56 protein-coding genes, 2 tRNA genes and 1 pseudogene (1 of these 59 only partly in view) are annotated in these 55464 nt (G+C 69.5%); 36 read left to right on the top strand and 23 right to left on the bottom strand.

What is annotated here, in order from left to right; genetic code table 11:
• The 5 genes from ASF27_RS06915 to ASF27_RS06895 form a co-directional block, all read left to right on the top strand.
• A protein-coding gene (locus ASF27_RS06915; RefSeq protein WP_056168412.1) for a hypothetical protein crosses the window boundary here: on the top strand, window positions 1-695 show its 3' portion. Its footprint begins 19 nt before the window's first position; the window shows 695 of its 714 coding nt (coding positions 20-714); the start codon falls outside the window, past its left edge; it ends in the stop codon at window positions 693-695.
• A gap of 101 nt (window positions 696-796) precedes the next feature.
• Window positions 797-3193: an RNA degradosome polyphosphate kinase gene (locus tag ASF27_RS06910; protein WP_244474215.1), complete on the top strand. Its 2397-nt coding sequence runs from the start codon at window positions 797-799 to the stop codon at window positions 3191-3193.
• An 85-nt stretch (window positions 3194-3278) separates the two neighbouring features.
• Window positions 3279-4763: an exopolyphosphatase gene (ppx, locus tag ASF27_RS06905; protein ID WP_056262729.1), complete on the top strand. Its 1485-nt coding sequence runs from the start codon at window positions 3279-3281 to the stop codon at window positions 4761-4763.
• Between the two features lie 17 nt (window positions 4764-4780).
• Window positions 4781-5803 carry a zinc-binding dehydrogenase gene (locus ASF27_RS06900; RefSeq protein WP_056168272.1) on the top strand — a complete coding sequence of 341 codons (1023 nt, stop codon included), beginning with the start codon at window positions 4781-4783 and terminating at the stop codon, window positions 5801-5803.
• A gap of 120 nt (window positions 5804-5923) precedes the next feature.
• Window positions 5924-6904, top strand: coding sequence for a lipid A biosynthesis lauroyl acyltransferase (locus ASF27_RS06895; protein WP_056262619.1), 981 nt, complete (start codon window positions 5924-5926; stop codon window positions 6902-6904).
• Between the two features lie 114 nt (window positions 6905-7018).
• Here ASF27_RS06895 and ASF27_RS06890 read toward each other — a convergent pair whose 3' ends face one another.
• The 3 genes from ASF27_RS06890 to ASF27_RS06880 form a co-directional block, all read right to left on the bottom strand.
• Window positions 7019-8293 carry an aminopeptidase gene (locus tag ASF27_RS06890; protein WP_056304076.1) on the bottom strand — a complete coding sequence of 425 codons (1275 nt, stop codon included), beginning with the start codon at window positions 8291-8293 and terminating at the stop codon, window positions 7019-7021.
• Between the two features lie 62 nt (window positions 8294-8355).
• Window positions 8356-8649, bottom strand: a complete 294-nt coding sequence (locus ASF27_RS06885) for a DUF2218 domain-containing protein (protein ID WP_056168259.1) — start codon at window positions 8647-8649, stop codon at window positions 8356-8358.
• A gap of 285 nt (window positions 8650-8934) precedes the next feature.
• Window positions 8935-10410 carry an FAD-binding oxidoreductase gene (locus tag ASF27_RS06880; protein ID WP_056358838.1) on the bottom strand — a complete coding sequence of 492 codons (1476 nt, stop codon included), beginning with the start codon at window positions 10408-10410 and terminating at the stop codon, window positions 8935-8937.
• 221 nt (window positions 10411-10631) lie between these two features.
• On the opposite strand from ASF27_RS06880, the gene ASF27_RS06875 reads away from it, so the two are divergent.
• From ASF27_RS06875 to ASF27_RS06855, 5 genes are all read left to right on the top strand, one after another.
• Window positions 10632-11330: a fumarylacetoacetate hydrolase family protein gene (locus tag ASF27_RS06875; RefSeq protein WP_056358791.1), complete on the top strand. Its 699-nt coding sequence runs from the start codon at window positions 10632-10634 to the stop codon at window positions 11328-11330.
• 2 nt (window positions 11331-11332) lie between these two features.
• Window positions 11333-11818: an NUDIX domain-containing protein gene (locus ASF27_RS06870; protein ID WP_056168254.1), complete on the top strand. Its 486-nt coding sequence runs from the start codon at window positions 11333-11335 to the stop codon at window positions 11816-11818.
• Window positions 11819-11967: 149 nt separating this feature from the next.
• Window positions 11968-12042: transfer RNA gene (locus ASF27_RS06865), tRNA-Gly, on the top strand.
• Between the two features lie 100 nt (window positions 12043-12142).
• Window positions 12143-12217 (top strand) — tRNA-Gly (locus ASF27_RS06860).
• A 327-nt stretch (window positions 12218-12544) separates the two neighbouring features.
• Window positions 12545-13459, top strand: a complete 915-nt coding sequence (locus ASF27_RS06855) for a hypothetical protein (protein ID WP_056168251.1) — start codon at window positions 12545-12547, stop codon at window positions 13457-13459.
• A 111-nt stretch (window positions 13460-13570) separates the two neighbouring features.
• On the opposite strand, the gene ASF27_RS06850 is transcribed toward ASF27_RS06855, so the two are convergent.
• Entirely contained in the window at window positions 13571-15904 is a 2334-nt protein-coding gene (locus ASF27_RS06850) for an NADP-dependent malic enzyme (protein WP_056168249.1), read from the bottom strand.
• A gap of 84 nt (window positions 15905-15988) precedes the next feature.
• On the opposite strand from ASF27_RS06850, the gene ASF27_RS06845 reads away from it, so the two are divergent.
• Window positions 15989-16603 (top strand): CatB-related O-acetyltransferase, encoded by a 615-nt coding sequence (locus ASF27_RS06845; protein WP_056358788.1) that lies wholly within the window; start codon window positions 15989-15991, stop codon window positions 16601-16603.
• Window positions 16604-16651: 48 nt separating this feature from the next.
• Window positions 16652-16906 (top strand): DUF3297 family protein, encoded by a 255-nt coding sequence (locus ASF27_RS06840; RefSeq protein ID WP_056168242.1) that lies wholly within the window; start codon window positions 16652-16654, stop codon window positions 16904-16906.
• 6 nt (window positions 16907-16912) lie between these two features.
• On the opposite strand, the gene ASF27_RS22135 is transcribed toward ASF27_RS06840, so the two are convergent.
• Window positions 16913-17086 carry a hypothetical protein gene (locus ASF27_RS22135; protein ID WP_156467477.1) on the bottom strand — a complete coding sequence of 58 codons (174 nt, stop codon included), beginning with the start codon at window positions 17084-17086 and terminating at the stop codon, window positions 16913-16915.
• A 12-nt stretch (window positions 17087-17098) separates the two neighbouring features.
• On the opposite strand from ASF27_RS22135, the gene ASF27_RS22130 reads away from it, so the two are divergent.
• On the top strand, window positions 17099-17458 hold the full coding sequence (locus ASF27_RS22130) for a hypothetical protein (protein ID WP_156467476.1): 360 nt from the start codon (window positions 17099-17101) through the stop codon (window positions 17456-17458).
• A 203-nt stretch (window positions 17459-17661) separates the two neighbouring features.
• On the opposite strand, the gene ASF27_RS22125 is transcribed toward ASF27_RS22130, so the two are convergent.
• The 6 genes from ASF27_RS22125 to aspS form a co-directional block, all read right to left on the bottom strand.
• Entirely contained in the window at window positions 17662-18351 is a 690-nt protein-coding gene (locus ASF27_RS22125) for a hypothetical protein (protein ID WP_156467475.1), read from the bottom strand.
• Window positions 18348-19382, bottom strand: coding sequence for a hypothetical protein (locus tag ASF27_RS06830; RefSeq protein ID WP_056358785.1), 1035 nt, complete (start codon window positions 19380-19382; stop codon window positions 18348-18350). Before ASF27_RS06830 ends, ASF27_RS22125 begins: the two co-directional genes overlap by 4 nt.
• 126 nt (window positions 19383-19508) lie before the next feature.
• Window positions 19509-19820: a hypothetical protein gene (locus tag ASF27_RS06825; protein WP_056262593.1), complete on the bottom strand. Its 312-nt coding sequence runs from the start codon at window positions 19818-19820 to the stop codon at window positions 19509-19511.
• A complete protein-coding gene (locus ASF27_RS06820; RefSeq protein ID WP_056358783.1) occupies window positions 19817-20881 on the bottom strand; it encodes an acyltransferase in 1065 nt (354 codons plus the stop codon). Before ASF27_RS06820 ends, ASF27_RS06825 begins: the two co-directional genes overlap by 4 nt.
• Window positions 20878-21762: a glycosyltransferase family 2 protein gene (locus tag ASF27_RS06815; protein WP_056168223.1), complete on the bottom strand. Its 885-nt coding sequence runs from the start codon at window positions 21760-21762 to the stop codon at window positions 20878-20880. The genes ASF27_RS06820 and ASF27_RS06815 overlap by 4 nt, the downstream gene beginning before the upstream one ends.
• 261 nt (window positions 21763-22023) lie before the next feature.
• Window positions 22024-23838 carry an aspartate--tRNA ligase gene (gene aspS, locus ASF27_RS06810; protein WP_056358781.1) on the bottom strand — a complete coding sequence of 605 codons (1815 nt, stop codon included), beginning with the start codon at window positions 23836-23838 and terminating at the stop codon, window positions 22024-22026.
• Between the two features lie 247 nt (window positions 23839-24085).
• On the opposite strand from aspS, the gene ASF27_RS06805 reads away from it, so the two are divergent.
• The 3 genes from ASF27_RS06805 (at window position 24086) to ASF27_RS06795 (ending at window position 26701) form a co-directional block, all read left to right on the top strand.
• On the top strand, window positions 24086-24472 hold the full coding sequence (locus ASF27_RS06805; RefSeq protein ID WP_056262724.1) for a hypothetical protein: 387 nt from the start codon (window positions 24086-24088) through the stop codon (window positions 24470-24472).
• Window positions 24473-24614: 142 nt separating this feature from the next.
• Window positions 24615-25766, top strand: a complete 1152-nt coding sequence (gene rnd, locus ASF27_RS06800) for a ribonuclease D (RefSeq protein WP_056304054.1) — start codon at window positions 24615-24617, stop codon at window positions 25764-25766.
• A gap of 20 nt (window positions 25767-25786) precedes the next feature.
• A complete protein-coding gene (locus ASF27_RS06795; RefSeq protein ID WP_056358835.1) occupies window positions 25787-26701 on the top strand; it encodes a LysR family transcriptional regulator in 915 nt (304 codons plus the stop codon).
• Between the two features lie 30 nt (window positions 26702-26731).
• Here ASF27_RS06795 and ASF27_RS06790 read toward each other — a convergent pair whose 3' ends face one another.
• Entirely contained in the window at window positions 26732-28531 is a 1800-nt protein-coding gene (locus ASF27_RS06790; RefSeq protein ID WP_056304052.1) for a hypothetical protein, read from the bottom strand.
• A gap of 141 nt (window positions 28532-28672) precedes the next feature.
• The gene (locus tag ASF27_RS06785; RefSeq protein WP_056168210.1) at window positions 28673-28999 is read right to left on the bottom strand and encodes an iron-sulfur cluster assembly accessory protein; all 327 of its coding nucleotides are present in this window, start codon (window positions 28997-28999) and stop codon (window positions 28673-28675) included.
• A gap of 96 nt (window positions 29000-29095) precedes the next feature.
• On the opposite strand from ASF27_RS06785, the gene ASF27_RS06780 reads away from it, so the two are divergent.
• The 11 genes from ASF27_RS06780 (at window position 29096) to ASF27_RS06730 (ending at window position 41022) form a co-directional block, all read left to right on the top strand.
• On the top strand, window positions 29096-30343 hold the full coding sequence (locus ASF27_RS06780) for a deoxyguanosinetriphosphate triphosphohydrolase (RefSeq protein WP_056168207.1): 1248 nt from the start codon (window positions 29096-29098) through the stop codon (window positions 30341-30343).
• Window positions 30344-30429: 86 nt separating this feature from the next.
• On the top strand, window positions 30430-32193 hold the full coding sequence (gene argS / locus ASF27_RS06775; protein WP_056358779.1) for an arginine--tRNA ligase: 1764 nt from the start codon (window positions 30430-30432) through the stop codon (window positions 32191-32193).
• 30 nt (window positions 32194-32223) lie between these two features.
• Window positions 32224-33687 carry an SPOR domain-containing protein gene (locus ASF27_RS06770; protein WP_056358776.1) on the top strand — a complete coding sequence of 488 codons (1464 nt, stop codon included), beginning with the start codon at window positions 32224-32226 and terminating at the stop codon, window positions 33685-33687.
• A 158-nt stretch (window positions 33688-33845) separates the two neighbouring features.
• The gene (locus tag ASF27_RS06765) at window positions 33846-34853 is read left to right on the top strand and encodes a glycoside hydrolase family 3 protein (RefSeq protein ID WP_056358769.1); all 1008 of its coding nucleotides are present in this window, start codon (window positions 33846-33848) and stop codon (window positions 34851-34853) included.
• Between the two features lie 196 nt (window positions 34854-35049).
• Window positions 35050-35301, top strand: a complete 252-nt coding sequence (locus ASF27_RS06760; protein ID WP_056168191.1) for a twin-arginine translocase TatA/TatE family subunit — start codon at window positions 35050-35052, stop codon at window positions 35299-35301.
• A gap of 131 nt (window positions 35302-35432) precedes the next feature.
• Complete coding sequence (tatB, locus tag ASF27_RS06755; protein ID WP_056262570.1) at window positions 35433-35933, top strand: Sec-independent protein translocase protein TatB; 501 nt, start codon at window positions 35433-35435, stop codon at window positions 35931-35933.
• The gene (gene tatC, locus ASF27_RS06750; RefSeq protein ID WP_056168184.1) at window positions 35930-36730 is read left to right on the top strand and encodes a twin-arginine translocase subunit TatC; all 801 of its coding nucleotides are present in this window, start codon (window positions 35930-35932) and stop codon (window positions 36728-36730) included. Before tatB ends, tatC begins: the two co-directional genes overlap by 4 nt.
• 108 nt (window positions 36731-36838) lie before the next feature.
• Window positions 36839-38116, top strand: a complete 1278-nt coding sequence (serS, locus tag ASF27_RS06745; RefSeq protein WP_056304104.1) for a serine--tRNA ligase — start codon at window positions 36839-36841, stop codon at window positions 38114-38116.
• Window positions 38116-38880: a 5'/3'-nucleotidase SurE gene (gene surE, locus ASF27_RS06740; RefSeq protein WP_056168181.1), complete on the top strand. Its 765-nt coding sequence runs from the start codon at window positions 38116-38118 to the stop codon at window positions 38878-38880. The genes serS and surE overlap by 1 nt, the downstream gene beginning before the upstream one ends.
• Before the next feature lie 13 nt (window positions 38881-38893).
• On the top strand, window positions 38894-39547 hold the full coding sequence (locus ASF27_RS06735) for a protein-L-isoaspartate O-methyltransferase (protein ID WP_056168177.1): 654 nt from the start codon (window positions 38894-38896) through the stop codon (window positions 39545-39547).
• Between the two features lie 116 nt (window positions 39548-39663).
• On the top strand, window positions 39664-41022 hold the full coding sequence (locus ASF27_RS06730) for a M23 family metallopeptidase (RefSeq protein ID WP_056262562.1): 1359 nt from the start codon (window positions 39664-39666) through the stop codon (window positions 41020-41022).
• A gap of 81 nt (window positions 41023-41103) precedes the next feature.
• Here the strand turns inward: ASF27_RS06730 and ASF27_RS06725 are convergent, their stop codons facing one another.
• From ASF27_RS06725 to ASF27_RS06695, 7 genes are all read right to left on the bottom strand, one after another.
• A complete protein-coding gene (locus tag ASF27_RS06725; RefSeq protein WP_056358832.1) occupies window positions 41104-42006 on the bottom strand; it encodes a YncE family protein in 903 nt (300 codons plus the stop codon).
• A gap of 68 nt (window positions 42007-42074) precedes the next feature.
• On the bottom strand, window positions 42075-42608 hold the full coding sequence (locus ASF27_RS06720) for an SRPBCC family protein (RefSeq protein WP_056262559.1): 534 nt from the start codon (window positions 42606-42608) through the stop codon (window positions 42075-42077).
• Window positions 42609-42639: 31 nt separating this feature from the next.
• On the bottom strand, window positions 42640-43236 hold the full coding sequence (locus ASF27_RS06715; protein WP_056168166.1) for a DUF447 domain-containing protein: 597 nt from the start codon (window positions 43234-43236) through the stop codon (window positions 42640-42642).
• 4 nt (window positions 43237-43240) lie between these two features.
• Complete coding sequence (locus tag ASF27_RS06710) at window positions 43241-44794, bottom strand: DUF6513 domain-containing protein (RefSeq protein WP_056262558.1); 1554 nt, start codon at window positions 44792-44794, stop codon at window positions 43241-43243.
• Window positions 44791-45369: a uridylate kinase gene (locus tag ASF27_RS06705; RefSeq protein WP_056262555.1), complete on the bottom strand. Its 579-nt coding sequence runs from the start codon at window positions 45367-45369 to the stop codon at window positions 44791-44793. Before ASF27_RS06705 ends, ASF27_RS06710 begins: the two co-directional genes overlap by 4 nt.
• Window positions 45366-46094: a (5-formylfuran-3-yl)methyl phosphate synthase gene (locus ASF27_RS06700; RefSeq protein WP_056304030.1), complete on the bottom strand. Its 729-nt coding sequence runs from the start codon at window positions 46092-46094 to the stop codon at window positions 45366-45368. The genes ASF27_RS06705 and ASF27_RS06700 overlap by 4 nt, the downstream gene beginning before the upstream one ends.
• Before the next feature lie 127 nt (window positions 46095-46221).
• A complete protein-coding gene (locus ASF27_RS06695) occupies window positions 46222-46758 on the bottom strand; it encodes a DUF3280 domain-containing protein (protein ID WP_056304028.1) in 537 nt (178 codons plus the stop codon).
• Between the two features lie 225 nt (window positions 46759-46983).
• Here ASF27_RS06695 and ASF27_RS06690 point away from each other — a divergent pair, with 225 nt between their 5' ends.
• The 9 genes from ASF27_RS06690 to ASF27_RS06650 all read left to right on the top strand — a co-directional run bounded on the left by ASF27_RS06690 (window position 46984) and on the right by ASF27_RS06650 (window position 53565).
• Complete coding sequence (locus ASF27_RS06690) at window positions 46984-48222, top strand: ABC transporter substrate-binding protein (protein ID WP_082478855.1); 1239 nt, start codon at window positions 46984-46986, stop codon at window positions 48220-48222.
• A 146-nt stretch (window positions 48223-48368) separates the two neighbouring features.
• Window positions 48369-49370, top strand: a complete 1002-nt coding sequence (locus ASF27_RS06685) for a YVTN family beta-propeller repeat protein (protein WP_056358766.1) — start codon at window positions 48369-48371, stop codon at window positions 49368-49370.
• Between the two features lie 79 nt (window positions 49371-49449).
• Window positions 49450-49884, top strand: coding sequence for a hypothetical protein (locus ASF27_RS06680; RefSeq protein WP_056168148.1), 435 nt, complete (start codon window positions 49450-49452; stop codon window positions 49882-49884).
• A gap of 9 nt (window positions 49885-49893) precedes the next feature.
• Window positions 49894-50136: a hypothetical protein gene (locus tag ASF27_RS06675; RefSeq protein ID WP_156368885.1), complete on the top strand. Its 243-nt coding sequence runs from the start codon at window positions 49894-49896 to the stop codon at window positions 50134-50136.
• Window positions 50133-50891 (top strand): ABC transporter ATP-binding protein, encoded by a 759-nt coding sequence (locus ASF27_RS06670; RefSeq protein ID WP_056262544.1) that lies wholly within the window; start codon window positions 50133-50135, stop codon window positions 50889-50891. Before ASF27_RS06675 ends, ASF27_RS06670 begins: the two co-directional genes overlap by 4 nt.
• Window positions 50888-51763 carry an ABC transporter permease gene (locus tag ASF27_RS06665; RefSeq protein WP_056304026.1) on the top strand — a complete coding sequence of 292 codons (876 nt, stop codon included), beginning with the start codon at window positions 50888-50890 and terminating at the stop codon, window positions 51761-51763. The genes ASF27_RS06670 and ASF27_RS06665 overlap by 4 nt, the downstream gene beginning before the upstream one ends.
• An 8-nt stretch (window positions 51764-51771) precedes the next feature.
• A complete protein-coding gene (locus tag ASF27_RS06660; protein ID WP_056168376.1) occupies window positions 51772-52392 on the top strand; it encodes a hypothetical protein in 621 nt (206 codons plus the stop codon).
• Between the two features lie 374 nt (window positions 52393-52766).
• Complete coding sequence (locus ASF27_RS06655) at window positions 52767-53165, top strand: calcium-binding protein (RefSeq protein ID WP_056168372.1); 399 nt, start codon at window positions 52767-52769, stop codon at window positions 53163-53165.
• A gap of 40 nt (window positions 53166-53205) precedes the next feature.
• Entirely contained in the window at window positions 53206-53565 is a 360-nt protein-coding gene (locus ASF27_RS06650) for a hypothetical protein (RefSeq protein ID WP_056262539.1), read from the top strand.
• 64 nt (window positions 53566-53629) lie between these two features.
• On the opposite strand, the gene ASF27_RS06645 is transcribed toward ASF27_RS06650, so the two are convergent.
• The 3 genes and pseudogenes from ASF27_RS06645 to ASF27_RS21470 all read right to left on the bottom strand — a co-directional run.
• Window positions 53630-55006: a leucine-rich repeat-containing protein kinase family protein gene (locus ASF27_RS06645; protein ID WP_056358763.1), complete on the bottom strand. Its 1377-nt coding sequence runs from the start codon at window positions 55004-55006 to the stop codon at window positions 53630-53632.
• A gap of 61 nt (window positions 55007-55067) precedes the next feature.
• Window positions 55068-55200: pseudogene (locus tag ASF27_RS22835) on the bottom strand (sugar transferase); the annotation flags it as partial.
• A gap of 30 nt (window positions 55201-55230) precedes the next feature.
• The coding region (locus tag ASF27_RS21470; protein ID WP_200918699.1) for a sugar transferase at window positions 55231-55464 on the bottom strand (234 nt) is incomplete at its 5' end.

Here is a 55464-nt window from a genome sequence, read left to right as displayed (position 1 = left end):
CCAAGCAACTTGCGTTCGACCTGCCCGCCGACCCCCGCTACGGGCGCGAGGACTTTCTGGTCGGTCCCGCCAACGAGGCGGCCTACGGCCTCGTGGAAGCCTGGCCGAACTGGCCCGACACGGTCTGCGTCCTCACCGGCCCGCCCGGCAGCGGCAAGAGCCACCTCGCCTCGATCTGGGCGACGCGGGCCCATGCCTGGACCGCCTCCGTCGCCGAGGTCCAGGCCGCACGGGTGCCGCACCTCGTCTCCAACGGCGCCCTCGTCATCGAGGACATCGACCGGCCCGAGGGTCGCGACGAGGCGGCCCTGTTCCATCTCCTCAACCTCGCGCGGGAGCATGGCAGCCCCGTCCTCGTCACGGCGGCGCAAGCCGTGGAGGCCATGGGCCTCGCGACGGCGGATCTGCGCTCCCGCCTGCGCCTGGCGCCCGGCGCCACCATCCTCGCTCCCGACGATGCGCTCCTGCGCGCCGTCCTCGTCAAGCTGTTCGTGGATCGCCAACTCGTGGTCGATCTCGCCGTGGTCGAGGCCTTGGCCCTGCGCATCGACCGCTCGTTCGGCCTCGCCCGACAGGTGGTGAGCGAACTCGACCGCGACGCCCTCGGGCGCGGCCGGCGCATCACCCGGCCCCTGGCGCTGGCCGTGCTCGCCCGCCTCGGCCTCGATGCCACCGACGACGAGGCCGACGATTAGAGGCTGCGGACCGGAAACTGTCATCGAACCGTCAAGAACCGCGCCTTCCCGCATGCTAGGAAGCCGCCCCTCAGCTTTCAGGAGACAGACACTTGGCGGACATGGAATCGGACGCGACCGCATCGGAGACCGGACCCGCCGAGGCCGAGACCACACGTGCGGTGGCCCGTCCCCGGGCCACACGGTCCGCGCCGAAACGCGTCGCTCAGGAAAAGCCCGCGATCGGTGCGGACGGGCCCGCGGCCCTCGCGGCGGAGGCCGGGCCGGACGTCGATCTGCCCCTCGTGGAGGCGCCCCTGCCCGAGCCGGCGCCCGACTTGCCCGCCGCCGCGGACGTCCGCGGCACCGTGCGCGAGGCCGGCCTCGCGCTGCGCCACTCGCCCGAGCGCTTCGTCAACCGCGAGCTGTCCTGGCTCCAGTTCAACCGAAGGGTTCTGGAGGAGGCCTCGAACCCCAACCACCCGCTGCTCGAACAGCTGCGCTTCCTCTCGATCTCGGCCAACAACCTCGACGAGTTCTTCATGGTGCGCGTCGCCGGCCTGCACGATCAGGTCCGCGCCGGCCTCGTCGCGCCCTCGCAGGACGGCCTGAGCCCGGCCGAGCAGCTCGCGCGCGTCGGTTCGGACGTGTCGCGCCTGGCGCTCGACCAGCAGCAGCGCTGGCGCGAGTTGCGCGGTGAACTCCTCGGCGTCGGCATCGAACTCGTCGAGCCCGCCGGCCTCACGCCGGAGCACAAGGCCTGGCTGGAGGAGTACTTCCTCAGCCACGTCTTCCCGGTGCTGACGCCGCTCGCCATCGATCCGGCCCATCCGTTCCCGTTCATCCCGAACCTCGGGTCGACCGTCGCCCTGATGCTCATGCGTCCGCGGGACGGGCGGGTGCTGCGCGCCCTCATCCGCCTGCCGGCCCTGGTCGACCGCTTCGTGCGCCTGCCCGATGCGGACGGGGACGCCACGGCGCGGTTCATCGCCATCGAGCAGGTCATCGTCCTGTTCACCGGACGCCTGTTCCCGGGCTACTCCCTGCGCGGCCACGGGGCGTTCCGGGTGATCCGCGATTCCGACCTCGAGATCGAGGAGGAGGCCGAGGACCTCGTCCTGCATTTCGAGACGGCCCTGAAGCAGCGCCGCCGCGGCATCGTCATCCGCCTCGAGGTCGAGGCCGGCATGTCGGAGGATCTTCGTGCGTTCGTCGCCGACGAACTCGAGATCGGCCCCGATGCGGTCTTCATGGTCGAGGGCATGCTGGCGCTCAACGAACTGTCGCAGATCGTCGGGATCGACCGGCCGGAGCTCAAGTTCAAGGCCTACAATCCGCGCTTCCCCGAACGCATCCGCGAGAGCGGCGGCGACGTGTTCGCGGCCATCCGGCAGAAGGACTTCACCGTCCACCACCCCTACGAGTCGTTCGACGCGGTGGTGCAGTTCCTGGCGCAAGCCGCCCGCGACCCCAACGTGGTCGCGATCAAGCAGACCCTCTACCGTACCTCCTCGAACTCGCCCATCGTGGCGGCCCTGGCGGAAGCCGCCGAACTCGGCAAGTCGGTCACCGCCCTCGTCGAGCTCAAGGCCCGCTTCGACGAGGAGGCCAACATCCGCTGGGCGCGCAACCTCGAGAAGGCCGGCGCGCAGGTGGTGTTCGGCTTCGTCGAGCTGAAAACCCACGCCAAGCTGTCGATGGTGGTCCGGCGCGAGGGCGACAAGCTCGTGAGCTACTGCCACGTCGGCACCGGCAACTATCACCCGATCACGGCGCGCATCTACACCGACCTGTCGTTCTTCACCGCCGATCCGGTGGTGGCCCGCGACGTGTCGCGCATCTTCAACTACATCACCGGCTACGCCGAGCCCGCGGGCCTCGAGCGCATGGCGGTCTCACCCCTGACCCTGAAGCCCCGCCTCCTCGAGAACATCGAGCAGGAGATCGCCCACGCCAAGGCCGGGCGCCCGGCGGCGATCTGGATCAAGTGCAACTCCCTGGTCGATCAGCAGATCATCGACGCCCTGTACGACGCCAGCGCGGCGGGCGTGCAGATCGATTGCGTGGTCCGCGGCATCTGCTGCCTCCGGCCGGGCATCCCCGGCCTGTCGGAGACCATCCGGGTGAAATCCATCGTCGGGCGCTTCCTGGAGCACGGGCGCATCTACTGCTTCGGCAACGGCGTCGGGCTGCCTCACCCCAAGGCGACGGTGTACATCTCCTCGGCCGATCTCATGAGCCGCAACCTCGATCGCCGGGTCGAGGCGCTCCTGCCCATCACCAATCCCACGGTGCATCAGCAGGTGCTCGATCAGATCATGCTGGCTAACCTCCTCGACAACCGCCAGAGCTGGCGTGTACTGGCGTCTGGCGCGAGTGAGCGGATCCAGCCGGCCGAGGGCGAGGAACCGTTCAACGCCCATAAATATTTCATGACGAATCCGAGCCTGTCCGGGCGCGGCAAATCGTCGAAGAAATCGAGCCCGCGCGCCCTGAGCCGCCGTGCCCAGCGCGCCTGAGCGCCTTGCCGAAGGAACATGCATGGGCCTCCACCATGCCGGCCCACCCCGCGGCGAGTCCGGGGCCGACGCGTCGCCGGCCTCGATGCGCCGCGAGCCCGTGGCCATCATCGACATCGGCTCGAACTCCGTGCGGCTCGTCGCCTATGACGGGCTGACGCGGGCGCCGACGCCCCTCTACAACGAGAAGGTCCTGTGCGGGCTCGGCCGCAACGTGCTCACCACCGGTCGCCTCAACGAGGAGGCCGTCCGGCGTGCCCTGATCGCCCTCGCGCGGTTCCGGGTGCTGTGCGAGACCATGCGGGTCGCCCGGGTCTTCGTGCTCGCCACGGCCGCCGCCCGGGACGCGCAGAACGGCGCCGAGTTCCTCGCGGCCGCGCAGGCCGCCTGCGGCCACCCCATCGAGCTCCTGTCGGGGCGGCGCGAGGCCGAGCTGTCGGCGCTTGGCGTCGTATCGAGCTTCCACGCGCCGGACGGCGTGGTCGGCGATCTCGGCGGCGGTTCCCTCGAACTCGTGGACGTGCGCGGCGCCACCGTGGGCACGGGCGTGACCATGCCGCTCGGCGGACTGGCCCTTCAGGACCTCTCGGGCAATTCGCCCAAGAAGGCCATCAAGATCGTGCGCGAGCACCTGAAGAAGGCCGCCCCCCAGCTCGAGACCCTGCGCGGACGCAGCTTCTACGCCGTCGGCGGCACCTGGCGGGCCCTGGCCCGCCTGCATCAGGCCGCGCGGGGCTACCCGCTCCACGTCATGCACGGCTACAGCGTCGAGCCCTCGGACGAACTCAACTTCCTCGAAGTGGTGGAGCGCACGGACGCGGCCCTGCTGCAGGACGTCGAGAGCGTCTCCGAGGCCCGCCGGCCACTGCTCGCCTACGGGGCGGTGGTGCTGGAGGAAATCCTCCGGGTCGGGCGCCCGCGCGAACTCGCGGTCTCGGCCGCGGGCGTGCGCGAGGGCCTGCTCTACGAGCAGCTCGACCGGGACGCGCGGCTGGCCGATCCGCTCCTGGTGGCGGCCGCCGAACTCAATGCCCTGCGGGCCCGCTCGCCGGGGCATGCCACGGATCTCATCGCCTGGACCGACCGCTTCATCGCCTCCCTCGACGCGCCCGAGACGGCGGACGAGCGCCGTCTGCGGCACGCCGCCTGCCTGCTCTCGGATATCGGCTGGCGGGCGCACCCGGACTATCGCGGCGAGCAGAGCGTCAACGTGATCACCCACGCGGCCTTCGTCGGCATCGACCATCCCGGTCGGGCCTATCTGGCGCTCGCCGTATACTTCCGCCACGAGGGCGTCGCGCCGGAAAAGGCGAGCCCGATGCTGCGCAACCTCGCCGGGGCCCGCCTGTTCGACCGGGCCCGCCTGCTCGGCGCCCTCCTGCGCCTCGCCTTCCCGCTGACGGCCGGAATGACGGGCAGCCTCGGCAATCTTCCCGTCGCCGTCGTGGAGGGGCGCGTCACCCTGACCATGCCGCCCGATTGCGAGACCCTGGCGGGTGACCGCATCCTCAACCGCGTCCGCGGCGTCGGCCGCGTCATCGGCCTCGACGGCCGCATCGTGATCGCCTGAGTTCGGATCGAGACCCCATGCAAGCCCTCCAGCTCTTCGGCGACCGCGACCTGCGCGTGAGCGAGATCGAGGCCCCGGCTCTCCCCGGCCCCGGCGAGGTCCGGATCCGCGTCCGGGCGGTCGGCCTCAATTTCATCGACGTGTGGGGCTTTCGCGGCATGGCCTTCGCCAAGCGCAAGCTGCCCCTCACCGTGGGCGCCGAAGCTTCGGGCGAGATCGCCTGCGTCGGCGAGGGCGTCGAGGGCCTGGCCGAGGGCGACCGCGTGGCCCTCTACGGCGCCCAGACCTGCGGCCAGTGCAAGGCCTGCCGGGAGGGCCGCGACAATCTCTGCGAGAACGTCGCCGGCGTGATGGGCTTCCACATCGATGGGTTCGCCCGCGAGTTCGTGACCATGCCGGCCCGTCTCGTGGTCCGGGTGCCGGACGGGGTCGGCTTCACCGATGCCGCCTGTGCGCCCATCGCCTTCGGAACCGTGCAGCACATGCTGTTCGACAACGCGAAGCTGGAGCCCGGCGAAAGCATCCTGGTCCATGCCGGCGGCTCCGGCATCGGCACGGCGGCGATCAAGATGGCCAAGGCCATCGGCTGCACGGTGTTCACCACGGTCGGCGACGACGCCAAGGGGGAGAAGGCCAAGGCGCTCGGCGCCGACCACGTCATCAACTACCGCGACGAACGCTTCGAGGGCGAGGTCCGCCGGCTGACGAAGCGCAAGGGCGTCGACGTGGTGTTCGAGCATGTCGGGCCCGACACCTGGAACGGCTCGCTCCTGTGCCTCAAGCGCGGCGGGCGCCTCGTCACCTGCGGGTCGACCTCGGGCGTCTCCACCACCATGAACCTGATGCAGCTGTTCCAGCAGCAATACCGCATCACCGGCTCGTTCGGCTGCTCCATGGCCAACATCCGCCAGTCGCTCGCCAAGATGGCCGAGGGCCTCACCCCCGTGGTGGATACGATCCTGCCGCTCGCCGATTTCGCCCAGGGGCTGGAGCGCCTCGAATCCCGCAAGGTGTTCGGCAAGATTCTCGTCACCCTGTGACGGAGCGTCTCGCCGGGGCCGCCCGGCTGTTGGACGCAGACCGGGTGCACCCCCGCGAAAAAATGATCTAAGCGGGGAGGGTGAGCGTCGCCGTGAGCGCTCGTCCGCACGGAAATCGCCTTGCTCCGCCTCGCTCTGGTCCTGAAACGCCACCTGCCGCGCCTTGCCGGGCTGGCGATGATCCCCCTGATCCGGACCCTGTTCTGGCTGGCCCGCCGGCTCGGCACCGACCGGGCGAGCCGGATCGGCGGGCGCTTGGTCCGGACCGTCGGCCCGTTCCTGCCGGCCCATCGGACCGCCATGGCCAACCTCGCGGCCGCGTTCCCCGACCTCGATCCGGCCGCCCGGCGGGCGCTGGCGGCGGAGGCTTGGGACAATCTCGGCCGAACGGGCGCCGAATACGCCCACCTCCACACCCTGTTCGATGCCGACGACACCGATCCGTCGAGCCAGCGCATGCAGGTCTCGGGCGAGGGCCATTTCGCGGACCTGCGCGACGACGGGAAGCCGGGGCTGATCTTCTCGGCGCACCTCGCCAACTGGGAATTGCCGGCGATCTGCGCGGCCCGCTACGGCCTCGACGCCACGGCGATCTTCCGGCCGCCCAACGACGCGGCCTCCGCGCGGCTCGTGCAGGAGGTGCGCCGCCAGACCATGGGCGGCCTGGCGGCGGCCGGGCAGGGCGCCGTCTTCGCCATGCAGGGCGTGGTGGAGCGCGGCGGACACCTCGGCCAGCTCATCGACCAGCATTTCACCCGGGGCGTCGTGGTCGAGTTCTTCGGCCGCCCCGTCCTCGTCAACCCCCTGCTCGGCAAGCTCGCCCGACACTACGAATGCCCGGTCCACGGCGTGCGCGTGGTGCGGCGGGAGGGCGCGCGCTTCGCCCTCGAACTCACCCCACCCCTCGATCTGCCGCGCGACGCCAAGGGCGAGATCGACGTCCAGGGCGCCATGCAGGCCATGACCCGGGTGGTCGAGGACTGGATCCGCGAGAATCCCGGACAATGGCTCTGGATGCACCGGCGCTGGCGCCCGGCCATGCTGCCGAAGCCGAAGGCGCCGGCGACATCCGCCACCGAGGCGGCTGCGCCCGCCACCTGATCCGGGTTCGAAGGGCCAAGCCCTTCGCGGGTCCAGGGAAGCGCCGTGGGTTCTTCGTCGGGCTCTGCCCGACACCCGCCGGAGGGCTGGCCCTTCGGAATCCCGGAGCTGCGCTCAGTCGATCCACTCGCCGGCGCGCATCACCGGGATCGCCCGGCCCTCCGCCGTGAGGCCATCGACGTCGACCGCGGCCGAACCGATCATCCAGTCGATGTGGATCAGGCTGCGGTTGGCCCCGCGCGCCACCAGATCCGCCTCGCTGAAATCCGCGCCGCCGTTGAGGAAGCACTTGCTGTAGGCTTGGCCGAGCGCGATGTGGCTCGCGGCATTCTCGTCGTAGAGGGTGTTGTAGAACAGCAGCCCCGAGGCCGAGATCGCCGAGGAGGCCGGCACCAGGGCGACCTCGCCGAGTTGGCGCGCACCCGCGTCGGTCTCCAGCACCTTGGCGAGCACCGCGCCACCCGTGCGCGCCTCGGCCTCGACGATGCGGCCCGCCTCGAACCGCACCCGGATGCCGTCGATGAGGGTGCCCTGATAGGACAGGGGCTTGGTGCTCGTGACGAACCCGTCGACCCGATCCTTGTGGGGTGTGGTGAACACCTCCTCGGTGGGGATGTTGGCGTTGCAGGTGATGCCGCTGCGCGAGACCGAGGCGCCGCCGCACCATTCGTGGTCGTCGGCGAGCCCCACCGTGAGGTCCGTGCCCGGACCCTGGAAGCGCAGGGCCGCGAAGCGATGGGCGTTGAGGGTGCCCATGCGGGCGTGGAGCGCGGCGTTGTGCGCCTCCCAGGCGCCGATGGGGTCCGGCCCGTCGACCCGCGAGGCTGCGAAGATCGCGTCCCACAGGCGGGCCACGGCTGCGTCCTCGGGGAGATCGGGGAACACCGTGCGGGCCCACGGCACGGTGGCGGCCGAGACGATGGTCCAGTTCGTGGCGAAGTTGGCGATGAGTTCGAGGGCCGGCACGTAGGCCTGCGAGCGGGCGCGGTTGGCGCGCGACACCCGCGCCGTGTCCTGGCCGGCGAGCAGCGCGGGGTCGTCACCCGCCACGGCGAGGCGCGCGGCGCCGTTGCGGTAGGCTTCCGCCATGCCGGAATAGAGCCATCCGGCGGCCGTGTCGAAGGCCTCCTCCGGGGCGTAGGCGAAGCGCGCCAGGGTGGCGGCGTCGTCGGAGTAGAACGTGGTGACCAGGGAGGCGCCGGCCTTGTACGCCTCGACCGTGATCGCCCGCACGAGGGCGACGGTCTCCAGGGGCGCCGTGATCACGAGTTCCTGGCCGGTCCGCAGCCCGAGGCCGACCTTGACGGCCACTTCCGCGAGGCGTTCCAGGCGTGTGGCATGGGCGGATGGAGCCGAGCCCGCTCCGCCGGCCTGACCGTGCGTATCCATCCCTTGATCTCCCTCGAACCTGCTGTGAGCGTTCGCTCAAGATCAGGTCCCGGGAGATCAGGTCAAGCGGCGCGCGACCAAGTGATCTCGCCGAGGTTCTCGCGGAAGGCAAAGCGCAGGAGGTGATCGGAGACCACGTTCTCGAGGCGGGTCAGGGCCGCGGGATCGGGCGTCGCCACCCGCATCAGGAGGGCGTCGGCCTCGGCCTCGAAGGTGCAGACCCGATCCTCGCCGAACGGCACGCGGCCGGCGTCATCGGTGGCCTCGACGGGGAACTTGTGGCTCCAGTGCCGGCAGAGCTGCTTCAGGTAGCGGCTCGCCTCGGCCGTGGGGACTCTCGCCTGAGAGGTCGGCATCGTCGGATCTCCATCGCTGCCCCAGAGGGGCGGGGTCGCGCCACGGCGCGATCGAATCTTCGGGGCGGAATCTTCGGACCGATTGAAGGGGGTGACGGTTAAGGCGGGGTAACCTGCCGCACCGCACTGTCCGAAAAACCGCCGTCTCCTCACATCCTTGGGGCCATTGACGCCGATTCTATGGCGCGGCGCGAAACGCAGTCTGAACGGGATTGGTGCGTTGCACAATGACAATCCGGCAATGCGCGTTCGGGTTCCGGCAAAAGAGCGCGTGGACTCCCCGGCTCAGAGGAGGGCGGCCGGCCCGGTGCCCCCGGGCTCCGCGTGCGCGCCCGGTGGAGCCTGCTCCGGGACCACCTTGCCGGGGTTCAGGATTCCGTGCGGATCGAGGGCCGTCTTGAGGCGGCGCATGAGGTCGAGGGCGACGGGGTCGCCGTAGCGGGCGAGTTCGTCGCGCTTGATCAGACCGACGCCGTGTTCGGCGGCGATGGAACCGCCGAGGCTCTCCACCACGTCGTGGACGATGCGGTTGAAGCGCCCCCATTGGTCGAGGAACGCCGCCCGGTCCATGCCGATGGGCTGGCTCAGGTTGAAGTGGATGTTGCCGTCGCCGAAATGGCCGAAGGCGCAGACGCGCAGGCCCGGCATCGCCGCTTCGCAGGCCCGGGTCGCCCGATCGAGGAACGCGGGAAGCGCCGTCAGCGGTACCGAGACGTCGTGCTTGATCGAGCCGCCCTCGCGCCGCTGCACCTCCGACAGGTTCTCGCGCAGGGTCCACAGGGCCTGGTTCTGGGCCTCGCTGGCGCCCAGGGTCGCATCCTCCACGAGGCCGGCCTCGATGGCCTCGCCGAGCGCCATTTCGAGGGCTTCCGTGGCCGGCGCGTCGGGCCGGGTCGAGGAGAATTCGATGAGCGCGTAGGTGCCGTGCCGGCCCGCCAGGGGGGGCGTCGCGCCCGGTGTATGGCGCAGGACGATCTCCAGCCCGAAGGGCGGGATCACCTCGAAGGCGGTGAGGTCGCGCCCCGCCCGGGTGCGCAGGTGGGCGAACAGGGCGAGCGCGGCGGCCGGATCGGCGAGGCCGACGAAACCGACGCCCCGGCTCACGGGCTTGGGAAACAGCTTCAGGACGGCGGCGGTGATGATGCCCAGCGTCCCCTCCGAGCCGACGAAGAGGTGCTTCAGGTCGTAGCCGGCGTTGTCCTTCCGCAAACCCTTGAGTCCGTTCCAGATCCGGCCGTCCGCCAGCACCACTTCGAGCCCGAGGACGAGGTCGCGGGCGTTGCCGTAGGCCAGCACCGCCGTGCCGCCGGCGTTGGTGGAGAGATTGCCGCCGATGCGGCACGAGCCCTCCGAGGCCAGCGACAGGGGGAACAGCATTCCGGCCGCCTCCGCCGCCGCCTGGACGTCCGCCAGGGTGACGCCGGCCTCGACGGTGATGGTGGCGTTGGTGGGATCGACGGACCGCACCCGGGCGAGGCGGGCCAGCGACAGGACGATCCCGCCCTGGGGCACGCCGCCGCCGACGAGGCCGGTGTTGCCGCCCTGAGCCACCACGGGCACTCCGGCGGCGGCGCACCGCTCCACCACGAAGGCCGCCTCGGCCGCGTCGGCCGGGCGCGCCACCGCGAGGGCTCGGCCGCGGTGCAGCCCGCGCGTCTCGACGAGGTAGGGCTCGAGATCCTCGGATGCGGTGAGCACGTGAGCCGCGCCGAGACGGCCGGTCAGGGCGGCCAGCAAGTCGCGGCTCAGGACGTCCTGAATGGGCGAGTTTTGGGCGAGCGAGTTTTGGGCGAGCGAGTTTTGGGCGGGCGAGTTTTGGGCGGGCAAGTCGGGAGAAGGAGGCACGGGAGGATCTCGCGGGGCGATCGTCGAAGGCGCGCGTCGCCGGGATGGCGTGGCCGGGCGCTCTCCCTATGATAGGGGGCGCGCGGCCTCTGTGCAGGGCGGGGGGCCGCGCGTCCGATGCCCGGGAGACCTCAACGATGCTGTCCGTGATCCCCAACCCGCCGCGTATCGCGCTGCCCATCGTCGGCAGCGCGGACCTGTTTCCCGTCCGGCGCGTCTACTGCGTCGGGCGCAACTATGCGGCCCATGCCCGTGAGATGGGCAAGGACCCCGAGCGCGAGCCGCCGTTCTTCTTCATGAAGCCCGCCGACGCCCTGCAGATCGTCGCCGGCCCGCACGCGGCGGAGCACCCCTATCCGCCCCGCACGGAGAATTATCATTTCGAAGTCGAGATGGTGGTGGCCCTGTCCACCGGGGGCGCCGACATCGCCGTCGCATCCGCCCTCGACCACGTCTACGGCTACGCGGTCGGGCTCGACATGACCCGGCGCGATGTCCAGGACGAGGCCAAGCGTCTCGCGCGGCCATGGGACCTCGCCAAGGCGGCCGATGCCTCCGGGCCCATCGGCCCGCTCCATCCCGTCTCGGCCATCGGGCATCCGGACCACGGCGCCATCACCCTCGACGTCGACGGCACCGAGCGCCAGCGCGGCGACCTGTCGGAGATGCTGTGGTCCGTCTCGGAGCAGATCGCCTACCTGTCGGCCTACTTCACCCTGCAGCCGGGCGACCTCATCTTCACCGGGACGCCCTCCGGCGTCGGGGCGGTGACGCGGGGCCAGACCCTGCGCGCGGCCATCGACGGCCTCGGTGCGATCGAACTGCGCGTGGTGTGAGGATGCCCTCGACGCTGGGGCTTCTGGACCGGCCGCTGCTGCGCCGCCTGTTCCATCTGGGCGCCCTGGCCACGCGCGGGATGACGCTCGGGGTACGCGGCGCGGCCATCGACGGGCAGGGCCGCGTCTGCCTCGTACGCCACACCTATGTGGCCGGGTGGCACCTGCCGGGCGGCGGGGTCGAGGTGGGGGAGAATGCTGTCGCGGCGATGATCCGCGAGTTCCGTGAGGAGGCCGGGATCGTCGTCGATCCGGGGGAGACCCTTCGGCTGCACGGGTTCTACCACCACGCGACGGGAGCGGGCCGCGATCACGTCGCCCTCTACCTCGCCCCGGCCTTCACCGTGCCGGCCGCCAAGCGTCCCGATCGGGAGATCGCCGAAAGTGGGTTCTTCCGCCTCGATGCGCTCCCCGAGGCGACGACGTCCGCCACCCGCGCGCGCCTGCGCGAGATCCGTGAAGGCCTGCCGCCGGCGGCGCAGTGGTGAGGTGCGATCGCCCCGGGGCCCGCTGAATTCCACGAAACGCGCCGGCTACGGGAATCGGCCGGACGGCCCTTGCAACGCTCGGCGGAATGGTGTTTAGAGACGCCGTCCGGGGCCGCCGGCGGTTCTTTCCACCAGCGGCGCGGTTGTGAGCGGGTGTAGCTCAGGGGTAGAGCACAACCTTGCCAAGGTTGGGGTCGAGGGTTCGAATCCCTTCGCCCGCTCCAATTCGACCGAGACGACGCGACGCCGCGGCCCACCCAGGCCTGGTGGCTTCGTGAAGAAGACGATCCCGATCGCCAGCCCCGTGCCGGCATCGTGGCGTGAGCGGGTGTAGCTCAGGGGTAGAGCACAACCTTGCCAAGGTTGGGGTCGAGGGTTCGAATCCCTTCGCCCGCTCCAATTTATCAAAGTGTCTGCGCAGTCAGGACGGTCCTTCGGGGCCGTTTTTGCGTTTCAGGGCCATGGCTGGGACTCGCCGGTCGCCCCGCCCCGCCCGAAGGGTCGATCCCGTCGGCAACGGCGAAGCACCGCGAACAATTCTCGGAACCGCACGTTGGGACCGGCGATGACCTGTGATGGCGTGTCGGCGGGCAGGATGTGCCCGCTCGCGTGCAATCCGGTTCATCGCCTCCATCCCTCGGCCGCCGGGTCGAGCCGACATCCCACCGCGCACCACCCCGGCCGTTCCAATCCGAATCGCCGTCTTCAGATCCTCGGGAGTTCATCTTGGCCGTTACACCCACACGCACGCCCATCGCATCGTCAGCCGCCATCGAGCCGCGCAGCCCGCTCCCGCTGCATCAGGTCTCCTGGGGCGCGATCTTCGCCGGCGCGGTCATCGCCCTCGTGGCACAGATGATCCTCAACATGGTCGGCCTCGGCATCGGCCTCGCGACCCTGAACCCCACGGGCAACGACACGCCCACCGCCGCCAGCCTGTCGACGGGCGCCGGGATCTGGTGGGTCGCCTCGGGCATCGTCGCCTCGCTCATCGGCGGCTTCCTCGCCGGACGCCTGTCGGGCAAGCCCTCGGCCGGCACCAGCGGCTACCACGGCCTCGTGTCGTGGGCGGTGACCACCCTGGTCATCGTCTACCTGCTCACGTCGGCGGTCGGCGGCCTCATCGGCGGCGCGTTCGGCGGCCTCACCAGCGTCCTCGGCGGCGCGGGTTCGGCCATTGGCGGTGCCACCCAGACGGCGGCCCAGGCTGCGGCCCCCTCGCTCACCAAGCTGACCAATCCCCTCGACGGCATCGAGAACAAGGTCCGTCAGACCTCGGGTGGCCAGGACCCCGCCGCCCTGCGCGATACCGCCGCCCAGGCCGTGCGAGCGTACCTCTCGGGTGATGCGGCCCAGCAGGCCGAGGCCGAGGCCCGCGCCACCGATGCCCTCGCCAAGGCGCAGGGCATCTCGCCCGACGAGGCCAAGGCTCAGGTCCAGAACTACCGCAAGCAGTACGAGCAGGCCGCAGCGGACGCCAAGCAGAAGGCCGCCGCCGCCGCCGAGGCGACCCGCAGCGCTGCGACGCAGGGTGCGCTCTACGCGTCCCTGGCCCTGGTTCTCGGTGCCCTCGCGGCCTTCCTGGGTGGCCGCTTCGGCGCCGTCGATCCGGCCTTGGCGTACGGCACCCGTCGCGACTGATCCGAACCGCCCGCCGGCTCCCGGCCGGCGGGACGGTGCCGAACATGGAAAAGGCCCCCGGATCGCTCCGGGGGCCTTTTCGCGTTTCGGTCCGATGGATGGGAGAGGCGACTATTCGGCGGTCGGCGCCGCGCCCTTTTCGGCGAGAGCCGTGATCGCGGCGACATCGCCGGCCTGGGCCTCGACCACGGCGGCGGCGGTGATGTTGACGATGCCGCGGGCCGTCACCGAGGGCGAGAGAATGTGGGCGGGCTTGGCCGGGCCGATGAGGAGCGGCCCGACCGGAAGGGCGTCGGCGAGCACCTTGGCGAACTGGAACGCGATGTTGGCCGCGTCGAGGTTGGGCAGGATCAGCACGTTGGCCGCACCCTTGAGGTACGAATCCGGCATCACCCGGTCGCGGATGAGTTCCGAGAGGGCGGTGTCGGCCTGCATCTCGCCGTCCACCTGCAGGGCGGGTTCCCGGGACCGGATCAGGCCGAGGGCCGAGCGCATCTTCAGGGACGAGCGCGAATCCGATTGTCCGAAATCCGAGTGGCTGAGCAGGGCGATCTTCGGGGTGAGGCCGAAGCGGCGCACGTGCTCGGCGCAGGCCACCGCCACGTCGGCGATCTCCTCGGCACTCGGATCCTGGCGCACATGGGTGTCGGCGAGGAAGTAGGCACCCTTCTTCGTGACGATGAGGCTCATGGCGGCGAAATCGAGGACGCCCGGCGCCATGCCGATGACGTCGCGGATCACCCGCAGCCGCGTCTCGAACCGGCCCTCCAGGCCGCAGATCAGCGCGTCGGCCTCGCCCCGGCGTACGGCGATGGCGCCGATCACCGTGTTGTTGGTGCGCACCAGGGTGCGGGCGGCGTCCGGCGTGATGCCGCGCCGGCCGGCGACTTCGAGATAGGTGGCGACGTAGTCGCGGTAGCGCGGATCGTCCTCGGGATCGATGAGGTCGAAATGCTCGCCCTGGCGCAACGTCAGGCCGAAGCGCTTGATCCGGGTCTCGATCACGCGCGGGCGCCCGACCAGGATGGGCCGCGCCACCCCGTCCTCGACGATGGCCTGGGCGGCGCGCAGGACGCGCTCGTCCTCGCCCTCGGCGTAGATGACGCGCTTGGGGTTCTCCTTCGCCTTCGTGAAGATCGGCTTCATGATGAAGCCCGAGCGGTGGACGAAGCGGTCGAGGCTGTCGGCGTAGGCCTGGAGATTCTCCAACGGCCGGCCGGCGACGCCGGATTCCATCGCCGCCTGCGCGACCGCGGGAGCGATGCGCAGGATCAGGCGCGGGTCGAACGGGCTCGGGATGAGCGAGTGCCGGCCGAAGGGGCGGGCCTCGCCGCCATACGCGCGGGCGACCACGTCGGAGGGGGTCTCGCGGGCGAGCGCCGCGATGGCCTTCACGGCGGCCTTCTTCATCTCCTCGTTGATCGAGGTGGCGCCGACATCGAGGGCGCCGCGGAAGATGTAGGGGAAGCACAGGACGTTGTTGACCTGGTTCGGGAAGTCCGAACGCCCGGTGCAGATCATCGCGTCGGGGCGCTTCTCCTGCGCGAGATCGGGCATGATCTCCGGATAGGGGTTGGCCAGCGCCATGATCAGGGGCTTCTCGGCCATCTTCTCGAGGTATTCGGGCTTCAGCACCCCGCCGGCCGAGAGGCCGATGAACACGTCGGCGCCCGGAATGACCTCGGCCAGGGTCCGCGCCTCGGTCTCCTGCGCGTAGATGTCCTTCCACCGGTCCATCAACTCGGGGCGGCCCTTGTAGACCACGCCCTTGATGTCCGTGACGGTGATGTTCTGGACCTTCGCGCCGAGGGACACGAGGAGGTTGAGGCAGGCGAGGGCCGCCGCCCCCGCGCCCGAGGTGACGATGCGGACATCGCCGAGCTGCTTGCCGGACAGTTCGAGGGCGTTGAGGACGGCGGCCGCCACGATGATCGCGGTGCCGTGCTGGTCGTCATGGAAGACCGGGATGTTCATCCGGGCGCGACAGCGCTCCTCGACCTCGAAGCACTCGGGGGCCTTGATGTCCTCGAGGTTGATGCCGCCGAAGGTCGGCTCCAGGGCGCAGACCACGTCGACGAGCTTGTCGACGTCGTTCTGGTCGACCTCGATGTCGAACACGTCGATGCCGGCGAACTTCTTGAACAGGACCGCCTTGCCTTCCATCACGGGCTTCGAGGCGAGGGGGCCGATGTTGCCGAGGCCCAACACCGCCGTGCCGTTGGTGAGAACGGCGACGAGGTTCTGGCGGATGGTGAGGGTGGCGGCCTCCTGCGGATCGGCCGCGATGGCCTCGCAGGCGGCGGCGACGCCGGGGGAATAGGCGAGCGCCAAGTCGCGCTGGTTGCCGAGCGGCTTGGTGGCCTGGATCTCGAGCTTTCCGGGACGCGGCAGGCGGTGGTAGACGAGCGCTCCGGACTTGAGATCGTCGGACATGTTGTCGCCCATGAGCCTCACTCCCAGGAACCTGCGCCGTGCGCGTTGTGGAGCACCGTTCCGGTCGGGTCCGGGGTGCTTCGGTTGAGGACCCTGTTGCACCGCCTGCGGAGTGGGCGCAACCCGAACAACGAGACCCGGATTCACCTCGCCCGCCTCGCCGCGCGCTACGGTTTCTCCATCGGCGCCTACTCTTACGGGCGCCCGAAGGTCCGGTTTCCCGAATCGGGGCGGAGCCTGACGATCGGCCGGTTTTGTTCCATCGCCGACAAGGTCGAGATCCTGCTCGGCGGGGGGCATCGCCTCGACTGGGTCTCGACCTATCCGTTCGCCGCCCTGCCGGGTCTGTGGCCGGGCCTCGACGCGCCGGGCGATTACCATGTCTCGCGCGGCGACGTCGTGATCGGCTCCGACGTCTGGCTCGGCTCGGGCTGCCTCGTCCTGTCGGGCGTCACCATCGGCCACGGCGCCGTGCTGGCGGCCCACGCCGTGGTGAGCCGGGACGTGCCGCCCTACGCGGTGGTCGCCGGCAACCCGGCCCGGGTGGTGCGCCACCGCTTCGATCCCGCCACCGTCGCGGCGCTCCTCGAGTCCGCGTGGTGGGACCTGCCGCACGCGGCGGTGGCGGGCCTCGTGCCGCTGCTCCAGAGCGGGCGCACGGCCGACCTCATCGCGGCGGCCAAAGCCCTGAACGTTGCGGGCCGCGCCTGAATCCCTTACCCGCTTCTCCTCGAAACCGATCGACAAGGCCGCCCGACGATGTCCGACACGCCCCCCGACCGCCTCGCCGTGAACCCCAACAGCCCGTTCTACGACGAGAAGATCCTCGAGCGCGGCATCGGCATCCGCTTCAAGGGCGTCGAGAAGACCAACGTCGAGGAATACTGCGTCAGCGAGGGCTGGGTCCGCCTCTCGGCCGGCAAGACCCTCGACCGGGCCGGCAACCCGATGACGGTGAAGCTGAAGGGCGCGGTCGAGCCGTATTTTCGCGATGATGCGGTGGTCGAGGGCTGAGGGCGTTCAGGTCGGCGCCCGCTCCAGGGGAAACGGCGTCGGCTCCCAGTAGCGCTCGAGCTTCGCGGTGCGGATGTTTTCGGATTCCCAACCGTGGAGGATCGCCGCCAGCGCCGGCCGGTCGTCGGCCAGGAGCGGCTCGGCGACGGGCAGGATCAGGCTGCGCATGTATTGGTACATCGGCTGATCCGGATGCTTGTTCTCCCGGAAATGCGGGAGGAGTTTGGCGAGCTGCGCGTGCGCGGCCGGCAGGTTGCCCAGGGCGATGTCGAGGATGAGCCGCTCGTGCGGGAAGCCCTTCAGGGCGATCGGGAACGTTTCGCGGTAATAGGTCGCCCACGACTCCAGGCCATCGAACGACCGCAGGTGCGGCAGGGCTTCGGCTTCGATTATGGGGATTGCGGCACTTATCGCGGCGGGGTCGGACCACTCCCAGTATGCGAACTGATCCTGATCGAACGGGTAAAGCTTGCCTGCGCAGTTTCCGATTGTCCCAGGCAGGCTATGCTCGGGAATGAACGTTGCGAGGATGGCCTACCCAATTTGGAATGAGCCTGAATCGGAGGTGCGATCAATGAAGACGCGCGACACCGTGTGGCGAATGGGCGTGAGCCAAAGGCTGCGCCCGCCGGTATAGGCGAAGTCGGGGTTACGCTTGGCAAGCGGACGGAAGATGGTTCTGGCTTGGCGTGCGGTCGTCATCGGAGTGGTCTCACCTTCGTCGCGGGTGACGTGTCCGTGGTGCTGAACTTCCTTCAGGTCGATGACCGTTCCAGTGGAAACGGCGTCGGCTCCCAATAGGGCTCGAGCTTCGTGCCCCGGATGTTGTCGGCCTCCCAACCGTGGAGGATCGTTGCGAGCGTTACGCGGTCTCCGACGCGGAGGGGCTCGGCGACGGCCAGGAACTTTCTGCGTCGGTTCTGGACCCAGATGTCGTTCGGAAACGAGTCCCCTCGCAACTCCGGTTCCAGGGTTTCGCAAATGGCGCGCGCTGCGTCGATGTCGCCGAGCGCGATGAGGCAGATCATGCGGTCTTCTGGCCATTGCTGTGCGAAGATGTGATCGCTGCCGTCATAAATAGTCCAGAACGCTTCAAGCGAATCGATCGCGCGGAGTCGTGGTAACCCCTCCGTCTCTATAGAGGAAACGAGATCCGCGATCATTTCGGGATCGGACCAGTACCAGTGCTGATGTGAAAGCGAAGGGCGATCCAATTGAATGGAATATCCAATGCTTGTCTGAGGTTGGACGTCTGGAATAAATGTGTTCAGCATCGTGAGTTGCGGCTTGCATAGATTCTTATCGGATGTTCTATCAATCAGAATGCGGAGCGCGACGTGGCGAATAGGGGATATGTAGAGCCAATGGCTGCCGATTTCGGTAAGATCGGCGTGCCGATTGATCAATGGTTTAAAGACATTCTTGATTTGCTTGGCGCTCGTCATCTGGTCGGCCTCATTTCTGTGACGATGATCCGCTGCGTGTCTGGAAAGTTCCTCGCAATCATTTCGGCGATGGTCGTGGCGCGAACTGCACTGATCTGACTCTCTCCGGTCTTGTGATCGTGGATGCAGACCGTGCGTGGGACGCTTCGTTCGAGTACGTCGAGACGAAGTGAAGACCGAATGCCATATGGCTGGGCTGCTGATTTGCCAGGAACGTATGAGACTTCCGCGACAAGGTTCGGATCTTTGAGATTGGTAATCTTGCGAGCAGCCACCGCATGGACCTTGTTGCCAAAATCTTGTGCGTCCTTGAAGCCGCCGCTTGCTCGCACTTCATCGACGGCCTCATCGAGAATCACCTGAACCTCGCCGCGACGCGGGCAGGCGGCCCTCAGTTCCTGCTCCTCGACCAAACCAACCCAAACCACTGGCTTGTCCGGGCCCTGCCGGCGCTCGTACAGGCTGGCTGGCGCCTCAAAGATCGCTGAACCGTCTCGGCTTTTTCGGACGGAGAGTGCAGCGAGCAATGCTGCACCGGCATTGTAGAGGGCTCTGGAACTTGCCCGGGCAAGGGTCGAAGCCCCCGTCTGCTGAACGAAGGCCTCTGGCTCCGCCCGGCCGTTGACCAGAGTGCTGCGGGCAAGGATCGTCCCAGTTTCGCCGTCGCGGATGGTCTGGGTCCGGCCCGCCATCTCGAAGATGGTGCGCGTGCCGTCGGAGGCGATGACGGTGTGCTGCTCGTCCCAGTCCTGATGAGGCTGGCTGCGGATGCGCAGGGACAGGACCCGCGATCCGTCCTCGGTGACGGTCTCCTCCGCACCCGACGAACTCTGTCCGGATGTGCCCTGGCCGCCGCCGTTCGACGCCCAGCGTCCGCCGCCGGGGCTTCCCGCGGGCTCTCGGGGTTGATCCGGATCGTACTTGCGGGACAGCGCCCGCTGCAGGCGCACGAAGCCGAGGGTGACGGACAGGCCGGCGATCGTGGAACGCAGGCGGAGGAGCTTGGTGCGGTGATCGGGGGAAAGCGACATCGATGGGGCTCCGCAAGCGAATCCAACCATCGGTTGTGTATCAAGGCATCATCTAAATATTAATAAAAACCTATCTTAGGCGCGGTGTCATGATGTGATCGGGATGCGAAGGCCCCCGGTTCCCGCTCAGTCGACGGTCGGAAGCGCCTCGCGGCTCCGGCGGGCACCGGCGAAATTCCGCAGGGCTTCCGTCACGAGGGCGTCGACGCCGCGCTCCGTCTGCGGGGTGCGGATGACGAGGCTCGCAATGGCGTCGGGGTGGTTCTTGCGCTGCTTCGGCGTACGAGCGTGGTTGGAGATCCGCAGGGCGAAGGCACAGCCCTCGGGCTTGAGGTAGACGCTGTCCCCCCGGGTGTTGCGGGCCACGATGGCAAAGCCGTGGGCGATCACCCCGGCCACCGCCCGGGCGAGGGCCGCCTGCGGGGCGAGGAGACTCACGACACCACCGCCCGGGGCGCCCGTCCCGCCAGGGCCCGTGCCTTGAGCCGCAGGGCCGGCTTCTCGACGGCGACCCACGACGCGGCCGCCACGAGGCCGGTGAGCGCCATGGACGGGAGCAGCAGCAGCCACGGTGAAGCGCTGGGCACCAGGGCGTGCAGGCTCTGCTGGATCGGCCAGCCGTAGAGGTAGATCCCGTAAGAGAGGTCTGCCCGCGGTTCGAGGATCGGACGGGCCAGCGCCGGGCAGAGGGCCAGCCAGATCGCGCCGTAGGCCTCCGTGAGGAACAGGAGGCTCCGATACAGCGGCGTGCCCTGTAGGAGGGCGGTCGCCAGGGCGAGGAGCGCCAGGGGCCACGCCCGGTGGCCGAGCCGGTCGCGCCAGAGGTAGAGGGCGGAGCCCGAGGCGAACAGCAGCGGCAGGCGAAAGCGCGTCTCCGCGCCCTCGGACAGGCCGGGATGGAGGAACGCCGCCGCCGCCAGACCGAGGGCGAGGGCCGCCACGAGGGCCAGCGCCGGCCCGCGCCGCAGGAGGCCCGCGAGCCCGGCGGCCAGTAGCCCGAGGTAGCACAGCACCTCGTATTTCAGGGTCCAGACCGTGCCCAGCGGCGAACGGTAGGGGTTGTCGGCAAACACCCCCGGCAGGCTCGCGTTGCTCTTGAACGTCGTCAGGGTGTCGCGGATGAAAAGCCACGGGCCGGGGGCCTGGAGGTATTCGGCCAGGGGCAGGCGGGTCAGGGCGGGGCCGAGGACCAGGGTCACGATGAGGGTCGCCACGACCACGCCCGGCAGGATGCGCAGGGCGCGGGCCAGCACGTAGTCGCCGGCGCCCCGCCGCTCCAGGCTCATGGCGACGAGAAATCCCGAGACGGCGAAGAAGCCGTTGACGGCATGCGCCCCGAGCGAGAAGCCCGTCATCCGCGCCAGGGGCTCGTCGAGGGGCTGTCCGCTCGTGACGCTGAAGGCGTGGGACACCACCACGGCGGTGGCCAGCGCGAGGCGCAGGACGGAGAAGCCATTGTGCGGCCGGGCCAGGGCCTGCCCGAAGGTTTTCGCAGTCACACGGACTCCTCGCGGTCCAGTCCTTCGTGATCGAGGGCGCTGCGGCCGCGCAGGGCGGCCAGCGCCCCGGCCGTCGAGCCGCCGTAGCGCTCCCATAGGGCGCGGTGCCCGACGAGGCGGGCGAGCGCCGCCTTGGGTGCGTTGACGGCGAGCATCCCCGGGCTCGGGTCGGGCAGGCCGTATTTGCGGGAGACGTAGGCACGGGACCACGCCTGATGCCAGCGGGTGCGGAACACCCGGCCGGGCTCCGGCGCCGAGGAGCGCCCGCGCCCGTGCAGGGCTTGCGCACCGTGGACGTGCACGAGGGCGCGGCCCGCATCGGCCACGCGCCGGCACAGGTCGTCGTCCTCGTAGAACAGGAACAGGTTCGGGTCGAAGCCGCCGAGATCGAGAAACAGGTCGCGCCGGATCATCAGGCAGGCGCCGGACAGGAACGGCGCGCAGGCATCGCCCTCGGGCGGGGCGCGCTTGCCCTTGCGATTGGTCAGGTACGGCGCGAGCAGCGAGCGCGGCTGGTAGAAGAACCGCCCGTCCGGCTCCACGAGGCGGGGGGCCAGCAGCCCCGCATCCGGGTAGGCGCGGGCGGCGGCCAGCAGGGCGTCGACGGCCCCGGACCCGAGGGTCACGTCTGGGTTGACGATCAGAACCCGTTCGGCCTGGACGGCGGCACGGACCCCGCGATTGTTGGCCCGGCCGTAGCCCTCGTTGCGGGCGTTGCGCACCACCTGCGCGCCCGCCGCTTCGGCGAGGGCCACGGACGCGTCCCGGCTGGCATTGTCCACCACAAGCGCCGGCACGTGCTCGGCGGCGAGTGCGGCGAGGCAGCCCGGCAGGGCGTGCGCGCTGTCATGGGTGACGACGATGGCGACGAGGCTCGGCACGGCAACGTCTCCTGTCCAGCGTCATCCGATGAACGCCGAGGCCGGACAATCCGCCCTGCCTGTCGATCGGGTCTTTCGTCCCCCCCCACGCGACCTCATCCTGAGATGCCGCGAAGCGGCCTCGAAGGAGGCCTCCAGGGATGCGGTGATATCTGGAGCCCTCCTTCGAGGCCTCCGCTGCGCTCCGGCACCTCAGGATGAGGTGTGTGGGGGGCCGTCCCCCACACATCCTTCAGGACAAAGCGCGGGGGAGGGCGCGCCTCAGGCGCTCTTCTCGGGCAGGTTGAGGCGGATGTGCAACTCGCGCAGCTGCTTCGGCGTCGCCTCGGCGGGGGCGCCCATCATCAGGTCCTCGGCGCGCTGGTTCATGGGGAACAGCACCACCTCGCGCAGGTTCTGCTCGCCGCAGAGCAGCATGACGATGCGGTCGATGCCCGGCGCGATGCCGCCGTGCGGCGGGGCGCCGAGCTTCAGCGCGTTGAGCATGCCGCCGAATTTTTCTTCGAGCACGTCCTGGCCGTAGCCGGCGAGACCGAAGGCCTTCTCCATCACCTCGGGGCGATGGTTGCGGATGGCCCCTGACGAAAGTTCGGTGCCGTTGCAGACGATGTCGTACTGGAACGCCTTGATGCCGAGGATCGTCTTCTCGTCCGAAGGGTCGAGGGCGAGGAACGCCTCGCGGTCGAAGTTCGGCATCGAGAATGGGTTGTGGGAGAAGTCGACTTTCTTGTCGTCCTCGTTCCACTCGTACATCGGGAAGTCGGTGATCCAGCAGAACGCGAACTGGTCCTTGTCGGACAGGTTCAGTTCGTCGGCGATCCGGATGCGGGCCTTGCCGGCGAGGGCGGCCGCCTTGGCTTCGGTGCCGGCGGAGAAGAACACCGCGTCGCCGGCCTTGGTGCCGGTGGTGTCGGCGATCAGGGCCTGGACCTCGGCCGGGATGAACTTCGCGATGGGACCCTTGCCCGTGAGCACGCCGTCGACATCCTCGAACACGATGTAGCCGAGGCCCGGCGCACCCTCGGCGCGGGCGAAGTCGTTGAGCTTGTCGAAGAACGAGCGCGGCTGCGTCGCGGCGCCCGTGGCCGGGATGGCGCGGACCACGCCGCCGGACGCGATCACGCCCTTGAACGCCTTGAACGCCACGTCCTCGCGGGTGAATGCCTCCGTCACGTCGGCGATGATCAGCGGGTTGCGCAGGTCTGGCTTGTCGACGCCGTATTTCAGCATCGACTCGGCGTAGGGGATGCGCGGGAAGGTCTCGGTGACGCGCTTGCCGTCGGCGAATTCGAGGAAGACGTCCCGCAGCACGGGCTCGACGGACTGGAACACGTCCTCCTGCGTGACGAAGCTCATCTCAATGTCGAGCTGATAGAATTCGCCCGGCGAGCGGTCGGCGCGGGCGTCCTCGTCGCGAAAGCACGGGGCGATCTGGAAGTAGCGATCGAAGCCGGCGATCATCGTCAGCTGCTTGAACTGCTGCGGCGCCTGCGGCAGCGCGTAGAATTTTCCGGGATGGACGCGGGACGGCACGAGGTAGTCGCGCGCACCTTCGGGGGACGAAGCGGTGAGGATCGGCGTCTGGAACTCGAAGAACCCGCCCTCGCGCATGCGGCGGCGCAGCGAATCGATGATTGCGCCGCGCTTCATGATGTTGGCGTGCAGCTTGTCGCGGCGGAGATCGAGGAAGCGGTACTTCAGCCGCGTCTCCTCCGGGTAGTCCTGGTCGCCGAACACCGGCACCGGCAATTCGCCCGCGGGCCCGAGCACTTCGAGGTCGTCGATGTAGACCTCGATGGTGCCGGTGGGCAGGTCGGGATTCTCGGTGCCGGCCGGGCGGGTCCGCACGCGGCCGTCGATGCGGATCACCCATTCGGAACGGGCGAGGTTCGCGCCCTGGAATGCCTTCGAGTCCGAATCCACCACGCATTGCGTGCGGCCGTAATGATCGCGCAGGTCGATGAACAGCACGCCGCCATGGTCGCGGATGCGGTGGCACCAGCCCGAGAGGCGAACGGTCTGGCCGACGTCCGAGGGGCGGAGCGCCCCGCAGGTGTGGGTACGATAACGGTGCATGGCGGGCTCTATCGAATGAGCCCGGCACCATTCACGCGGGGGCGTTCAAGTCAAGGCGAGCGCGGCTTCGAGGGGAGCGTGGCATCGAGGCGGATGGGTCGCCGCGGCGATGCCCCGTCGTTGCCCCCTGATGGGGGCCGGACGCAGCGGGGATGACGTCGGCAAAGCGCGTGGGGGCCTTTCGGAGAAGGCACTCGATCCCCATTTCAGGTCCATGAATTCAAACGATTTTTTCGATATTCTGAATGTGGCGTCCGTCGCCGCTTCGGGGCGCGGAACCGGTGCCGGCCAAGCCACGCATCAGGCCGGCGCATGGCAGGTTCTGCCGCTCGATGGCCGCTTCGAGATCACCTACGAGGATTCCCGCGGAATCTGGAGCCGCCGCGTTCTCGACGCGCGGGAATTACGGCTCGGGCCGGGCCGGACCCTGCTTGGCGGCATCGACCGGGCGCGTGGCGGCTATCGCGGCTTCCGGGTCGACCGCATCCGGCGCCTCACGGAGGAGGGCGGGACGCGGATCGAGACGGGAATCCTCGACTGGCTCCTCGCCCGTGCCGAGGCGCAGCGGCGTCAGCGCGCCGATCTGGTGCGGCGCCTCGCCCGCCGGAACCGCTCCGGCCAGCGCGCCGCGTAACGGGATCGCGGGGGGCGGTAAGAGAATCTCGGCGGGGGCCTTCGGTTGAGCTGCGTCGGCTCGCCGGTATTAGGGGGATAGGCGAGCGCGGCGCGGGATACGATCTCGCCTGAGGCGTCAACCTCCGATATAGCCGAATTCCATGGACCTGATCTCGACCACGCACGCCCTCGCCGAGGCCTGCGACCGCTTTGCCGCGCATCCCTTCGTGACCGTCGACACGGAGTTCATGCGCGAGACCACCTACTACCCGAAGCTCTGCCTCATCCAGATGGCGGGGCCGGACGGTTCGGGGGTGCTCGTCGATCCGCTCTCGCCCGACCTCGACCTCGCGCCGTTCTTCGCGCTGATGGCCGACGAGGGCGTGGTCAAGGTGTTCCACTCGGCCCGGCAGGACCTCGAGATCATCTGGTTGCTCGGCGGCCTGCTGCCACAGCCGTTCTTCGACACGCAAGTGGCCGCCATGGTGTGTGGCTACGGCGATTCGGTCTCCTACGAACAGCTCGTCAACGATGTGGCCAAGGCCAAGATCGACAAGTCCTCGCGCTTCACCGACTGGTCGCGGCGCCCGCTTTCCGACGCGCAGTCGAGCTACGCCCTCTCGGACGTCACCCACCTCGTGAAGGTCTACGAGGTGCTCGCCGGGCAGCTCCTCTCCACGGACCGGGGCGAGTGGCTCGACGAGGAGATGAGCGTCCTCACCTCGCCGGAGACCTACAAGGCCGACCCGTCGCAGGCGTGGCGCCGCCTCGCGGGGCGCATGCGCAAGCCGCGCGAGATCGCCGTGCTCATCGAGGTCGCGGCCTGGCGCGAGCGCGAGGCGCAGAGCCGCAACGTACCGCGCGGGCGCATCCTCAAGGACGAGGCCGTGATCGACGTCGCGTCCTCGGCCCCCCGCAGCGTCGAGGCCCTCGGCCGCCTGCGCTCCATCCCCGCCGGGTTCGAGCGCTCGCGCACGGGTACGGACATCCTGGCGGCGGTGGAGCGGGGCTTCGCCCGCGATCTCACCGACATCGCCCTGCCCGAGCGCAGCCGCGGCCGCGGCGGCAACGGGGCCCTTGTCGAACTCCTCAAGGTTCTGCTGAAGGCCGTGTGCGAGACCGAAGGCGTCGCCCCGAAGATCATCGCCTCCGTGGACGATCTCGAAGCCATCGCCGACGACGACGCGGCCGACGTGCCGGTGCTGCATGGTTGGCGCCGGGCGCTGTTCGGCGAGAAGGCCCTCGCCCTCAAGGCCGGCCGCCTCGCCCTCTCCGCCGAGCGCGGGCGGGTGGTGGTGCGCGCACTGGATTGATCATCGGCGAGGAGCGCGCGGTGGAGCTGAAATGGCTGGAGGATTTCCTCAGCCTCGCCGAGACCCGCAGCTTCTCCCGCTCGGCCGAGGCGCGCCACGTCACCCAATCGGCCTTCAGCCGCCGGATCCAGGCCCTGGAACTCTGGCTCGGCGTCGGCCTCATCGACCGCAGCACCTATCCCACCACCCTGACGCCGGCGGGCCGGCGCTTCCGCGAGACCGCGGAGGAGACCGTGCGGATGCTCCAGGCGAGCCGCGTGGATCTGCGCGCCGGCACGGGATCGGGCGGTCCGGTGGTGAGTGTCGCCGCCCTGCACACCCTGTCGCTCGCCTTCTTCCCCGCCTGGTTCCGGGCCATCGAGGCGCGCACCGGTCCCATCGGGACACGGCTTCTGCCGGACGATTTTCACAACTGCCTCCAGGCCATTGCCGAGGGCGGCTACGACTTCCTGCTCACCTTCCACCACCCCAGCGTGCCGATCCTCCTCGATCCGGAGTTCTATCCCCACCGCGTGGTCGGGGCGGATGCGCTGGTGGCGGTGCATGGGCCGACCCTGCCGGTCCCGAGCGCGGATGCGCCGACGCCGCTGCTGGCCTATGCCGCCGACTCCTTTCTCGGCCGCGTGAGCCTGTTCGCGCAGGCGCAGGGGACGGCGCAGGGGGAGGTGCCGCCGGGGCGTGTCGCGCACACCAATGCCAACGCCATGGCGGAGGCGTTGAAGGCCATGGCGCTGGAGGGCCACGGCCTCGCCTGGGTGCCGCGCAGCCTCGTCACCCGCGAACTGGCCGAAGGCCGCCTGGTCGCCACCGGGGCGGAGGTGCCCCTGGAGATCCGGCTCTACCGTGATCGTGCCCGAACCCGCGTCGCCGTCGAGGCGGTGTGGGCGGCGGCCGAGGCCGATGCGCGGACCGCTCAAGACGAGCCGGCACTTTAGCACCGCGCATCGGGCCGCGTGCGGTGCGGCTCAGTTCGCCTTGGCGTCGATGGTCAGACGGTCGAGGACGGCGGCCGGGGTCGGGCTGGCGCTGAACTCCAGCATGCCGATGCCGGTTCCGTTCCGGGGGCGGACGCTCAGGGACAGGGTGCCGGGCTTGGCCACGAACTGGCCCATGGCCGCGCCGATGGCCTTGGCGCCGGCCGAATTGCCCAGGATCGCCGGCACGCCGTAGAGGCTCGCCGTGACGTATTCCTGCTTCAGTTCCTCGGGCTTGAGGCTGAGGACCTTGGACTGGGCCGCGATGAAGCGCTCGAACAGGCCGGTGTTCTCGATGGTGAGATCGATGGCCTTGGCGGTGGCCGACAGCATGGCGAAGCCCGACACGCCGGCATCGGGGTCGAACACCTCGGGGCCGATGCCGCCGAGCATGCCGTTGACCCGCACCGTGCCCATGTCCTTGCCCGAGATCGAGATCTCGCCGAGCTTGAGTTCCTTGGCCGCAGCATCCCAGGCGGTGTCGGCCACCACGGTGAGATCGAGGTCGCGGTAGCCGTAGAGGCCGAGGGACCCGAGGCCGGGCACGCCCGCCACGGCGGAGGCCGGCAGGGTCAGGCCCGCGAGGTCGATGCGCCCGGCCGTGGGGACGCCGTCGCGGGGTGGCCCGAAATTGAACGTCGCCGCGCGCAGGCCCACATGCAACGGCTCGGTCTTCACCACCGGATCCTGGGCCTTCGCACCCGGATCGCCGGACAGGTCGAGGCTGAGGTCGCTGAGGGCGAGGGTCCCGATCACCGGAGTCAGCCGGCGCAGGTCCTCGTCCGTGGCGTCGGGCGTCGCTGCGAGCTTGCGCAGGGCCGCGATGGTGGGGGCGATGGAGAAACCGTTCAGCGACAGGCGCGCGGCCTTCGCATCGAGCCCGTTGCTCGCCAGGGTGATGCCCTCGAGGCTCGCATCCGAGCCGCCGACCTGGATGCGGTCGATGGCGAGGTTCAGCGGCGTCGGCCCCGTGGTGTGCTGGACGCTGAGTCCGGTGGCCTCGAAGCCGCCGAGCGTCACCGCTTCGGCGAGGTCCGCGGCGTTGGCCGACAGCTTGGCGCGGGTGGCGGGCGGCGCTTCGGCGAGACCGGGGGCGGTCAGCGCCGCCAAGGCCCCGGCCCATGTGCCCGGCACCGGCCGGGCGCTGAGGTCGCGACCCTGGATGCGGGCGAATTTCACCGCCATGCCCTTGGCGTCGACGAAGGCGATGTCCGCCACGGCGAACGTGCCGTAGATCCGCTGCAGGGCACCCTTGCCGTCACCCGGTTCGGCATAGAGCCGGGCCAGGGCCGCCAGATCGAGGTCGGTGGCCTGGAGCGGACCGTAGGACCCGGCACCCTTGCGCTCGCCCTCCACGGTGAGGACCGCCCCCGTGGAGGTGAGCTCGGCGATCCGTCCGGCGCGCACGTCCTTGGCGACGACGTTGCCGTAGGTCACCGTCTCCCGCACGCCCTTGGACCCACCCTCGATGCGCAGGTCCGGGATCACGAGGCTCGCCGCATCGAGGCGGGCGAGGCGCGACGCCACGGGCTCGGGGCCGGGGCGGAGCAGGGCGAGGAGTTCGTCCTTCGACAGGCGCGTGCCGCTGACCGTGACGCGCGCGGCCTTCAGCACCGCGTCGCCCAGCGGCAGAGTCACGTCCGTCAGGGTCACGTCCTGAACGGCGGAGGCGGCCTCCTGGGCCCAGGCGGGCCCGGGTCCCACCGGCAGGCCGGCGCCGAGGAGGACGAGGACGCAGGCCGAGGCGCCGGTCGCCCAGCGCAGGAGGGGGCGGCCTTTCGAGCAGGTCATGGGGTTTTCCGGATCGCTGGCAAACGGCGCTTCAGGGGAGGGCGCGCCGCGGGGGCGCCATGGACGACGCATCCGTGCCGCAGTTCGCGGGATGTGGCAATTGCCGGGGGCGTCCGGATCGACGGACGTGCGGGCGAAACCCTACAGGGAGAACGACGTGCCGCAACCGCAGGACGCGGTGGCCAGCGGGTTCTCGATCTTGAACGACTGGCCGATGAGGTCGTTGACGAAGTCGATGACCGAGCCACTCATGTATTCGAGCGACATGGGGTCGACGAGCACCGTGGCACCGTCGCGCTCGATGGCCACGTCGTCGGCGGCCCGTGCCCGCTCGATGTCGAAGGCGTAGGAGAAGCCCGAGCAGCCGCCGCCGTTCACGCTGATCCGCAGGGACGCGCCCGGGGGCTCGGCGCCCATGATCTCGTTGATGCGCTTCGCCGCGCGCGGGGTCAGGGTGATGTCGGCCATCGTGATGCTCGGGTCTCGTCGATTGCCAGATGCGCTCAGGCGCACAAGATAGGCTCGGCAAGCACGCGCTGCAACGCGGCGCGACGGGGGGATGACGTGCGGCACAACGGTGAGCGCTGGAGGGCGCCCTATGCGACGGACCCGGCCACGACGCGCGGGCGGCTGATTCCCGAAGCGTCCTCGCCGACGCGCAGCGACTTCCAGCGCGACCGCGACCGTATCATCCACTCCTCCGCCTTCCGGCGCCTCAAGCACAAGACCCAGGTCTTCGTGCACCACGAGGGCGACCACTATCGCACCCGCCTCACCCATACCCTGGAGGTGAGCCAGATCGCCCGCGCGCTCGCCCGGGCGCTCGGCCTCGACGAGGATCTCGCCGAGGCCCTCGCCCTCAGCCACGACCTCGGCCACACCTGCTTCGGCCACACCGGCGAGGATGCCCTGGACGCGCTGATGCGTGGGCACGGTGGCTTCGACCACAACGCCCAGGCCCTGCGCATCGTCACCCGGCTGGAGCGGCGCTACGCCGGCTTCGACGGACTCAACCTCGCCTGGGAGACCCTAGAGGGCCTGGTCAAGCACAACGGTCCCCTGCTGGAGGCGGACGGGACGCCGACCCCGCGCTGGGCGACGCGCGGCATTCCGGCGGCGATCCTCGAATACGATCGCCTGAACGATCTCGAACTCGCGCGCTTCGCCGGGCCGGAAGCGCAGGCGGCGGCGCTCGCCGACGACATCGCCTACGACAGCCACGACCTCGACGACGGCCTGCGCGCCGGCCTGTTCGATCTCGCCGACCTCGACGCCGTGCCGTTCCTCGCCGAGATCCTGGCGGAAATCGACGGGCTCTATCCGACCCTCGACCCATCGCGAAAGATTCACGAGCTGGCGCGGCGGGTGATCACCCGCTTCGTCGAGGACGTCATCGCCGAGAGCGGGCGCCGCATCGCCGCCCTGGCGCCCGGCGACGTCGCCGCCATCCGGGCGGCGTCCGCCCCGGTCGTCGCGTTCTCGCCCGCCATCGCGGCGGCGGATGCGGCGATCAAGACCTTCCTGTTCGCCCGCATGTACCGCCATCCCGGCGTGCTGGCCGTGCGCGCCAAGGCGGACATCATCGTCGCCGACCTGTTTTCGCGGTTCACCGCCGAGCCCCGCGCCATGCCGGAGGAATGGTCGGACGGTCTGGAGGGCGCGAGCGCGGGTCGCGTCGCCCGCCGGGTGGCCGACTACATCGCCGGCATGACCGACACCTACGCGGTGCTCGCCCACAAGCGCCTTTTCACGGCGACGCCCGACCTGCATTGGAGCCCGGAGAGCAAGGGCCTGCCGCTGGCCGAGCCGTGACACCCGTGCGCCCGGTTGGTATGCCCCCCACTTGAGGCGTGGGCCGTCGTGACGCGGCGGCCGTCGCGAGCGGAAACCGATCACCGATGAACATCTTCGCCACCTTCGAGGCGCGCGTGCGCGCGGCCGTGCAGGGCCTGATCCGGGCCGGACAGCTGCCCGAGGGGCTCGACCTGTCGCGCGTGGTGGTGGAGCCGCCACGCGACGCGAGCCACGGGGATCTCGCCACCAACGCCGCCCTTGTGCTGGCCAAGGAGGCGAAGACCAACCCGAAGGCGCTGGGCGAGGCCCTGGCGGCGGAGCTGCGCAAGGACCCGGACGTGGTCGAGGCGAGCGTCGCCGGTCCCGGCTTCATCAACCTGCGGCTGGCGCCGGACCTGTTCCACGCCGTGGTGCGGGCGGCCCTGGGCGAGGGCGATGCCTACGGGCGTGGCGTCAGGCAGGCGGCGCAAGGCTCCGCAGGCAGGGTCAACATCGAGTACGTCTCGGCCAATCCCACCGGGCCGATGCATGTCGGCCATGGGCGCGGTGCGGTGTTCGGCGATGCGCTCGCCAACCTCCTCGTCGCCTCGGGCCGCGACGTGACGCGCGAATACTACATCAACGATGCGGGCGCGCAGGTCGACGTGCTCGCCCGCTCCGCCTTCCTCCGGTACCGCGAGGCCCTCGGCGAAGATGTCGGGCCGGTCCCCGAGGGCCTCTATCCAGGCGACTACCTCGTGCCCGTGGGCCGGGCGCTGGCCGAGACGCATGGGCGGGCCCTCCTGGACCAACCGGAAGCCGAATGGCTTCCCACCGTGCGGGCCTTTTCCATCGACGCGATGATGGATCTGATCCGGGGCGATCTGGCCCGGCTCGGCATCCACCACGACGTGTTCTTCTCCGAAGCCACCCTCGCGCAGGCGGTGCCGGTCCTCCTCGCGGAACTCCGTGAGAAGGGCCTCGTCTACGAAGGCCGCCTGCCGCCGCCCAAGGGCCAGCTGCCCGAGGATTGGGAGGACCGCGAGCAGACCCTGTTCCGCACGGTGGAGTTCGGCGACGACGTCGACCGGCCCCTACTGAAGTCGGACGGCTCGTTCACCTACTTCGCCTCCGACATCGCCTACCACCGGACCAAGATCGAGCGCGGCGCCACCGACCTCATCGACGTGCTCGGGGCCGATCACGGCGGCTACGTCAAGCGCATGCAGGCGGCGGTGAAGGCCGTGAGCGGTGGCACGGCCACCCTCGACGTCAAGCTGTGCCAGCTCGTGCGGCTGTTGCGCGCGGGCGAGCCCGTGAAGATGTCGAAGCGCGCCGGCGAATTCATCACCCTGGCCGAGGTCGTCGACGAGGTCGGGCGCGACGCGATCCGTTTCATGATGCTCTACCGCAAGAACGACGCGACCCTCGATTTCGACCTCGCCAAGGTGGTCGAGCAATCCAAGGACAACCCGGTCTTCTACGTGCAGTACGCCCATGCGCGCTGCTTCTCGGTGTTCCGCCAGGCCCGGGAGGCGATGCCGACGGAGGACTTTTCGCGGGATGGCCTGCTTCGCGACGCCGACCTTGGGCTGCTCACCGATTCCGGCGAGGCCGAGATCATGCGGCTCATCGCCCAGTATCCGCGCGTGATCGAGGCGGCGGCCGGGGCACACGAGCCGCACCGCGTGGCCTTCTACCTCTACGAGCTCGCCAGTTCGCTGCATGGTTTCTGGAACAAGGGCAAAGACTTGCCGCAATTACGGTTTGTTAATCCAACCGACCGAAACTCAACCCGGGCCCGATTGGCCCTCGTGGAGGCATTGCGGGGCGTGATCGCCTCCGGCCTCGCGGTGTTGGGCGTCACTGCGCCGGACGAAATGCGGTGAGGTGACCGCGGCGTGAAGGGGAATGCTGCCATGACGACGAACGCTTCGCGAGCGACGGTCGATTTCGACGCCTTCGCGCGTGATCTGCAGCAGCCCCAAGGGCCCGCTTCGCATGGGCTTGCTTCGCAAGGGCCCGCTTCACAGGGAGCCGGCCCTCAAGGACAGCCCGTCCGCGCGCCGCAGGCCCATGCCAAATCCGATCCCCTGGCCGAGCTCGCCCGCATCGTCGGCCAGGACGATCCGTTCCGCGCCATTTTGGAAGCCCGCGACGGACGGTCCGACCCGGCCTCGGGCCGGCGCATCGAACCGAGCTTCGTCGATGCGCCCGTGGCGCCCGGCCGCCCGGCCCAACCGCAGGCCCCGTCCCATCAAACGCCCGCCGCGTCCTCGCCGACGGATGCCTTCGACCAGTATCTCGCGTCCGTGGAGCAGGACCCCTATCAGAGCCAAGGAGCCGATTCTGCGCCTCAGGCCGAGCAGGATGCGTTCGCCTCCGGCGAGCGCGCCACCCTGGGCCGGCCGCGTCAGCGCAGCCGCCTCGTTTCCGTCGGCGCCGGTCTCGGCGTGCTGGCAGTCTGCATCACCGGCGGCCTCGCCTGGCGCGGCCTGCATGCGGGCGGCGGCGCCAGCGGCGGCGTGCCCACCATCCTGGCCGACACGGCGCCCCTGAAGATCGCGCCGCAGAAGGCCGACGGCGTCGAGATCCCCGACCAGAACAAGCAGATCTACGACCGCACCGCCAAGGACGGGCAGATCCGCATCGTCAACCGCGAGGAACAGCCCCTCGACGTGGCGCAGGCGGCCCGCTCGGCCCAGCGTACGGGCGAAGGCGGCGCCACCCCCGGCAGTTCCAGCCCGCAGCAGACCGGAACCCTGACCGAATCCCTCGGGGAGCCGCGCCGGGTCCGGACCGTCTCGGTCAAGCCGGACACGCCGGTTCCGCCATCGCAGCCCGAGGCCGCCGAGGCTGCGCCGGCATCCGTGATCCCGACCATGACCCTGCCGGGCGCTCCGGCCGAGGGCAGCACCGCCGCCGGTTCCCTGCGGCCGCGCAGCGCCCGGGTCACCGCGCCCGTGTCGGTTCCGACCACGACGCCCGTGGCCGAGGCGCCCGCACCCGAGCCGGTCGTTCCGGCCCCCGCTCCCGTACCGCGCGTCAAGGCGCCCCAGCGCGTCGCGGCCGTGGCACCGGAGACCACAGCCGCCGTGAGCCCAACGGCTGCGGCCGTCGCCGAATCCCCCGCGCCCGCCGCCGGCTCCTTCTCGGTCCAGCTCGGCGTGCGCGCCAGCGCCGCCGAGGCCCAGGCCGCCTTCAGGCAGCTGCAGGGCAAGTTCACTCAACTCGCCGGCCAGCCGGCCCTGATCCGTCAGGCCGAGGTCAACGGGAAGTCCCTTTATCGCGTGCGCGTCGGGCCGCTGGGCAAGAACGAAGCGACGAGCCTGTGCACCCAGCTCCAGGGTGCCGGCGGCCAGTGCTTCGTCGCCAAGAACTGAGGCTTAGAACCACCGCCCGGAGAAGAACCGAGGTTCTCGCTCCCTGCGGAGCGGTGCCGGCCGAGGCTTTCGGCTTGCGTCCGCCCGCCGTTCCGTCGCGCAGCCGGCCCGGCCCATGTGGGCCGGGCGCGCCACCGAGTCCCGAGGACGCCGCGTTCATGACCACCCGTGCCCTGATCCTCGGTTGCGCCGGCAAGTCCCTCTCGGCGGAGGAGGCCGCGTTCTTTCGCGACGTGGCGCCCTGGGGCTTCATTCTGTTCAAGCGCAACATCGGCACGCCCGACGAGGTGCTGGCGCTGACCCGGGCCCTGCGCGACACCGTGGGCCGCGCCGACGCGCCGATCCTCATCGATCAGGAGGGCGGCCGGGTGCAGCGCATGGGGCCGCCGCACTGGCCGGCCTATCCGGCCGGCGGGTGTTTCGGGCGCCTCGACGGCTCGGCCGTCGCCATGGCCGAGCTCGGCGCCCGTCTCATGGCGTACGATCTGGCAAACGTCGGCATCAACGTCGACTGCGCCCCCGTCCTCGACGTGCCCGTGGCCGGTGCCCACGACGTCATCGGCGACCGGGCCTACGGCACCACCCCCGAGCGCGTCGCCGAGATCGGCCGGGCCGTGGCGCTGGGCTTGATGCAGGGCGGCGTGCTGCCGGTGATGAAGCACATCCCCGGCCATGGCCGCGCCGGATGCGACAGCCACAAGGGCCTGCCCGTGGTGGACGCCGACCTCGCGAGCCTCACGGCGCAGGATTTCGCACCGTTCCGTGCCCTGGCCGACCTGCCCATGGCCATGAGCGCCCACGTGGTCTTCACCGCCCTCGATCCCGACCATCCGGCGACGCAGTCGGCCCTCGTCATCGAACGGGTGATTCGCGGGATCATCGGCTTCGACGGTCTCCTGATGACCGACGACCTGTCCATGCATGCGCTTCAGGGCGGGTTTCGCCCGCGCACCGAGGCCGCGTTCGCGGCGGGGATCGATGTCGGCCTGCATTGCAACGGTGATCTCACGGAGATGCGCGGGGTGGCCGAGGGCGCGCCGGTCCTGGCCGGAGCGTCCCTGCGCCGGGCGCACGACGCCCTCGCTCGCCTGCCCGCCGGAGCGCCGGCCTTCGACGTGCGCGAGGCGCGCGCCCGGTTCGAGGCCGCCTTGGCGATGGCTGCCTGATCCGGCCGACCCCCTGAGCCGGCGCGGCATTCCGCCTCGCTCCCGCCCGGGAACGGGCCTCGTCGTTCGCTCACGCGAGCGCACTGGTTTCCAAGCGGTTCTTGTGCTGGGCGGGCGCGATCCTTAGGTTCGCCGGAACTGGATCACACGCGTGGGTGCCGTGCGGGCTTCGAGCCCCCCGGCGCGGGAGGTTGCCATGGGCAGCATGAGTATCTGGCACTGGATCATCGTCGCCGGCATCGTGATGCTGCTGTTCGGGCGCGGCAAGATCTCCGACCTGATGGGCGACGTCGCCAAGGGCATCAAGGCGTTCAAGAAGGGGATGGCCGAGGACGAGGCGCCGACGGCCGTGCCGCCGCCGAGCACGGGCGAGCCCGTGCGGACCTTGCCGCACCAGGGCGAGCCGGCGACCGCCAACACCGTCACGGCCGACCGCAAGGTCGTCTGAGCGTTCGGCGTTTCGCGTGACGGCGGGGCCCGGCTTCGGCCGGCCGGCGCCGGGGTCTGGCGGAACCCCGCGCGACCTGCGATAGGCACCCCGCCGTCACCGGCATCGCGCGAGCGCGGGACAGTCCACGAATGTTCGACATGAGTTGGGGCGAGGTGATGCTGATCGGCGGCGTCGCCCTCATCGTCATCGGTCCAAAGGACCTGCCCAAGGCCCTGCGCACGGTCGGGCAGATCACGACCAAGATGCGCCGCATGGCCGGCGAGTTCCAATCGCAGTTCAACGAAGCGGTGCGCGAGGCGGAGTTCGACGAAATCCGCCGTGAGGTCGACGGGGTCCGCAAGGCCGCCGGGACCATGGGGCCGGTGTTCAATCCGGTCCAGACCATCCGCGACGAGATCAAGGGCGCCGTGGACGGTCAAACCAAGACAACGCCGTCGCCGACCCAGCCGCTCGCCAACGTCGCCGCCCAGCTCGCCCAAAGCGATCCGGCGCCCGCCCCCGAGCCGGCTTCGATCGACCCCGCTCCCTCCGCCGATCCCCTCGCTTCCCCGCCGCCGGCCGAGACGCCGGACCGTCCGGTCGTGGCCAGGAATTCCCCGGCCAACTCGCAGCCCGATCAAGCCCGATGACCAACGCCACGGATGACGCCGACATCGAGGCGTCGCGGGCCCCGCTCCTCGACCACCTCATCGAATTGCGATCGCGGCTCATCAAGTCGCTCGCCGCCTTCGTGGTGATGTTCTTCGCCTGCTTCTTCGTCTCGCGGCATATCTACAACATCCTCGTCTGGCCCTACGTCTCCATCGTGGGGGCCGAGAACGCCAAGCTCATCGCCACGCATTTCCTCGAGCAGGTGTTCACCAACATCAAGCTCAGCGTGTTCGGGGCCGGGTTCCTGGCGTTTCCGGTGATCGCGACGCAGATCTACGCCTTCGTGGCGCCGGGCCTCTACCGCAACGAGCGCCAGGCCTTTCTGCCCTACCTCGTGGCGACGCCGGTGTTCTTCATCCTCGGCGCCCTGGTGGTGTTCTTCCTGGCGATGCCGCTGCTCATCCAGTTCTCGGTGTCGCTGCAGCAGATCGGGCAGCCGGGGGAGGCGACCATCGCCCTCCTGCCGAAGGTGGACGAGTACCTCTCGCTCATCATGACGCTGATCTTCGCCTTCGGGATCGCGTTCCAGCTGCCGGTGATCCTGACCCTGCTCGGCCAGATCGGCATCATCGACACGGCGTTCCTCCGCGAAAAGCGCCGCTACGCCATCGTGCTCGTCTTCGTGGTCGCCGCCGTGCTGACACCCCCGGACGTGATCTCCCAGCTCTCCCTCGCGATCCCGATGATCCTGCTCTACGAAGCCTCGATCTTCTCCGTGGGCCGCGTCGAGCGGAGGCGCGCGGCCAAGCGCAAGGCCGAGGGCCTGGAGCCGTAGGCACGGGGTGAGGGTGGATCGGCTCGGGAGCCGCCCGCCCTTGTCGCGCTGGCGTCGATGCTGCAAAGCCTCGTCGTCTATCCAGAAAGCCTGCGCCCGAGCGACCCCATGCACGACATCCGCGTCATCCGCGAGAATCCGGACGCTTTCGACGACGCACTGCGCCGTCGTGGGCTGGCGCCGCTCGCGGCCGAGCTGATCGCCCTCGACGACGCGCGCAAGGGCGCTACCTCGGCGGCGCAGGCCAATCAGGAGCGGCGCAACGCGCTCGCCAAGGAGATCGGTGGGGCCAAGAAGGCGAAGGACGAGGCCCGCGCCGCCGAACTCATGGAAGAGGTCGCCCGCCTCAAGGACGAGGCGCCCGTGCTGGAGACGGCCCAGGCCGAGGCCGGCAGGACCCTGGACGAGAAGCTCGCCGCGATCCCGAATCGCCCGAACCTCGACGTACCCGAGGGCGCCGACGAGCACGGCAACGTCGAGTACCGCCGGTTCGCGGCGACCCGCCCGCAGCTCGCCACGGGCCAGCAGCATTTCGAGATCGGCGAGGCCTCGGGGCTGATGGATTTCGAGGCGGCCTCGCGGATGTCGGGCGCGCGCTTCGTGGTGCTCAAGGGCCAGCTCGCCCGGCTGGAGCGGGCACTCGGTCAGTTCATGCTCGATCTGCACACGGGCGAGCACGGCTACACCGAGGTGGCGCCGCCGCTCATGGTGCGGGACGAAGCGATGTTCGGCACCGCCCAGTTGCCGAAGTTCCGGGACGACCAGTTCGCGGTCCGTGAGCATTGGCTCATCCCCACGGCCGAAGTCCCGCTGACCAACCTCGTGCGCGAGAGCATTCTGCGCGAGGAAGAACTCCCCTTACGCTTCACCGCCCTGACCCCGTGCTTCCGCGCCGAGGCCGGCTCGGCGGGCCGGGACACGCGCGGCATGCTGCGCCAGCACCAGTTCAACAAGGTCGAGCTCGTCTCGATCACCACGCCGGACCAGTCGGCCGCCGAGCACGAGCGCATGCTGGGGTCGGCGGAAGCGGTGCTGAAGAAGCTCGATCTGCCCTACCGGATCATGACGCTGTGCACCGGCGACATGGGGTTCGCCAGCCAGAAGACCTACGACATCGAGGTCTGGATGCCGGGCCAGGAGACCTTTCGCGAGATCTCGTCCTGCTCGGTCTGCGGCGACTTCCAGGCGCGGCGCATGAACGCGCGCTTCCGGGCGGGCAAGGCGGTGAATTACGTCCACACCCTCAACGGCTCGGGGGTGGCGGTGGGCCGCGCCCTCATCGCCGTGATGGAAAACTACCAGAACCCCGACGGCAGCGTCACGGTGCCCTCCGCACTGAAGGCCTACATGGGCGGGATCGACCGGATCGAGGGACACAAAGTCTGATGCGCATTCTCGTCACCAACGACGACGGCATCCACGCGCCGGGGCTCGAAACCCTTGAGGGGATCGCCCGGGCCATCTCCGACGACGTCTGGGTGGTGGCGCCCGAGACCGACCAGTCGGGCGTCTCGCACTCCCTGTCGCTCAACGATCCGTTGCGCCTGCGTCAGGTGTCGGAGAAGCGCTTCGCCGTGAAGGGCACGCCGTCCGATTGCGTGATCATGGGGGTGCGCCACATTCTCAAGGATCATGGGCCGGACCTCGTCCTGTCGGGGGTCAACCGCGGCCAGAACGTCGCCGAGGACGTGACCTATTCGGGCACCATCGCGGCGGCCATGGAGGGGACGATCCTCAACGTGAAGTCCATCGCGCTGAGCCAGGCCTACGGGGCCGGCGGCCGGGGCGCGATCAAGTGGCAATGCGCGGCCGAGCACGGCCCGGGGGTGGTGCGCAAGATCCTGGAGATCGGGATCGAGCCCGGCATCGTCGTCAATGTGAACTTTCCCGATTGCGAGCCGGGGGAGGTCCAGGGCACGTCGGTGACCGCGCAGGGGTTCCGCAATCAGGCGCTGCTCGCCATCGACGCACGCCAGGACGGGCGCGGCAACCCGTATTTCTGGCTGGCCTTCGCCAAGGCGACGTTCCAGCCGGGGAACGGCACCGACCTCAAGGCGATCGCCGAGAAGCGCATCTCGGTGACCCCCCTGCGCCTCGACCTCACGGACGAGCCGAGCCTGACCCGATTCGCGCAGGGCTTTTCCGGCTGAGGCCGAGCGTCCCATGGCGACGGACGGCTCCATCGAGGCGGCGGCCTTCGTCATGGCCCTGCGGGGGCGGGGGGTGCGCGACACCGACACCCTGCGCGCCCTGGAGCGGGTGCCGCGCGAGCGCTTCGCTCCGGGCGCCCATCGCGACCTCGCCCGGCGCGACCTCGCCCTGCCGCTGCCCTGCGGGCAGACAATGACGGCGCCGAGCGCCATCGCGGCCATGCTGACGGCACTCGGCGCGCGCCCCGGCATGCGCCTCCTCGAAATCGGCACCGGCTCGGGCTACGTGACCACCTTGCTGCTGCGGCTCGGGGCAGCCCACGTCCACAGCGTCGAGCGCTACGCGCTTCTCGCCGAGGATGCCCGCGTCGCACTCCTGCCCGAGGACCGGGTGCGGGCCACCATCGCGGTGGGTGACGGGCTCGACGTTGGCAGCGTGCCCGAGGGGCGCTTCGACCGCATCCTCCTCAACGGCACCGTAGCCGCCCTGCCGCCCCACCTTTTCGGATTTCTGGCGCCGGGGGGACGTCTCGTCGGAGCACTCGGCTCGGTCGAAACGGCGCGTCTCGTCGTTCTCGCAATGGGGGCCGACGGCGTCGTTCAGGAGCGTATCGGCGGTGGGTTGCGGCTCGCACCGCTGACCCCGGGACGCGCCCGCGTCCTGTAATGGAGCAACGCGCAGGGTTCCCGATCGACGCGAACGTGGTGAATCGGAACGGTTGTTTAACCTGAATCCCGTTTGAATGACGTCATCAAGTTGCGTCAGGTCAGACAGGTGCGTCGATGCGGGTTCGCGGGACTGGTCGAGGGTTGAAGACGCTGTCGCGCTTCGCACTCATCGGAGTGATTGGAGGCGGCGCGGCCGCCTGTTCGTCGGATGCGTCGCGCCTCGGCGACCCCTTCGGCAATCCGTTCGCTTCCAATATGGCGAGCGAGCCGGTCGCCACGGGGAGCCTTCCGGACGGGGAGATCGCCCCGGCTCCGGTGGTGCGCACGAGCCGCATCCAGTCCCAGGCGCTTGGCGCCCCCGGGGTGGCGATGTCGCCCCGGCCCATGGCCGCGGTGCCGCCGGCCCCCCGGGCGCAGACGAGCCGCGTCGCCTCGACGGAGCCCGTCTCCGGCATGGTGTCCGGCATGAACCCGGATGCGGGCCGCGCCATGACGACCCGCACCGTTCCGGCGGCGCCCGCTCCCAAGGTCGTCGACCGCGCCGCCGAGCGCAAGGCCGCCGAAGCCGCCGCCCTGGCTGCCCGCAAGGAGGCCGAATCCGAGAAGCTCGCCGAGGCGCGCCGTCTCGTCGAGACCAGCAAGGCCGCCGAGAGGAAGGCCGCCGAGGCCAAGCTCACGGACGCCCGCAAGCTCGCCGAGGCGAAGAAGCTCGTCGAGACCCGCAAGGCCGAGGCCGCCAAGGCGGTGGCCGAGTCCAAGGCCGCCGATGCCAGGAAGGCGCATCCGCGTCCGGGCCAGGCCGTCGCCAAGGCCGACGACAAGGCCGTGCGGAAGATCGAGATCAAGGAGGCCAAGGCCGAGACGAAGCCCGATGCCGCCAAGGTGAAGGCCGACGCGGCCAAGGAGACGGCGAAGAAGGCCGCCGAGGCCGAGGCCAAGGTCGCCAAGCTCGAAGCCGCCAAGGCGGCCAAGCAGGTTGTCGAGGCCAAGGCCGCCGAAGCCGCCGCCAAGGAAACTGCCAAGGAAGCCGCGAAGACGCCCGTGAAGGTCGCCGCCGTCGAGACGCCGAAGGCCGAGCCCGCCAGCACCGGCTCGGTCGCGTCCGACACCTCGTTCCGCTGGCCCGCCAAGGGCCGGGTGATCTCGGGCTACGGCTCGTCCGGCAACGAAGGCATCAACATCTCGGTGCCCGAGGGTACGGCGGTGAAGGCGGCCGAGGACGGCACGGTGGCCTATGCCGGCTCAGACGTGAAGGGCTACGGCAAGCTCGTCCTCGTGCGCCACACCAACGGCTACGTCTCGGCCTACGCCCATAACGGCGAACTCGATGTCCGCCCCGGCGAGAAGGTCAAGCGCGGCCAGACCATCGCCAAGTCTGGCGCATCCGGCAACGTGACCTCGCCTCAGCTCCACTTCGAGATCCGCAAGGGCGCGACCCCCGTCGATCCGATGCCGCATCTCGCCAGCAACTGAAGCGGCCCGCAGGGGCTGAAACGAAGAACGGCGGCTCCCCAGGGAGCCGCCGTTCTTCGTTTGGGGAAAGGCGACCTGCCTTCAGCGCAAGAAGTCGCCGAAGGATCGGGGACCGTCGGGGACCGGGATCTCCTTCGTCACCTTGAGGGTGGCGGCGTCGAGGATGCTGAGGGTGTTCGAGCCCCAGTTCGCCACCACCAGGCTCGTGCCGTCGCGGGTGGCGGCGATGCCCTCGGGGTGGTCGCCGACTTCGATGGCCGCGACGCTGGTGAGGGTCTGGAGATTGAACACGCTCACCGTGCCTGCATACTGGTCGGTGACGAAGCCGCGGTTGCCGGCAAGGGCCACCACGTAGGGCCGCTCGCCCGTGGTCACCCGGCCGATTTCGGTGCCGGCCGCGACATCGATCACAGAGACGTCGTTCGAGGTGACGTTGGCGGTGTAGGCGCGGGCGCCCGCCGCATCGAGGGTGAGACCGAACGGGTGCCGGCCGACGGGAATCGTGCGGGTCAGGGCCAGGGTGGCGGCATCGACGACGGAGACCGAATCGCCCTCGCGGTTGGCCACCAGGACCGTGGCGCCGTCCGGCGTCACGGCGATGCCGGAGGGCGAGGCGCCGACCTGGAACTCGGTCTCGAGGCGGGAGCCATCGGCAGGGATCACGAAGACCCGGCTGCCGTACCAATCGGCCACGTAGACGACACCGGACTTCGGGTTCACGGCGATCCCGAGCGGGCCACCCGGCAGGGCGAGGGTGGTGGTGACGGTGCGGGTCGCGAGGTCCACCACCGCGAGGCCCGGGCCCTCGGGGCGGGTGACGTAGGCGGTCTTGCGGTCCGGCGAGAGCGCGATGCCGGCGGGCGCGCCATCCAGGGCGATCTGGCCCACCACCGCACCGGCCTCGAGGTCGACCACGGCCAGGACATTGGCGCCCTGCGCCGTGACGAGGGCTTCTTCGGCGCGTGCTTGCGCCGTGACGAGCATCAGGGCGAGGAGGAGAGGGCCGGCATGACGCCGGCCCTTCCGTGCTGCGCGATGCGAGCGGATGTCGCTCAAGAACCGCTCTTCTCGACCTTGGCCTTGAGGGCGTCGAGACCGGTGCGGTAGAGGCCGCGCACGGCCTTCTGGGACGCTTCGTCGTTCAGCTCGGGCGGCGGATCGTTGTTCATGTAGCCGCGGTAGAACGCGCCGTCCCACGACACTTTGGTCTTGCCGCCGGCATCTTCGACCTTGATGGTGGACGAGTAGTCGTTCACCGGTAGAGTCTTCACGTCGACCTTGGTGATCCGGTACGAGTAGCTCATCTTCTCGGCCGAGTACTTGTACAGCTCCTCGTCCACCGTGGCGCCGCCCTTCAGGGTCAGGGTCCGGGTGGCCTTGATCTCGTTGCCGCCCTTGCCCTCGGTCTTCTCGACCGGAGGCAGCCAGCTCATGTCCTGGAAGTTCGAGATCACGGCCCAGACCTTATCCGGCGTGGCGTTGATCTCGACGGTCTCCTCGACCTTCTTGCGGGTGGGGCCGTGCGCCTGGGCGCCGAACGAGACGAGGGCGAAGGCCGCCGCCGTCGTGAGTGCCAAAAACTTCATCGGGGTCTCGTCTCCTCGGGAACACACACTCTTAAGGTGCTGCGGGGGGCTTATCGAGGATGCGGTCGTCGCGCCCGAGGGCGGCGGCGACCTTGTCCTCGATCCAGTCCCAGGCCTCGCGCTCGGCGGGCCCGGCGGTCTTGGCGATCGCGATGGCGTGGTAGCGCATCTCGGTCAAAATCTTGTCGGGGTCCAGCATCTGGAGGCGCGTCGAGAGGATCGCCGCCTCCAGCACGGCGGCCTGCGCCCGGTTGTAGCCGAAGAACGGGATATGGGCGGCGGAATGGACCATGCGTCCCCGATAGCGCGGACGGGTCTCGTCCGGTTCCACCCCCACCACCTCGAATTCGGCGTGGCCAAAGCTGTCGGCGAGGCGCCGGCCGGGAATGCGGTCGCAGGGCAGGGTGGCCCAATCGCGCCGGCCGGTGACGGCGCCGGCGATGACCCGGATGTCGCTGGGGCTCGATGCGGCGAAGACCGGATTGGATTCGAGGTTGAGGATGGTGGGCGACGGCCGGAACGGGGCCAACACCCACTCCGCCCCGTCCTGGATCAGACCGAAGGGCACGAGGTGCAGGTCGCCGGCGGGCGAGGTCGTGGTGACGACGGTCTCGAGGATCAGCGGCACGGCGTTACGCTTTCCCGGCCGGTACGAGCTTGCCGCAGACGATGCGGGCGCCGGCCTCCGACGGCACCTCCGACACCGCATCGGCGGCGGACGTCTCCCCTGGGCCCAAGGTCTCGGGCCGGCCCGCATCGGCCTCGGGCGATGTGGTATCGCGGCTCGCGCCGTCCGGGCCGGAATGCTTGGTGTGCCCGGCCTTCTTGAAGGCGGTGGTGTCCTCGATTTCGGCGTCGGCGGCCGCACCCCAGACCAGGGCCTCGTCCTGTACGTAGCGCTTGCCGAGACGCCAGGCGGTCTCGGCCTTGGTGAGTTCGCCGCCGAGGTAGAAGGCGTGGGCGCCGTCCTGCGCCACGTCGAGATCGGGGAAGAACGCCATGGCGTTGGTGCCGATGGCATGGGTATCGCGGTTGAACACGTGGATGCCGTCCTCCGCGACCGCGATGCGGTAGTTCGGGTCCTTCACCTCGGCCGCCTGGGCCGCGATCTCGTTTGGGGTCTGCACATAGGGGCGCTTGTCGTGGAGCGCCAGGAGGGAGCGGCCGTAACCTTTCGGCAGGGCCGAATCCGCCTTGGCCGCGTACATCACCCGCCGCGCCGCGTCGTGCTCCTCCACCGTGCGGCGGGTATGGTTCGAGACCTGGACGATGAGCACGTTGCGGATGGCGAGTTCCGAGCACATGCCCACCAGCAGCGCCGTGACCCCGAGGCTGTCGGCCTCGGTGAGTTCGGTGAGATTGCCGGTGCCCATCATCATCTCGATGCCGGGCCAGCGTCGCCGGGTCTCGTGATAACGCGTGATGGATTCGACGAAGCCGAAATGGATCGGCTCCAGGATCGGGTCGGCCATGTAGGGACGCCCGGCCTTCTCCATGCGCTCGATGGCCCGGTCGAGGGAGGCGAGATCGTCGGGCCGCACGGGCACGAGGACTGGCACCGCGTCGGTCTCGAAGGCGAGATCGAGGGTGTCCTCGTTGAGGCTCAGGAGGAAATCGGCGCCCGCCTTGGCGCCGCGGGTGAGTTCGTCGAGGGAGAAGGAATCGACGCTGACCTTGAGGCCGGCGCCCTTCAGGAGGCGCACGCAGTCCTCGAGGTGCGGGAAATCGGTGTCGGGCAGACCGCCGAGATCGATGACGTCCGCGCCACGGCGGGCGAGGTCGAGGCCCTTCGCGAGGATCTGGTCGGGAGTCATCTTGGAGGCGTCGACGATCTCGGAGAAGATCCGCAGGTCGTGGCGCGACAGATCCACCGTGCGTCCGGCGAGGCCGAGATAGGCCGGCAGGTCGACGATCTCGTCGGGGCCGCGCTCCACCGGCAGGCCGAAATGTTGGGCCAGGGCCTCCGGGTTCGCCCGGCAACGGCCCGGCAGGACGATGCGGGTGGCGCCCTCGGGAATCGTCACCCGGCGTCGGATGATTTCTTCGGTCATCAGGGCCGCGACCTTCACCCCGGCATCGGCGATGCTCCAGGCGAAGCGATCGGCCGGGAGCGTGGCGGCGACCTTCTCGAGGCGCGCCTTGGCCATGCGACCGGTAATGAAGACGAGGTGTTCGGGGGTGCTCATGCGGCGGCCCTGGTCTCGGCTGGGCCACGCAGGACGACGGCACCGGTGTAGCGCGCCGCGAAGGCTGGGAACGCGGCGTCGACGAGGCCGAGACGGGCGAGGTGCTCGAACGATGCTCCCATGGGCACGAGGGCGGATTTCGCCAGGACGCAGCGCGGCGCGTTCCATTGCGTGGCGAGCCACACGGCGAGGCTGTCGGAGGTGACGTCCCAGGTCTCCGGGATGTCGGGATGCCCGGCCTTGAGGGTGATGGGGTCCCAGACCGGCACACCGCCGCGGGCGAGGATCGCCGATGCCGCATCCCACGTCGTGGCGATGGCCAAGCGCGGCTCGAACGCCGAAAAGATCTCGGCCATGCGGCCCATGGCGTCGAGGGCGAGGCGGTGGGCCAGCGCATCGCCGAAGCCGAGCGCCGCCTGAGAGGTCCGCACGGCCTCGGCGAACGGGCCGCCGCCGGGGACCACCACGCAGGGGCCGTCCCGGCCCTCCGCGAGGCCGGCGAGGACAGCGCGCAGGCGGCCGGCGTCGGACAGGAGGCTGCCGCCGACCTTCACGACCATGACTTCGGAACTCATGCGGCGTCTCGGCGGGCGCGAGCGCGCAAAATCCGCACGGCCTCCGCCACCCGGGCCGGATCGAGGCCTTTCGTGCGATCGCTGTCGTGGCACAGGCCGCCGCGGAAGCCGAGGTAGTGCGGGCCGACGGGAGCCAGGCTCTCGATGTCGGCGAGCGCGAGGGAGCCGGCGAGGCCCGAGACGAGGTCGTGCCGACGGCAGGCGCGGGTGAAGGCCGTCAGGACCGGAATCGGCAGGAGGTCGGGCAGGCGGCGCCCGTCCTTGGTCGCCGTGTCGATCATGGCACCGACGAATCCGGCCGCCGCCACACGCGCCACGAGAGCGGGCGCGGGTTCATGCTCGGCGAACAGCACGGCGATGAGCCGGCCGGGCGCGGCCGCGGCGGCCTCGGCCAGTGCCGTGTCGGGAAAGCCCCCTTGCACGGCGACTTTCACGTAGTTCACCCCCGTGGCGGCCATGGCGGCGACGCAAGGGGCGAGGGCGGTCGCGTCCGTCGGCTCGCCCGCCACGGCGCTGGTGACGGCACGTCCAGCGATGCGATCGACGAGGGCGCGCACCGTCGTGACGGGGAGGGCACCGAGGGCCCCCCGGTCCGGGTCCTTGGCATCGACCAGATCCGCGCCCGCGGCGGCGGCGGCCAGGGCCTCGTCGGCGTCGCGTACGCTCACGAGGAGACGCGGAACGGCGTCGTCGGGATACGCACCGCGTTCGAAGGGGGAGGGCATCAACAACGGTGGTTTCGACTCGCTCGGACTCATGGGATCGGCAACGTTCGGGATCGACAACGTTCAGCTGGCTTTCCGCGCAACCCTGCGCGGATGCGACGTTGGCCCTAGCAAAAAACCGGACGCATCACGAGCGGTTCGGCAGGGGTTCGGCGAGCAGGCGGTTCTTCACCACCCAGCGCATGGCATGCGCCCAGGTGTCGTCGGTGTCGGCCCGGATCACCACCCGGCCGCCGCGCACGATCTTGCCGGTGGCGGCCTCCGCGATGGTCACCGTGAGGTTGAAGATCTGATTCGAGCCCTTCTCGACGTAGCCGCTGATGGCGAGGTCCGCCCCAAGGGTCTTGGCGATGCTGGCGGCGCAGCCGTCGCACTTGTAGAGCGGTGCTTGCTTGGCGATCTCGGCGGCCTGCGGCGCGACGTCGATGGGCTCGACCGCTTCACCGAGGGCCTTGCGCAGCTCCTCCGTGACGAGGACGAGGCGCCGGGTCTCGTCCGGCCGCGCCTTACGGCCCCCGACCACGCCGGGATCGAACAACTCGATGCCGAAGATCGCCGCTTTCTCGGGGGCGGCTTGTGCGGGTGCTCCCACAGCCAGGGCCAGCAGGAGACCGAGGCTCGCGCAAACGTGTCCGGCACGGGGGAGGGGGATCGGTCGCGTCATGACTTCGCTCGTCTCGCGTCGGGCGCAGCCCGGGCCTGTCGGCAGGATGATACCCGAACCACCGGCTGGCAACGCCGGGGGAGGCAGGGTGATCCCTGCATCCCGGCGGTATCCTGCCGCGTGCACCGTGCGCCCGGAACGGCTCGGGCTGCAGGCGGGGCTTATGATTTCCTTATCAAACGCCGATTGAGCGTGGCGGAACAATGTTGTTAGCGTGATCGCCTCATGCAGGCTTCGACGCGCTCCCCCCTCGCCCCATTCGCTCTCCTCCTCGGGTTGTGCGGCTCGTGGTGTCTCCCCGCCGTCGCGCAGGAGCCCGCACGCTCGGAGGCGGCGGCGGCTCCGACGCCCGCCGCGACGGAAACCCGGATCGGGCTGATCTACCGGCCCGAGCTCGCCCCCTCCTCCTACGATGCCGAGGCCGCGCCCGAGGACGAGGGCGTGGCCGGCGCCCGCATGGCGATCAAGGACAACAACACGACCGGCCGCTTCACCAAGCAGACGTACGCCCTCGATGAGATCGCCCTCGACGCCACGAAGAGCCCCGTCGATGCCGCCCGCGAGCTGACGGGGCGGGGCATCAAGTTCCTCGTCCTGGCACTTCCCGCCGACGCGGTCCTGGCCGTCGCCGATGCGGTGAAGGGGGAGGGCGTCACGGTCTTCAACGTCGCGGCCCCCGACGACCGCCTGCGCGGAGTCGATTGCCGGAGGAACGTGTTCCATGTCTTGCCCAGCCGGGCGATGCAGACGGACGCGCTGGCGCAGTTCTTCACCCTGATGCGCTGGCGCAAGATGTTCCTCATCACCGGCCCGCAGGACGGGGACCGGCTCTACGCCGAGGCGTTCAAGAACTCGGCCCGCAAGTTCAACCTCAAGATCACGGCCGAGAAGCCCTGGACCTTCGGGCCGCTCGCCAAGGCGCGGGGCGACACGCCGACCCGCTCCGAGGCGATGGTGTTCACCCGCGGCGTCGATTACGACCTCGCCATCGTGGCCGACGAGGCCAACGACTGGGGCGACTACGTCCCGTTCCGCACCGTCGATCCGCGCCCCGTGGCCGGCACGCAGGGGCTCATCGCCACCACCTGGCATCCGACCCTGGAGACCTGGGGCGCGGCGCAGGCGCAGAACCGGTTCCGGCGCCAGGCCGGGCGGCTCATGCGGCCCCTCGATTATCAGGCCTGGGCGGCCGTGCGCTCCATCGGCGAGGCGGCGACGCAGAAGAAGACCGCCGACCCCGCCGTGCTCGCCCCCTACTTCGCCGACCCCGCCTTCAGCCTGCCGGCCTACAAGGGCGTATCGCTCACCTACCGGCCGTGGGACCACCAGTTGCGCCAGCCGGTGATCGTGGTTCAGCCCAAAGCCATGGTCTCGGTGGCGCCCGAGCAGGGCTTCACCCACCAGCGCACGCCGCTCGATACCCTCGGGATCGATCTCCCCGAGACCACCTGCAAATTTCCCTGACGGGGGGGCCTGATCGGCCGGGGCCTGCGGCAATGGGTGACCGTCCCGCTTGCGGTCCGGCGCTCCCCGTGAGACGGGGCTGCACTATAGTAACGCTGCATGCCCAACCGCGCGCGAGACAGCGGTGGGCGCGAGGAGGACACAGGATGAGCCGCGGCTTCAAGGCGAACGCGTCGGGATCGGTCTTGGCATGGGCGCTCCTCGCCGCCACGACTCTCGCCGGGACCGGTTCGGCCAGCGCCTACACCGTCTACGTGACCAACGAGAAGGGCAACTCGGTCAGCGTCATCGACAGCGAGACCCTGGCGGTGACGGGCACCTGGAAGGTCGGCCGCCGCCCCCGCGGCGTCACCACCAGCAAGGACGGCAAGGAACTCTTCGTCTGCGCCAGCGACGACGACCGCATCGACGTCCTCGACACCGCCACCGGCAAGGTGGTGCGCTCGCTCCGCTCGGGGCCCGATCCGGAGCAGTTCATCCTGGGGCCAACGGGGAACCTGCTCTACGTCGCCAACGAGGACGACAGCCAGGTCACTGTGATCGACGTCGAGAAGAACAAGGTCATGGCCGAGGTGCCCGTGGGCGTCGAGCCGGAGGGGATGGGCCTGTCGCCCGATGGGAAAATCCTGGTCAACACCTCCGAGACCACCAACATGGCCCACTTCATCGACACCACCACGTTCCAGGTGATCGACAACGTGCTGGTGGATGCCCGCCCCCGCTTCGCCGAGTTCACCGCAGACGGGAAGTTCCTCTGGGTCTCGGCCGAGGTCGGCGGCACGGTGAGCATCATCGATGTCGCCGCGCGCCGCGTGGTCAAGAAGATCGCCTTCAAGATCCCGAGCGTGAACGACGAGGCGATCCAGCCCGTGGGCATCCGCATCACCAAGGACGGCTCGAAGGCCTTCGTGGCGCTGGGCCCCGCCAACCGCATCGCGGTCATCGACGCCAAGACCCACACGGTGGAGAAGTACCTCCCCGTCGGCCAGCGCGTCTGGCAGCTCGCCTTCACCCCCGACCAGAAGCTGCTGTTCTCCACCAACGGCTCGTCGAACGACATCTCGGTGGTGGATGTGGCCGCCGAGAAGGTGGTGAAGAGCATTCCGGTGGGATTGCTGCCGTGGGGCGTCGCGGTCTCACCGAACTGATCTTTTTGGGTGCGTTCGCCCTTCCCGGCGTGGGGAGGCAAACGCCATGGGGCGGCAAACGGGAGGATCCGCGGACGTGATGAAGCGAACGATGCGTGCGGCGGCCCTCGGGCTCGCGGCCTGGATGATGGCCGGACCTGCCTCCGCCGTCGATCTCACCAAGAAGCGGTCGAACCTGCCCGATCTCGTCCTCGGCAACGAGGAGGGCAACGATTACGTCGTCGAGAACCGGGAGATCGAACTCGAATCCGGCAAGGCCTACCGCCTGCGCATCGTCGCCAAGGGCCGGCAAGAGTACAAGTTCTACGCCACCGAGTTCTTCCGCAACATCTGGTTCAACCAGATCGTCATCCAGCACCTCGAGATCCACGGCAGCGGTCCGCCGGACCACCTCGAATTCGACGATCCGGGCGAGATCGCCATCGAGTTCGTGACGATCAAGCCGGGCGAATACCCCTGGTCAGTCCATGGACTGGAGTCCAAGGGCATGACCGGCAAGTTCATCGTGAAGTAGGGGATGTTCATGCGCTTGCCCCTCCTCGCCCTCGCTGCCGCCGTCCTGGCGAGCCCGGCGCTCGCCGACGACAGGACCGCCTGCACGGACGGCATCGGCATGATCCGGATGGAGCTCGGCAAGAACCCGGCCGAACCCCTCCAGGGCAAGCTCAAGAAGGCGCTCCGAGTCGCCGAGCGCGAGCTGGGCGAGGGCGAGTTCGACGAGTGCCTCGACGCCGTCGGCGACGCCCGCCGGGCCCTGAAGCCTTGAGCGCCGACCTCGTGACGGAGAGCACCGCCCTCGAGGTCGCGAACGTGAGCCATCGTTTCGGCTCCCGCGCGGCCCTGTCCGACGTGTCCCTCAGCGTCGTTCGCGGCCGGTTCACCGCCCTCCTCGGCCCCAACGGAGCCGGCAAGACGACATTGTTCTCGGTGATCACGCGGCTCTACGCCAACCAGGACGGACGGGTCTCGATCCTCGGCCATGCCCTCGACCGGGAGCCGAGCCGGGCGCTCGCCCGCCTCGGTGTGGTGTTCCAGGCCCGCACCCTGGATACCGACCTCACGGTGGCGCAGAACCTCCTCTACCATGCGAGTCTCCACGGCATGACCCGCAGGGCGGCCAAGGAACGGATCCAGACGCTGCTCACCCGCGTCGGGCTCCTTGATCGGCGCGACGACAAGGTCCGGACCCTGTCGGGCGGCCAGTCCCGGCGCATCGAGATCGCCCGCTCCCTCATCCACGGTCCGCGCCTGCTTCTGCTCGACGAGCCCACCGTCGGCCTCGACCTCGAATCGCGGGCCGACATCGTCGCCATCGTGCGGGCGCTGGTGCGCGAGGAGGGCCTGTCGGTCCTGTGGGCGACCCACATTTTCGAGGAGATCGAAGCAGGCGACGCCGCCATCGTCCTGCACAAGGGCCGCATCGTCGCGCGCGGCACCGCCGGCTCCATCGCCCAAGGAACCGAGTCCCTGGAAGCCGCCTTCCGCCGCCTCGTCGCCGAACCCGCCAAGCAGGCCGCATGAGCAAGACCCTCGCACCGGCCCCCGTCGACAAACCCGTGACTCATCTCGGACGCCTCGACGCCGTCGGCTACCTCATCTGCCTCGGCGGTATTGTTCGGCGTGAGCTGCTGCGGTTCTTCAATCAGAAGGAGCGGTTCTTCTCCGCCTTGGTGCGGCCCCTGGTGTGGCTGTTCATCTTCGCGGCGGGGTTCCGCAACACGCTGGGCGTCTCCATCGAGCCGCCCTACCAGACCTACGTGCTCTACGAGGTCTACGTGGTGCCGGGTCTCGCCGTGATGATCCAGCTGTTCAACGGCATGCAATCGTCCCTGTCGATGGTTTACGACCGCGAGGTCGGCTCGATGAAGGTGCTGCTTACCAGCCCCTATCCGCGCTGGCTGCTGTTGCTCGCCAAGCTGATCGCCGGCGTCACCGTCTCGGTGGTGCAGGCTTACGCGTTTCTGGCCATCGCCTGGTTCTGGGAACTCGACATTCCGACCATCGGCTACGTCGCAGCCCTGCCCGCCTTCATCGCGGCGGGGCTCATGCTCGGCTCCATCGGCTTGCTGCTGTCGTCGATGGTCAAGCAGCTCGAGAATTTCGCCAGCGTGATGAACTTCGTGATCTTCCCGATGTTCTTCGCCTCCTCGGCCCTCTACCCGCTCTGGCGCATCCGCGAATCCTCCGAGACCCTCTACCTCATCTGCATGGCGAACCCCTTCACCCATGCGGTGCAGCTCGTGCGCTTCGCCCTCTACGGGCAGTTCGCACCCGTCGCCTGCGCGGTCGTCCTCGGGACGACCCTCGCCTTCTTCACCCTCGCCGTCGTCGCCTACGATCCCGGCCGTGGCATCATGGCCCGGCGCGGTGGCCCGGCCGGAGACCCCGCATGATCCGCTCCATGATCCGTTCTTGCACCCTCTCGCTCCTCGCCCTCGGTCTGCTGGCCGGACCGGCCCTCGCCCAGCCCAAGGGCGATCCCGATTGGCCCTGCGTCCAGCGCAAGGTCTCCACCCTCAGCCCCGGCACGGTTTGGACCGGGCCGGATCTCGCCGAGGCCGGCGCCTGGGGCGACGATTTCGAGGCGGCGCAACTCGCGCAGAAGATCGCCTCGCGCCGGACGCCGCTCAACGAGGTCGATCCGCTCCTCGACGCCTTCGGCGAGACCGCCGGAGCGGAGAAGGGCAAGCGTCTGACCCGGGTCTTCGCCGGGGTGTTCGAGGTCCTCAACGGCGAGCGCAACAAGGTCATCGCCGGTATTGGCCGCTACGCCCAGGGACAGCGCCGCATGGCCGAACGCATTCGCGACGAGGCCGACAAGATCAGCGCGACGAAGGACGGTCCGAGCGCGCAGGACGCGCGCGACATGCCCAAGGAAGCGTCCGAATTGGAGACCAAGTTCGCCTGGGACCGGCGCATCTTCCAGGAGCGCAGCCAGTCCCTGACCTATGTCTGCGAGGTTCCGACCCTCCTGGAGCAGCGCCTGGGCGAGATCGCCCGCAAGATCCAGGCACGCCTCTGATCTCCCAGGCACGCCTCTGATCTCCCAGGCGCGCCTCTGATCTCCAGGACCGGTCCGCCCCCTGCTCGCCGTGCCGGCGAGGCGCGGGGACCGGTCTTCTCGCTCGGCATTCGGCGCGGCTCCCTCGGAGCCGCGCCGTTCGCGTTTCGGCCTGCGCGATGGCCCGCTTCGATGCGGGCACCCGCTGGCCGGGCTCCAGGTTCCGAATCAGGGAAAAGTCCCAGTGGGTATTGCCAGATTCTCCCGGGTCAATTAGGCAATGCGGCGAGACGGCGTAGCTCGCCGCGGGGGGCTCCGGTACCCCGAGACCAGATCCGCCCTCGACCTCGGAGAACGGTTTCGTTCTGCGTCCTGATTTTAGGAGACTTCTTATGATGACGTCGCGTTTGTCCGCTGCCGCCCTTCTGTTCGCCGCCCTCGGCCTCGGTGTCGCCGCCCCCGCCTTCGCCGCCCCGGCCAGCGTCGCGGCGTTCGATCCCGACAAGGATGGCACCATCGATCTCAAGGAGGCTCAGGCCGCTGCTGCGAAGCAGTTCGACATGCTCGACCCGGACAAGGACGGCACCCTCGACGCCAAGGAGCTGAACGGCCGCCTCACCGCCGCCGAGCTGAAGGCCGCCGATCCGGACAGCGACGGCACCCTCGACAAGAAGGAATACCTCGCCGTGGTGGCTGCGCGCTTTAAGGCCGCAGACCCGGATGCCGAGGGCACCATCGATGCCAAGGAACTCGCTTCGCCCGCCGGCGCTTCTCTTGCGACGCTGTTGCAGTAAGCCGTTCCTCAGGGGCGGCCGTCCCTCAAGGAAATAATTGATGCAGATTCGCTACGTTCTGCCGGCCGCCCTCCTGATGCTCGGTTCTGCCGGGCCTGTCCTCGCCTCCTCCTGTACCGATCAGATCGCCACCATCGAGCGGCGTCTCGACAGCACCGGTGCGGAGAAGGTGACCGGCAAGGAGCCGGCCGGTGGTCCGACGACATCCAACTCGGACAAGGCCCTCGACAAGCCCCCGGCCGGCAAGCCCACCGATCCCTCGACCAAGGCGAGCGCCGGTGGCGTCGCCGAGGCGCGCGACCTGATCAAGAAAGCGCGTGCTCAGGACAAGGCCGGCGATACCAAGGGATGTGAGGATACCATGACCCAGGTGAAGGAGAAGGCCGGCGCCCTGCCGTAGCCCTTCCGTCTCCGGCTCGTGTCAGAGAGGGTCGTTCCCGGTCGGGAGCGGCCCTCTTCGCATATCAGGCGAGGGCCATGACGACCTCGGCCATGAGGGGCCTTCGCATCACCTCGGGCTGCGTGCAGGCTTCCGCGAGGGCGACGAGGTCCGGCAAGCGGGCGGAGCAGCGGGCCAGCAGCTCGCCGAGCAGAATTCCCCAAGCCCGCACCTCGATCCGCCGAAGGGACGCGCCGGCATCGCCGGGCGGCAGACGGCAGGCGGCGCCGAAATCGCTCAGGACGGCTTCGCCCATCGTCCCGTCCCACAGAACGTTGTGAGCGTAGAGATCGCCGTGCAGGAGGCCGCCTGCGTGCAGATGGCACGCCGCCGTCGCGATGCTCCGGGCGATGGCACGGACCACCTCCTCGTCGAAGCTCAGGCCAGGCTCGTAGACGTCGCGGCTACAGCTTTCCAGGCTCGGCGGCCCGGCCAGCACCCGCCAAGCACCGGGCAGGCGCGGCATGATGAGTCCTTGCGCTCCTTCCGGATGATCGACGAGGCGGCCGAGGCCCCCGGTGAGGTTCGGGTGCGGCCCCGCTGCGAGGCATGCCTCCATCTCGCGGTCCGGCAACCCGTCGCTGGTCATGGCGCCCTTGAACATCTTCAGGGCGACGGGCGTGTTCGGGGTGGCAGGCTTGTTCGAGGTGGAAGGCTTGTTCGAGGTGGAAGGCTTGTTCGAGGTGACAGACTCGCCGGCTTCGATTCCGTCGCGTTTCCACAGGGCCGCGAAGACCTGCCCCGATGCGCCCTCGCCGAGACGTTCGCCGACCGCGAGGTCGGACCACGGGATTCTTCTGTCATCCGCCGGTAGGGGACCGCCTTCCAACGGGTTGCCGGCCCAGGTCGGCCAAGCCAGGGACGGCAGCGCTGCGAGCCAAGCCGGCAGAGCATCCAGCGCGTTGGCGGAGAGCCTGAGCAATTCGAGGTGTGCGGCGTCCGCGAGACTTTCGGGCAGGGCGGTGAGTCGGTTTCCCGACAGCATCAGCTTCTGCAACCCTCGCCGTTGCCCGATGGCGTCGGGCAGGCGGGCGATCCGGTTGTCCGTCAGGGTCAGCCAACGCAGGAGCGGCGGCAGGGCCTCGCCGGGAACCTCCCTCAGGCCGCAGCCGCGAAAGCCGATCTGGCTGAGGGCCGGGCAGTCACCGAGCGCGGGCGGCAGCCGGTCGAAGGGATTGCCGGAGCAGAACAACACTCGAAGCTTGGTCAATCGCCCCAGATCGTCGGGCAAGCGGGTCAAGGAGCCGGCGCCGAGGTCGAGAATTTCCAGGCTGTCGGCGAGACCGAAGAGATCGCGCGGAAACTCCGTGAGGCCGCCTGACAGGCGTAGTTCACGGATGCCGCCGAGATCGCCGCGTCCCAGCGCATCGAGCTGTCGAGCCGTCCCTGCGTTCGTTGTCATGCCGTCGCTCCCGCCCCGATCGTTCGCCCCCGAAAGGGCGTCTTCGATCCGGGCGTGCGGATCAATATGCGTTCTGGGTCCGGAACAGCGACAGGGGTGTCGCGAGCATGATCTTGATGTCGAACAGGACCGACCAGTTTTCGATATAGTGCAGGTCGTGTTCGACCCTGCGCTGGATCTTGTCGCTGGTGTCGNTCGCGCGAATGCAGGCTATGGCGAGCAGATCAATATGCGTTCTGGGTCCGGAACAGCGACAGGGGTGTCGCGAGCATGATCTTGATGTCGAACAGGACCGACCAGTTTTCGATATAGTGCAGGTCGTGTTCGACCCTGCGCTGGATCTTGTCGCTGGTGTCGGTCTCGCCACGCCAGCCGTTGACCTGCGCCCAGCCGGTGATCCCCGGCTTGACCTTGTGGCGGGCGAAATAACCGTCCACCACCTGATCGTAGAGCGTGTT

This window comes from Methylobacterium sp. Leaf102 (assembly GCF_001422425.1).
Lineage (GTDB): Bacteria > Pseudomonadota > Alphaproteobacteria > Rhizobiales > Beijerinckiaceae > Methylobacterium.
This window is presented reverse-complemented; position numbering and strand designations above follow the sequence as displayed.

Excerpts from the sequence above, each read along its gene's own strand:
- ASF27_RS06695 (WP_056304028.1), bottom strand. The coding sequence starts at position 46,758 with ATGACGCGACCGATCCCCCTCCCCCGTGCCGGACACGTTTGCGCGAGC.
- ASF27_RS06700 (WP_056304030.1), bottom strand. The coding sequence starts at position 46,094 with ATGCCCTCCCCCTTCGAACGCGGTGCGTATCCCGACGACGCCGTTCCG.
- ASF27_RS06665 (WP_056304026.1), top strand. The coding sequence starts at position 50,888 with ATGAGCAAGACCCTCGCACCGGCCCCCGTCGACAAACCCGTGACTCAT.
- ASF27_RS06870 (WP_056168254.1), top strand. The coding sequence starts at position 11,333 with ATGCCCTCGACGCTGGGGCTTCTGGACCGGCCGCTGCTGCGCCGCCTG.
- ASF27_RS06660 (WP_056168376.1), top strand. The coding sequence starts at position 51,772 with ATGATCCGTTCTTGCACCCTCTCGCTCCTCGCCCTCGGTCTGCTGGCC.
- ppx (WP_056262729.1), top strand. The coding sequence starts at position 3,279 with ATGCGCCGCGAGCCCGTGGCCATCATCGACATCGGCTCGAACTCCGTG.
- tatC (WP_056168184.1), top strand. The coding sequence starts at position 35,930 with ATGACCAACGCCACGGATGACGCCGACATCGAGGCGTCGCGGGCCCCG.
- ASF27_RS06790 (WP_056304052.1), bottom strand. The coding sequence starts at position 28,531 with ATGACCTGCTCGAAAGGCCGCCCCCTCCTGCGCTGGGCGACCGGCGCC.
- argS (WP_056358779.1), top strand. The coding sequence starts at position 30,430 with ATGAACATCTTCGCCACCTTCGAGGCGCGCGTGCGCGCGGCCGTGCAG.
- aspS (WP_056358781.1), bottom strand. The coding sequence starts at position 23,838 with ATGCACCGTTATCGTACCCACACCTGCGGGGCGCTCCGCCCCTCGGAC.
- ASF27_RS06770 (WP_056358776.1), top strand. The coding sequence starts at position 32,224 with ATGACGACGAACGCTTCGCGAGCGACGGTCGATTTCGACGCCTTCGCG.
- ASF27_RS06760 (WP_056168191.1), top strand. The coding sequence starts at position 35,050 with ATGGGCAGCATGAGTATCTGGCACTGGATCATCGTCGCCGGCATCGTG.
- ASF27_RS22125 (WP_156467475.1), bottom strand. The coding sequence starts at position 18,351 with ATGACGAGCGCCAAGCAAATCAAGAATGTCTTTAAACCATTGATCAAT.
- ASF27_RS06680 (WP_056168148.1), top strand. The coding sequence starts at position 49,450 with ATGAAGCGAACGATGCGTGCGGCGGCCCTCGGGCTCGCGGCCTGGATG.
- tatB (WP_056262570.1), top strand. The coding sequence starts at position 35,433 with ATGTTCGACATGAGTTGGGGCGAGGTGATGCTGATCGGCGGCGTCGCC.
- ASF27_RS06710 (WP_056262558.1), bottom strand. The coding sequence starts at position 44,794 with ATGAGCACCCCCGAACACCTCGTCTTCATTACCGGTCGCATGGCCAAG.
- ASF27_RS06685 (WP_056358766.1), top strand. The coding sequence starts at position 48,369 with ATGAGCCGCGGCTTCAAGGCGAACGCGTCGGGATCGGTCTTGGCATGG.
- ASF27_RS06690 (WP_082478855.1), top strand. The coding sequence starts at position 46,984 with ATGCAGGCTTCGACGCGCTCCCCCCTCGCCCCATTCGCTCTCCTCCTC.
- ASF27_RS06645 (WP_056358763.1), bottom strand. The coding sequence starts at position 55,006 with ATGACAACGAACGCAGGGACGGCTCGACAGCTCGATGCGCTGGGACGC.
- ASF27_RS06765 (WP_056358769.1), top strand. The coding sequence starts at position 33,846 with ATGACCACCCGTGCCCTGATCCTCGGTTGCGCCGGCAAGTCCCTCTCG.
- ASF27_RS06885 (WP_056168259.1), bottom strand. The coding sequence starts at position 8,649 with ATGCCGACCTCTCAGGCGAGAGTCCCCACGGCCGAGGCGAGCCGCTAC.
- ASF27_RS22135 (WP_156467477.1), bottom strand. The coding sequence starts at position 17,086 with ATGTACCAATACATGCGCAGCCTGATCCTGCCCGTCGCCGAGCCGCTC.
- ASF27_RS06705 (WP_056262555.1), bottom strand. The coding sequence starts at position 45,369 with ATGAGTTCCGAAGTCATGGTCGTGAAGGTCGGCGGCAGCCTCCTGTCC.
- ASF27_RS06910 (WP_244474215.1), top strand. The coding sequence starts at position 797 with ATGGAATCGGACGCGACCGCATCGGAGACCGGACCCGCCGAGGCCGAG.
- ASF27_RS22130 (WP_156467476.1), top strand. The coding sequence starts at position 17,099 with ATGCTTGTTCTCCCGGAAATGCGGGAGGAGTTTGGCGAGCTGCGCGTG.
- ASF27_RS06725 (WP_056358832.1), bottom strand. The coding sequence starts at position 42,006 with ATGCTCGTCACGGCGCAAGCACGCGCCGAAGAAGCCCTCGTCACGGCG.
- ASF27_RS06720 (WP_056262559.1), bottom strand. The coding sequence starts at position 42,608 with ATGAAGTTTTTGGCACTCACGACGGCGGCGGCCTTCGCCCTCGTCTCG.
- ASF27_RS06730 (WP_056262562.1), top strand. The coding sequence starts at position 39,664 with ATGCGGGTTCGCGGGACTGGTCGAGGGTTGAAGACGCTGTCGCGCTTC.
- ASF27_RS06890 (WP_056304076.1), bottom strand. The coding sequence starts at position 8,293 with ATGGATACGCACGGTCAGGCCGGCGGAGCGGGCTCGGCTCCATCCGCC.
- ASF27_RS06650 (WP_056262539.1), top strand. The coding sequence starts at position 53,206 with ATGCAGATTCGCTACGTTCTGCCGGCCGCCCTCCTGATGCTCGGTTCT.
- ASF27_RS06735 (WP_056168177.1), top strand. The coding sequence starts at position 38,894 with ATGGCGACGGACGGCTCCATCGAGGCGGCGGCCTTCGTCATGGCCCTG.
- ASF27_RS06655 (WP_056168372.1), top strand. The coding sequence starts at position 52,767 with ATGACGTCGCGTTTGTCCGCTGCCGCCCTTCTGTTCGCCGCCCTCGGC.
- ASF27_RS06900 (WP_056168272.1), top strand. The coding sequence starts at position 4,781 with ATGCAAGCCCTCCAGCTCTTCGGCGACCGCGACCTGCGCGTGAGCGAG.
- serS (WP_056304104.1), top strand. The coding sequence starts at position 36,839 with ATGCACGACATCCGCGTCATCCGCGAGAATCCGGACGCTTTCGACGAC.
- ASF27_RS06850 (WP_056168249.1), bottom strand. The coding sequence starts at position 15,904 with ATGGGCGACAACATGTCCGACGATCTCAAGTCCGGAGCGCTCGTCTAC.
- ASF27_RS06840 (WP_056168242.1), top strand. The coding sequence starts at position 16,652 with ATGTCCGACACGCCCCCCGACCGCCTCGCCGTGAACCCCAACAGCCCG.
- rnd (WP_056304054.1), top strand. The coding sequence starts at position 24,615 with ATGGACCTGATCTCGACCACGCACGCCCTCGCCGAGGCCTGCGACCGC.
- surE (WP_056168181.1), top strand. The coding sequence starts at position 38,116 with ATGCGCATTCTCGTCACCAACGACGACGGCATCCACGCGCCGGGGCTC.
- ASF27_RS06875 (WP_056358791.1), top strand. The coding sequence starts at position 10,632 with ATGCTGTCCGTGATCCCCAACCCGCCGCGTATCGCGCTGCCCATCGTC.
- ASF27_RS06785 (WP_056168210.1), bottom strand. The coding sequence starts at position 28,999 with ATGGCCGACATCACCCTGACCCCGCGCGCGGCGAAGCGCATCAACGAG.
- ASF27_RS06675 (WP_156368885.1), top strand. The coding sequence starts at position 49,894 with ATGCGCTTGCCCCTCCTCGCCCTCGCTGCCGCCGTCCTGGCGAGCCCG.
- ASF27_RS06830 (WP_056358785.1), bottom strand. The coding sequence starts at position 19,382 with ATGTCGCTTTCCCCCGATCACCGCACCAAGCTCCTCCGCCTGCGTTCC.